General features: G+C 57.3%; 45 protein-coding genes and 1 pseudogene (2 of these 46 only partly in view). 42 read left to right on the top strand and 4 right to left on the bottom strand.

The window, feature by feature from the left end; all coding sequences use genetic code 11:
* The 9 genes and pseudogenes from neuC to GXP70_RS30140 all read left to right on the top strand — a co-directional run.
* On the top strand, positions 1-242 hold the 3' portion of the coding sequence (gene neuC, locus GXP70_RS28145; RefSeq protein ID WP_162359968.1) for a UDP-N-acetylglucosamine 2-epimerase. Its footprint begins 937 nt before the window's first position; 242 of the gene's 1,179 nt are visible here — the last part of the coding sequence; its start codon lies off the left edge, out of view; it ends in the stop codon at positions 240-242.
* Positions 229-1,278, top strand: a complete 1,050-nt coding sequence (locus GXP70_RS28140; RefSeq protein WP_162359966.1) for a nucleotidyltransferase family protein — start codon at positions 229-231, stop codon at positions 1,276-1,278. The genes neuC and GXP70_RS28140 overlap by 14 nt, the downstream gene beginning before the upstream one ends.
* The gene (locus GXP70_RS28135) at positions 1,275-2,189 is read left to right on the top strand and encodes a Gfo/Idh/MocA family protein (RefSeq protein ID WP_162359958.1); all 915 of its coding nucleotides are present in this window, start codon (positions 1,275-1,277) and stop codon (positions 2,187-2,189) included. Before GXP70_RS28140 ends, GXP70_RS28135 begins: the two co-directional genes overlap by 4 nt.
* Positions 2,182-2,889 carry an acylneuraminate cytidylyltransferase family protein gene (locus tag GXP70_RS28130; RefSeq protein ID WP_225442586.1) on the top strand — a complete coding sequence of 236 codons (708 nt, stop codon included), beginning with the start codon at positions 2,182-2,184 and terminating at the stop codon, positions 2,887-2,889. Before GXP70_RS28135 ends, GXP70_RS28130 begins: the two co-directional genes overlap by 8 nt.
* Complete coding sequence (locus GXP70_RS28125) at positions 2,886-3,710, top strand: SDR family oxidoreductase (RefSeq protein ID WP_162359956.1); 825 nt, start codon at positions 2,886-2,888, stop codon at positions 3,708-3,710. Before GXP70_RS28130 ends, GXP70_RS28125 begins: the two co-directional genes overlap by 4 nt.
* A gap of 131 nt (positions 3,711-3,841) precedes the next feature.
* A complete protein-coding gene (locus tag GXP70_RS28120; protein WP_162359954.1) occupies positions 3,842-4,786 on the top strand; it encodes a Gfo/Idh/MocA family protein in 945 nt (314 codons plus the stop codon).
* Positions 4,787-4,789: 3 nt separating this feature from the next.
* Complete coding sequence (locus tag GXP70_RS28115; RefSeq protein WP_162359952.1) at positions 4,790-5,890, top strand: DegT/DnrJ/EryC1/StrS family aminotransferase; 1,101 nt, start codon at positions 4,790-4,792, stop codon at positions 5,888-5,890.
* An 18-nt stretch (positions 5,891-5,908) separates the two neighbouring features.
* Positions 5,909-6,073 (top strand): annotated as a pseudogene (locus GXP70_RS30145) (N-acetyltransferase); the annotation flags it as partial.
* Positions 6,074-6,091: 18 nt separating this feature from the next.
* A complete protein-coding gene (locus GXP70_RS30140) occupies positions 6,092-6,412 on the top strand; it encodes an acyltransferase (protein ID WP_263864148.1) in 321 nt (106 codons plus the stop codon).
* Here the strand turns inward: GXP70_RS30140 and GXP70_RS28105 are convergent.
* Positions 6,409-7,479, bottom strand: a complete 1,071-nt coding sequence (locus tag GXP70_RS28105) for a glycosyltransferase family 2 protein (RefSeq protein ID WP_225442585.1) — start codon at positions 7,477-7,479, stop codon at positions 6,409-6,411. The genes GXP70_RS30140 and GXP70_RS28105 overlap by 4 nt on opposite strands.
* 238 nt (positions 7,480-7,717) lie before the next feature.
* Between GXP70_RS28105 and GXP70_RS28100 the strand changes: the two genes are divergently transcribed.
* The 18 genes from GXP70_RS28100 to argH all read left to right on the top strand — a co-directional run bounded on the left by GXP70_RS28100 (position 7,718) and on the right by argH (position 27,996).
* Positions 7,718-7,915 (top strand): cold-shock protein, encoded by a 198-nt coding sequence (locus GXP70_RS28100; protein WP_161745713.1) that lies wholly within the window; start codon positions 7,718-7,720, stop codon positions 7,913-7,915.
* A 245-nt stretch (positions 7,916-8,160) separates the two neighbouring features.
* Positions 8,161-9,006 carry a TylF/MycF/NovP-related O-methyltransferase gene (locus GXP70_RS28095; protein WP_162359947.1) on the top strand — a complete coding sequence of 282 codons (846 nt, stop codon included), beginning with the start codon at positions 8,161-8,163 and terminating at the stop codon, positions 9,004-9,006.
* Positions 9,007-9,017: 11 nt separating this feature from the next.
* Complete coding sequence (locus GXP70_RS28090; RefSeq protein WP_225442584.1) at positions 9,018-10,709, top strand: HAD-IIIC family phosphatase; 1,692 nt, start codon at positions 9,018-9,020, stop codon at positions 10,707-10,709.
* Between the two features lie 7 nt (positions 10,710-10,716).
* Complete coding sequence (locus tag GXP70_RS28085) at positions 10,717-10,950, top strand: acyl carrier protein (protein ID WP_162359945.1); 234 nt, start codon at positions 10,717-10,719, stop codon at positions 10,948-10,950.
* A gap of 14 nt (positions 10,951-10,964) precedes the next feature.
* Positions 10,965-11,366, top strand: coding sequence for a VOC family protein (locus tag GXP70_RS28080; protein ID WP_162359944.1), 402 nt, complete (start codon positions 10,965-10,967; stop codon positions 11,364-11,366).
* On the top strand, positions 11,363-12,517 hold the full coding sequence (locus GXP70_RS28075; RefSeq protein ID WP_162359942.1) for a GNAT family N-acetyltransferase: 1,155 nt from the start codon (positions 11,363-11,365) through the stop codon (positions 12,515-12,517). The genes GXP70_RS28080 and GXP70_RS28075 overlap by 4 nt, the downstream gene beginning before the upstream one ends.
* Positions 12,510-13,394 carry a polysaccharide deacetylase family protein gene (locus tag GXP70_RS28070; protein WP_162359941.1) on the top strand — a complete coding sequence of 295 codons (885 nt, stop codon included), beginning with the start codon at positions 12,510-12,512 and terminating at the stop codon, positions 13,392-13,394. Before GXP70_RS28075 ends, GXP70_RS28070 begins: the two co-directional genes overlap by 8 nt.
* Before the next feature lie 273 nt (positions 13,395-13,667).
* Positions 13,668-14,213 (top strand): ribosome hibernation-promoting factor, HPF/YfiA family, encoded by a 546-nt coding sequence (hpf, locus tag GXP70_RS28065; RefSeq protein WP_162359939.1) that lies wholly within the window; start codon positions 13,668-13,670, stop codon positions 14,211-14,213.
* A gap of 178 nt (positions 14,214-14,391) precedes the next feature.
* The gene (secA, locus tag GXP70_RS28060; protein WP_162359937.1) at positions 14,392-16,899 is read left to right on the top strand and encodes a preprotein translocase subunit SecA; all 2,508 of its coding nucleotides are present in this window, start codon (positions 14,392-14,394) and stop codon (positions 16,897-16,899) included.
* A gap of 57 nt (positions 16,900-16,956) precedes the next feature.
* Positions 16,957-18,076, top strand: a protein-coding gene (gene prfB / locus GXP70_RS28055; RefSeq protein WP_162359935.1) for a peptide chain release factor 2 whose coding sequence is annotated in 2 segments (ribosomal slippage) — positions 16,957-17,028 and positions 17,030-18,076 — 1,119 coding nt in all. Because the reading frame shifts where the segments join, the coding sequence is not laid out codon by codon here.
* A 280-nt stretch (positions 18,077-18,356) separates the two neighbouring features.
* Positions 18,357-19,310: a YitT family protein gene (locus tag GXP70_RS28050; protein ID WP_192043399.1), complete on the top strand. Its 954-nt coding sequence runs from the start codon at positions 18,357-18,359 to the stop codon at positions 19,308-19,310.
* Positions 19,311-19,440: 130 nt separating this feature from the next.
* Positions 19,441-20,490: an N-acetyl-gamma-glutamyl-phosphate reductase gene (argC, locus tag GXP70_RS28045; RefSeq protein ID WP_162359931.1), complete on the top strand. Its 1,050-nt coding sequence runs from the start codon at positions 19,441-19,443 to the stop codon at positions 20,488-20,490.
* 38 nt (positions 20,491-20,528) lie between these two features.
* Positions 20,529-21,770 (top strand): bifunctional ornithine acetyltransferase/N-acetylglutamate synthase, encoded by a 1,242-nt coding sequence (gene argJ, locus GXP70_RS28040; protein ID WP_162359930.1) that lies wholly within the window; start codon positions 20,529-20,531, stop codon positions 21,768-21,770.
* 59 nt (positions 21,771-21,829) lie between these two features.
* Positions 21,830-22,609, top strand: a complete 780-nt coding sequence (gene argB, locus GXP70_RS28035; RefSeq protein WP_162359928.1) for an acetylglutamate kinase — start codon at positions 21,830-21,832, stop codon at positions 22,607-22,609.
* Between the two features lie 33 nt (positions 22,610-22,642).
* Entirely contained in the window at positions 22,643-23,857 is a 1,215-nt protein-coding gene (locus GXP70_RS28030) for an acetylornithine transaminase (RefSeq protein ID WP_162359926.1), read from the top strand.
* Positions 23,858-23,873: 16 nt separating this feature from the next.
* Entirely contained in the window at positions 23,874-24,833 is a 960-nt protein-coding gene (gene argF / locus GXP70_RS28025) for an ornithine carbamoyltransferase (RefSeq protein WP_162359925.1), read from the top strand.
* Positions 24,834-25,177: 344 nt separating this feature from the next.
* Positions 25,178-26,416, top strand: coding sequence for an argininosuccinate synthase (locus tag GXP70_RS28020; RefSeq protein ID WP_162359923.1), 1,239 nt, complete (start codon positions 25,178-25,180; stop codon positions 26,414-26,416).
* Positions 26,417-26,580: 164 nt separating this feature from the next.
* Entirely contained in the window at positions 26,581-27,996 is a 1,416-nt protein-coding gene (gene argH / locus GXP70_RS28015) for an argininosuccinate lyase (protein WP_162359921.1), read from the top strand.
* 315 nt (positions 27,997-28,311) lie between these two features.
* Here argH and GXP70_RS28010 read toward each other — a convergent pair whose 3' ends face one another.
* Positions 28,312-29,796: a VanW family protein gene (locus GXP70_RS28010; protein ID WP_162359920.1), complete on the bottom strand. Its 1,485-nt coding sequence runs from the start codon at positions 29,794-29,796 to the stop codon at positions 28,312-28,314.
* 414 nt (positions 29,797-30,210) lie between these two features.
* Between GXP70_RS28010 and ftsE the strand changes: the two genes are divergently transcribed.
* The 7 genes from ftsE to uvrA all read left to right on the top strand — a co-directional run bounded on the left by ftsE (position 30,211) and on the right by uvrA (position 41,264).
* Positions 30,211-30,897: a cell division ATP-binding protein FtsE gene (ftsE, locus tag GXP70_RS28005; protein WP_162359918.1), complete on the top strand. Its 687-nt coding sequence runs from the start codon at positions 30,211-30,213 to the stop codon at positions 30,895-30,897.
* Entirely contained in the window at positions 30,887-31,804 is a 918-nt protein-coding gene (gene ftsX / locus GXP70_RS28000) for a permease-like cell division protein FtsX (protein WP_162359916.1), read from the top strand. The genes ftsE and ftsX overlap by 11 nt, the downstream gene beginning before the upstream one ends.
* A gap of 12 nt (positions 31,805-31,816) precedes the next feature.
* On the top strand, positions 31,817-32,992 hold the full coding sequence (locus tag GXP70_RS30135; RefSeq protein WP_162359914.1) for a murein hydrolase activator EnvC family protein: 1,176 nt from the start codon (positions 31,817-31,819) through the stop codon (positions 32,990-32,992).
* A 144-nt stretch (positions 32,993-33,136) separates the two neighbouring features.
* Positions 33,137-34,606 carry a S41 family peptidase gene (locus GXP70_RS27990; protein ID WP_162359912.1) on the top strand — a complete coding sequence of 490 codons (1,470 nt, stop codon included), beginning with the start codon at positions 33,137-33,139 and terminating at the stop codon, positions 34,604-34,606.
* Positions 34,607-34,778: 172 nt separating this feature from the next.
* The gene (locus GXP70_RS27985) at positions 34,779-36,077 is read left to right on the top strand and encodes a PDZ domain-containing protein (protein WP_225442583.1); all 1,299 of its coding nucleotides are present in this window, start codon (positions 34,779-34,781) and stop codon (positions 36,075-36,077) included.
* A 276-nt stretch (positions 36,078-36,353) separates the two neighbouring features.
* Positions 36,354-38,357 (top strand): excinuclease ABC subunit UvrB, encoded by a 2,004-nt coding sequence (uvrB, locus tag GXP70_RS27980; RefSeq protein WP_162359910.1) that lies wholly within the window; start codon positions 36,354-36,356, stop codon positions 38,355-38,357.
* 21 nt (positions 38,358-38,378) lie between these two features.
* Positions 38,379-41,264 (top strand): excinuclease ABC subunit UvrA, encoded by a 2,886-nt coding sequence (gene uvrA, locus GXP70_RS27975; protein WP_162359908.1) that lies wholly within the window; start codon positions 38,379-38,381, stop codon positions 41,262-41,264.
* Between the two features lie 277 nt (positions 41,265-41,541).
* Here uvrA and GXP70_RS27970 read toward each other — a convergent pair whose 3' ends face one another.
* Complete coding sequence (locus tag GXP70_RS27970) at positions 41,542-43,152, bottom strand: nitrite/sulfite reductase (protein ID WP_162359906.1); 1,611 nt, start codon at positions 43,150-43,152, stop codon at positions 41,542-41,544.
* Between the two features lie 303 nt (positions 43,153-43,455).
* Here GXP70_RS27970 and GXP70_RS27965 point away from each other — a divergent pair, with 303 nt between their 5' ends.
* Complete coding sequence (locus tag GXP70_RS27965; protein WP_162359904.1) at positions 43,456-43,671, top strand: hypothetical protein; 216 nt, start codon at positions 43,456-43,458, stop codon at positions 43,669-43,671.
* Between the two features lie 188 nt (positions 43,672-43,859).
* On the opposite strand, the gene GXP70_RS27960 is transcribed toward GXP70_RS27965, so the two are convergent.
* Positions 43,860-44,828: a sugar phosphate isomerase/epimerase family protein gene (locus tag GXP70_RS27960; protein ID WP_162359902.1), complete on the bottom strand. Its 969-nt coding sequence runs from the start codon at positions 44,826-44,828 to the stop codon at positions 43,860-43,862.
* Between the two features lie 405 nt (positions 44,829-45,233).
* On the opposite strand from GXP70_RS27960, the gene GXP70_RS27955 reads away from it, so the two are divergent.
* From GXP70_RS27955 to ligA, 7 genes are all read left to right on the top strand, one after another.
* Positions 45,234-47,783, top strand: coding sequence for a U32 family peptidase (locus GXP70_RS27955; protein WP_162359901.1), 2,550 nt, complete (start codon positions 45,234-45,236; stop codon positions 47,781-47,783).
* Between the two features lie 238 nt (positions 47,784-48,021).
* Positions 48,022-49,725 carry an AfsR/SARP family transcriptional regulator gene (locus GXP70_RS27950; protein WP_162359899.1) on the top strand — a complete coding sequence of 568 codons (1,704 nt, stop codon included), beginning with the start codon at positions 48,022-48,024 and terminating at the stop codon, positions 49,723-49,725.
* A complete protein-coding gene (locus GXP70_RS27945) occupies positions 49,716-51,929 on the top strand; it encodes an ATP-binding SpoIIE family protein phosphatase (protein WP_162359897.1) in 2,214 nt (737 codons plus the stop codon). Before GXP70_RS27950 ends, GXP70_RS27945 begins: the two co-directional genes overlap by 10 nt.
* A 17-nt stretch (positions 51,930-51,946) precedes the next feature.
* Positions 51,947-52,315, top strand: a complete 369-nt coding sequence (locus GXP70_RS27940) for an STAS domain-containing protein (protein WP_225442582.1) — start codon at positions 51,947-51,949, stop codon at positions 52,313-52,315.
* A 54-nt stretch (positions 52,316-52,369) separates the two neighbouring features.
* Positions 52,370-53,074: a heptaprenylglyceryl phosphate synthase gene (locus GXP70_RS27935; RefSeq protein WP_162360718.1), complete on the top strand. Its 705-nt coding sequence runs from the start codon at positions 52,370-52,372 to the stop codon at positions 53,072-53,074.
* Between the two features lie 174 nt (positions 53,075-53,248).
* Positions 53,249-55,591 carry a DNA helicase PcrA gene (gene pcrA, locus GXP70_RS27930; RefSeq protein WP_162359895.1) on the top strand — a complete coding sequence of 781 codons (2,343 nt, stop codon included), beginning with the start codon at positions 53,249-53,251 and terminating at the stop codon, positions 55,589-55,591.
* Between the two features lie 109 nt (positions 55,592-55,700).
* Positions 55,701-57,671: the 5' portion of an NAD-dependent DNA ligase LigA gene (gene ligA, locus GXP70_RS27925; protein ID WP_162360717.1), read on the top strand. The gene runs 21 nt beyond the window's last position; only the first 1,971 of its 1,992 coding nucleotides appear in the window; the start codon lies at positions 55,701-55,703; its stop codon lies off the right edge, out of view.

The following is a 57,671-nucleotide window of genomic DNA, read 5'->3' as shown; positions in this document are numbered from 1 at the left end:
GCCAGCGCGGACGGATCTGCGCCGATACGGTCATTCACTGCAGCCCGGACAAAGACGAGATCGTAGCCGCGCTGGACCGAGTCGGCTCGGAAGCGTACAAGGAACTGGTGAGAAGCGCGGCAAATCCGTACGATTCGGACGGAACGGCCGTGCAAATCGTGCAGCGGATGAAAGCGTGTCTGGCCGACTATCAAGGGATGCACAAAACTTTTTACAGGGGAGCTCGCGATGATAGCTATTGAAAACATCTTTGTTTCTCCGCTCGCGACAATATTGGAAGCTCTTCAGATTATCGACCGCGGCTCGGTACAGATCGCGCTTGTCGTGGATGAAGAACGCCGCCTGCTGGGCACCGTGACGGACGGCGACGTTCGCAGGGGCATTCTGCGCGGCATCGGTCTTGACGCCCCCGTAGCGCAAGTGATGAATCGGGAGCCGAGAACGGCCCGGCTGGACATGGACCGGGATATGATTCTGAGCGTGATGCAATATTTGAATTTGCGTCAATTCCCCGTGCTGGACGAGGAGGGGCGCATCGTTCGGCTCGAGCTGATCGATCAATTGCATCAACGAAACAGCCGGGATAACTGGGTTGTGCTGATGGCCGGAGGGCTCGGGGCGAGACTCGGAGAGCTGACGAAGGATTGCCCGAAGCCGCTGCTGAAGGTCGGCACCAAACCGATCATGGAGGTCATTCTCGAAAGCTTTATTTCGAGCGGGTTTCATCGGTTCTACATCGCCGTCAATTATAGAGCGGATATGATTCGCGACTACTTCGGCGACGGTTCGAAATGGGGCGTGGAAATTCGTTATCTGCACGAGGGAAAGCGATTGGGTACGGCCGGCGCGCTGAGTCTGCTTCCGGAAACGGCCGGTCTGCCGGTAATTGTCATGAACGGCGACTTGCTGACCAAAGTGAATTTTCGCCAGCTGGTCGATTTCCACGTGGAGACAAAGTCCAAGGCGACCATGTGCGTACGGGAATACGAGTTCCAAATCCCGTATGGCGTCGTCCAAGTGGAGAGCCATAAACTGCGGGGAATCGAAGAGAAGCCGCTGCAGAAATTTTTTGTCAACGGCGGGATCTACGTTATCGATCCGGAGCTCGTTCAATTGATTCCGCAGGATACGTTCTACGATATGCCGACATTATTTGAAGAGGCGATTAAGCGCGAATGCAATACATCGGTATTTCCGATACGGGAGTACTGGATCGATATCGGACGCAAGGACGATTTCGACCGGGCCAACGGCGATTACATGGAGGTATTCGGATGAAAGCGCTCGTCATCGGATTCGGCTCGATCGGCCAGCGCCATGCGCGGCTCTTGCAGGCGATGCAGGCGGACACCGCCGTCGTCAGCGGCAGGGATATCGATTTCCCTGTCGCCTACCGGGAGCTGGACGAGGCGCTGGCGCAGGTGAAACCGGCCTATATCGTCATTGCCAATAAGTCGTCGGAGCATCACGGCACGCTGCTTCGGCTGATTAAGGCTGGCTGGCATGGCACAGTGCTGGTCGAGAAGCCCTTGTATCATGAAATGAAGCCGCTGCCGGATAACCACGGGCTGCGCATCGTCGTCGCTTATAATCTGCGTTTTCACCCGCTGCTGCAGAAGCTGCGCGCGGAGATTCAGCACGAACGGCTGCTCTCGGTGACCGCTTATGCCGGGCAGTATTTGCCGGATTGGCGGCCGCAGAGGGATTATCGCTTGAGCTATTCGTCAAGCCGGGACGAAGGCGGCGGCGTGCTACGGGATTTAAGCCACGAGTTGGATTACTTGAATTGGCTCTGCGGCGGGTGGAGACGTTTAACCGCATTGGGAGGACGCTTCAGCTCGCTGGAAATTACGAGCGACGATACATGCGGCATTCTGATGGAGACGGTAGGCTGTCCGCTCGTTACGCTCCAGATCAACTATACGGATCGGCCGGGCCGCAGGGAACTGCTGGCCGTGACGGATCGGCATACGTATAAGATCGATTTCTCGCAGGGACTCTTCACTAGGGACGGCACTTCGGAACCGGTGGCGACGGAGCGTGACGAAACGTATGTCGCGCAGCACGCCGCCGTACTTCATCGACAATGGGACATCCTTTGTTCGCTGCAGGAAGGACAAGACGTCTTACGGATCATCGAAGCGGTCGAGCGATCCATCAAGAACAGGGAGTGGGTTAATAATGAGTAAGCTTTGTTCCATTTGCGCCAGAGGCGGTTCCAAAGGAGTCAAAAATAAAAACATTCGCGAGATGCTGGGCAAACCGCTCATCGCGTACAGCATCGAGCAAGCACGCGAATCGGGCCTGTTCGAGCATATCGCAGTGAGCAGCGACTCGCCCGAGATTCTCGAAGCAGCCGCCAAATGGGGGGCGGATATTCTGGTCGAGCGTCCGCTCGAAATGGCATCGGATACGGCGGCGAAGCTTCCGGCCATCCGGCATTGCGTCCAGCATGCGGAAGCGGCGACGAACAAGACGTTCTCCGTGATCGTCGACTTGGACGCGACGTCTCCGCTGCGTACGACCGAGGATATCGTGAACGCGGTTAACCTGCTCGAGACGCGAGACGTGCCCAACTTGATTACAGGGGCGCCTGCTCGCCGTTCACCATATTTCAATTTGGTAGAGATGGATGGGGACGGCTTCGTGCGTCTCTCCAAGTCGTCGGATAAACCGATCGTTCGCAGACAGGACGCGCCGAAATGCTTCGATATGAACGCATCGATCTACATTTGGAAGCGGCAGTTCCTGCTGAACGACTATCCGCTGTTCCTGCCGGACACGATTCTGTATGAAATGCCGGAGGATCGGTCGGTGGATATCGACAGCGAGCTGGATTGGCGCATCGTCGAATGGATTCTTGGAAGCCGGAAGGGAGCCGCAGTATGACATACTCGTTTAAAGCTTCATTTGAACTGAACGGCAAAACGGCGCTGGTCACCGGCGCGCTTGGCATTATCGGGAGCAAGGTGTGCAGAGGACTGGCGGAGTTCGGAGCGAATGTCGTTGTCGTTGACCTGGATGAGACGGCCGCGAATACATTTGCGGCCGAATTGTCGGCGGCTTATGGCGTTCAAGCGATCGGCGTCGGCTGCAATGTGGCTGCCGAGTCCGATGTCATTGGCATGGTAGAGAGGGCCACGAGCGTCATGGGCGGCATCCATATCCTGCACAATAACGCCGGGTATAAGCCGCTGGACCGGGAGCAATACTTGGCGCCGTTCGAAGAATATACGCTGGATCAGTGGCGTGAGGTAACGGCTGTCAATATGGACGGCGTATTCCTGGTTGCCAGAGAAGTCGGCAAGCAGATGGTCAAACAAGGAAGCGGCGGCTCGATCATCCAAACTGCTTCCATCTATGGCATCATGGCGCCGGACCATCGTATTTACGAAGGATCCAGCTACCTGGATAAGCCGATGGCTTCGCCGGCAGTATATTCGGCTTCAAAAGGCGGCGTTGTCGCCTTAACCAAATATTTGGCCGCTTATTGGGCCAAGCAGGGCATCCGCGTCAATACAATCACGCCGGGCGGCGTGGAAAGCGGTCAGAACGAGGCGTTTAAACGGAATTATTCCGCACGGATTCCGTTTGGCAGAATGGCCGAGTCGGATGAGATGGTAGGAGCGGTGCTGTACCTGGCCTCCAACGCTTCCAGCTATGTGACCGGGCACAATATCGTGGTTGACGGCGGGCTTCATGCTTGGTAGAGCCAGTGCGAGCGTAAATCGAAGGGTATGCCTCGGCGATATTGCCGGGGCATCTCTTATATGCATGCAGGGTGCGCGCGGAGGAGTGAGCTAATCTGAACATCAAAGTAGCGGTTATCGGAATCGGGAACATGGGCATTCATCATTTGCGAAACTATTTGTTTCAACCCCAGGTCGAAATCGTCGGCGTTGTCGATCGCGATGCAAATTTGCTGCGTCAAGTGAAAGAGAAGTATGGCATACCGGGGTTTTCGGACGCGGAGCAAGTTATGGCACTCGTGGACGCCGTGAGCATAGCGACGCCGACCAGCACGCATTTTACGATCGCGCAGCAATTTCTTCGGCACGGCAAGCATGTATTGATCGAGAAGCCGATCACGAGCGAAGCGCATGAGGCGCGGGAGCTGATCGCGCTTGCGCGGCATAATCGGGCGGTTCTGGCTGTCGGCCATATCGAACGGTTCAATCCTGTAATGCAGGAGCTGGAGACGATTATTTCCGGCAGGAAACCGCTGTTTATCGACATTCACCGCGAGAGCCCGTACGATGCCCGTATTTTCGATACCGATGTCGTGGCGGATTTGACGATCCATGATATCGATTTGCTCCGTTATCTGCTTCAAGAGCCGATCGAGGTCAAGTCCGCTTACGGCGTTCGCGCGCACTCGGCGTCAAGCGATATTATCGTTGCGCAGATGGCGAGCAGCAGCGGAGTGCTAATTAATATTACAACGAGCCGGGCTACCGAGCAGAAGGTGAGGGAGTGGAGGCTGATTATGCGGGATCAGCTGATTGAGGCCGACCTCGTGGAGAGGAAGCTGCATATTACACGCAGTACCTCGGTCGCCATGGAAGCGATCCGCGGCGGGGCGGCAGTGCAGTACAAGCAAGAGCAGGTCATCGAGAAGGTGCTCGTTCCCAGCTACGAGCCGCTTCAAATGGAAATCGCCGACTTCCTGGACGCGATACGAACCGGTAAATCTCCGAAAGTCGATGGCAACGAAGGGCTGCATGCATTGGAAGTCGTGAAGCATATTCAAGCGTTAGTCGCTGACAAACAAATACAGAGGAGCTAGCGTATGACAATCGCGATAGCAAGGCCGAGTATAGACGAAAGAGAGATTGAGGCTGTAGTGGCGGTCATGCGTACAGGCAGTCTGGCGCAGGGGGATACGGTTGCGGAGTTCGAGAAGAAATTTGCCGCAGAGTTTGCTCACTCGCATACGGCGGCGATCACGAATGGTACGGCTGCCTTGCATATCGCGCTCCTCTCGGCTGGCGTACAACCGGGAGATCGCGTGCTGACGACGCCATTCTCATTTATTGCAACGACGAATGCGATTATTTATTGCGGTGCGGTCCCGTGCTTCGTGGATATTGACGAGTATTCCTTCAACCTCTCTCCCGAGAACCTGGAAGCATCCATCGCGAAATATCCGGATGCGAAATATTTGCTGCTCGTGCATCTGTTCGGCAATCCATGCCGCATGGATGAAATCATGAACATCGCGAACAAGCATAACATCACGGTTATCGAGGATTGTGCCCAGGCGCATGGAGCCGAATTCGACGCCCGGCCGGTGGGGACCTTCGGAATCGGCGGTACATTCAGTTTCTATCCGACGAAGAACATGACGACCGGAGAAGGCGGTATGCTGGTTTCTTCCGACGTCGCATACATTGAACGCTGCAAGAAGCTCATCAACCATGGCTCTTCCGAGCGATACGTGCATGATATAACCGGCTATAACTATCGGCTAACGAATATCGCTGCTGCGATCGGTTTGGTGCAGGCCGACAAAGTGAGGGAAATGAACCACAGAAGGAAGTTGAATGCAGCTTATTATAATGCCAACATTGCGAATGAATGGCTGCGGCTTCCGGAAGCTTCCGCTCGTGCGAACCATGTCTTTCATCAATATACAATCGTAACCGACGAACGAGACAAACTTGAAGCGTATTTAAATAAGCATGCTATCGGATACGGCATTTATTATCCGATACCGATTCATCTGCAGCGCAGCGTAATGGAGTATATGCGGCACGCCGGGCAGTCCATTGAACGGATGCCCGTAGCGGAGGCATTAAGCACTAAGGTCATCTCCATCCCGGTTCACTCGCAGCTGCCGGAAGAGGAAGTGCTCTACATTGCCGAGAAGCTGAACGGCTTCAGGCCATAATGTATCGAGAAAGGTTGGATGACGATGAGTCAAATCTACATTCACCCCACCGCAGAGGTGGACGTCAAGGCCCGGATAGGTCAAGGGACCCGGATTTGGAACTATTGCCAGGTGCGAGAGAGCGCTGTAATCGGAGACAATTGCATAATTGGCAAGGACGTATATATCGATCAGTCCGTCCTTATCGGTTCGAGGGTTAAAGTGCAGAATGGAGTGTCCGTGTATAACGGCGTCACCATTGAAGACGATGTGTTTGTCGGGCCCCATGTTTGCTTCACGAATGATCTGATCCCGAGAGCGTTCAACGACAATTGGTCCGTAACGGCAACAATTGTGCGGCGGGGCGCCTCGCTTGGCGCCAACTCCACCATCGTTTGCGGCATTACGATCGGTGAGTATGCGATGGTTGCGGCAGGGGCAGTCGTAACGAAGGACGTCCCCGCGTACGCCCTGGTAAAAGGAAATCCCGCAAGAGTAGCGGGATTTGTCGATCGGATGGGTAATCGGACCGATAACGGCTAGGCGAATTGCCGTAACCGCTGCTTTGCGGGTTCGTACCCGTGGCTGGATGCATATTGATAGTAATGCTTCGCATGGTCAAGGCTGCCCGTCGTTTCATAGTAGACAGCGAGATTGTAAGCGGCCAGGTAAGTAGACGAGCCGTTAACGATTTCCTTGGCCCCGCGCTGTCCAAGTTCCAGGCAAGTCAGATAGCTGTGTTCAATCTGTGCCAGAATGCCCTGCTGGAACGAACCGGTGTTTAGCGCGAACTCAAGATAGAGCACGGCGACGGCGAAATGAAAGTCAGGCGAGTCTTGTAAGTGGCCGGCTTCCTTTTCGACAATGTTGAAAGCTTGTTCGTATTTATGGATGTTAGTCAGAACTTCAATCCATTCAATCTTCGCTTTAATGACGTAGATCGCATTATGCTTGGAGAGCAGTTGGTAGCAGCGGGCCAGGTATGCTTCCGCTTCCGTATTGTTGCCTGCGCCTCTGTACTGCTTACCGATTTGATAGAGCAGGTAGGGATCGTTCGGACTCACCTCAAGCGCCCGATGAAGCAGCGCCAAATTCCGCTCGGATTTATCTGTCATGTAGTACCCGTCGTGGTAGAAGGAAGCGTTGATATCGTGACGCGGAAGCGACGAATCGACTTGCTCGTGAATCATGCCTGCATAACGAATGTCCCTTGGGAACAAGCGCGGGCTGTCGTCTTCGGAATAATGGATCTGCCCATCCTGGTCGAAGCGGCTGATGACTTTAAACCGGCCGATCCGGTTGCCGTTCTGCACGAAGTCCCGCATAAGCGCCCCGCAGTCCTCCGTAAAATACTCGTCCGCATCGAGTATGAGCACCCAGTCGCCGGTCGTATGTTCAATGGCATAATTTCGCGCGGCGGAGAAGTCGCCGCACCACTCAAAATCAAAGACAAGCGCTCCGTTCGATAATGCGATCTCTTTGGTGCGATCGGTCGAACCGGTATCCACGACGACAAGCTCGTCCACCATGCCGGCGACGCTTTTGAGACAGCGGTCCAAATAATTTTGTTCATTTTTGACGATCATGGCAAGTGAAATCGTGTTTGGCATAGACAAGCGTCAGCTCCATTTCGTGTACAACCTCGGCAATTCGCAAATTCGCATAATGATATATATCGGCTCGGGACGAACGAATATAGAGGGGAACGCCATTCAGTTTCCTTTATTTAAAGGAATGTATTCGCTTTCAAAAACATATTGACAAATTTGTGAAGCTTCTGTTATATTCGATTTGTGGGCCACGCTTAAGTGATCTCGCAGCTATATGAAGATGAAGGGAATGTTCTGAATGCAAGGTAAAGTTAAATGGTTCAACGCTGAGAAGGGTTATGGTTTCATCGAGACAGAGCAAGGCGGCGACGTATTTGTTCATTTCTCCGCAATCCAATCCGAAGGCTTCAAGACGCTTGAAGAAGGCCAATCGGTTGAATTCGACATCGTAGAAGGCGCTCGCGGCCCTCAAGCTGCAAACGTTCAAAAACTGTAATTATCCCGCTGTTAAGCGGCCACATCATACATGGTATGCGCGCTTAACCGAATGTGATAAGCAACAGCCCCGGGCAACCGGGGTTTTTTGTTGCTTAGGCATGCCCGGAGGCACGCGCCCCGCAGGAAAAAGGCGAAATCCGGCATCGTTTTAAAATGTTACGAAACGCAAGCCTTTATTAACACCTTAAAATAACCGATATATACGATGTAGAAATTACAGATATCAATATGAGGTGTGTAACGATGGCTGGGAAGAGCAAAGCTATATTGTTCGGAGCAGGAGATGGCGGGCTGCGCGTACATTATATGTTGAGTCAGCAGTTTGAAGTGATTGCCTTTGTCGACAATGATACATCCAAACAAGGGAGTACCCTGTTGTCTAAACCCGTTATTGCTCCTCAGGCGATTGCAAGCTTCGAGTATGACGTTATCATTATTGCTAATATTCATGGCAAAGCGGTGTACAAGCAGCTAACCGAAGACTTGCAAATCAATAAAGAAAACATTATTGACTATTATCATAATCAGATGCTGGATGAACGAATTGCTACGCTGCGTCAGGTGGCAGACGAGATCTACGAGAATGGCGTACGGGGAAACGTGGCCGAGCTTGGGGTATTCCAGGGGGAGTTCGCCAAGTATATGAACGAGTCCTTCTATGACCGTAAATTGTATTTGTTCGATACATTTAGCGGGTTTAATGAGAAGGATATCCGTATTGAACAAGCAGGCCATCACTCCGACTCAAGAACAGGCGAGTTTGAGAATACCACGGTTGAGTTAGTGATGAGCAAGATGGCGCATAAAGACAATTGTATCGTAAAGCAGGGTTATTTTCCCGAATCGGCAATCGGTGTCGAGGATACCTTCGCTTTCGTTAGTCTTGATGTTGATTTGTATGCCCCGATTCTTGAAGGGCTGAAGTATTTCTATCCGCGATTGGAAAGCGGCGGCTATATATTTGTTCACGATTATAACAGCACTCGTTATCAGGGCGTGAAGAAAGCGGTGAGGGAATACTGCAAAGAGCACGGCGCCAAGTATGTGCCGATCAGCGACTTATGCGGAAGCGCAGTTATTATGAAATAGGAAGCAGGAGCATGGAACAGCGGCAGAGGAGGTCAGGCTCATCAATGCAACCCATAAGAATGCTGCTACTGTCGGATTGGAACTTGAATCCAATGGTTCGCTTATTAGCAGAGCCCTCGCATGGAATTGCGATAGAGGCAATTGAAGGTCCTTATAATCAAGTTCACCAACTGCTTATGAATCTCAACCATCCGTCGTGGAGGGAAGGGCTGGATGCGCATCTCGTATGGACAAGTCCGGAGACGATGGTTCCATCCTTTAAGAAGGTGCTTGATTACGAGGCTGTGAATATCGGCCAAATCATGCAAGAAGTCGATGACTTCTGTGACATGTTGATCCCATCCGGTATGAACAGCCGCTTTGTATTTGTAGCCTCTTGGTCCGTTCCGCCGCATTACAGGTGGATACAGACACTTACGAATAAACATAATACAGGCCTAACTAATATTCTCATGCAAATGAATCTTCGGCTAGCCGAGCGGCTTAGTGGACATAAATCATTCATTATTCTGGATTCCACGTACTGGTATGCAGCCATCCAGAAGAAAAGCTACGATAGCAAAATGTACGCGCTTGGCAAAATCCCATTCACCAGAGATCTATTCGCATTCGTCGCCCAAGAGATGAAAGCTGTCGTCTGCGGCCTGCTCGGACAATCCAAGAAACTCATCATCTGCGATTTGGATAACACGCTATGGGGCGGCATTATTGGCGATGATGGCATGGAAAATATTAAGCTCGGCGGGATCGATCCGGTTGGAGAAAGCTTCAAGGCATTTCAACGAGAGCTGAAACGGCTTGCTAGCCGGGGGATTCTATTAGGGATATCCAGTAAGAACAATGAGCAGACCGCACTTGAAATGATTGAGCAGCATCCTGAGATGATTTTGAAGAAAGCGGATTTCTCGGCGCTGCGCATCAATTGGGAGGATAAAGCCCAGAACATTCTGGAAATTGTGAATGAACTCCATTTAGGGCTTCAATCGGTTGTATTCCTGGACGATAACCCCATCGAGCGAGACCGGATCAGACAAGCCCTTCCTGGGATTTACGTCCCTGACTTACCTGAAGATTACACGCAGTACCCTGTTTTTATCCACACGCTGAATTGTTTCGAGACCTCAAGCGTTACTGAAGAAGATCGGGACAGGGGCAAGTGGTTCCAAATCGAACAACAGCGGCAGGAAGGGAAGAGGCTGGTTGGTTCCTTGGAAGACTGGCTGAGCTCGTTGGAACTGAAGGTGAGAGTAACCAAGCTGAATGCGGCCTTGCTGCCGCGCGTGGTTCAGTTATTGAACAAAACAAACCAATTCAATATGGCGACGCGCAGGTTCACGACAGAAGATTACTGGACGTGGAGCAATCAAGCGGATCATTCCGTCTTTGTGTTTGAGGTTGAAGATAAATTCGGCACTTCGGGATATACAGGGATCCTATCTCTTTCACGAATGGAAGCCGATCAAGCCGAGATTCACGATTTTGTCATGAGCTGCCGCGTAATGGGAAAAGGCATTGAAGAAGCCATGCTGTACTATGCCTTGCTTGCGGCCGGATCAAGCCGTCTGACAGCACGCTGCATAGAAACGTCAAAGAACAAACCTTTTATTGATTTCATGAAAGAAAAGTATGTGCCGGGCAGTACAGAACGGCTGGATGCCGATCAGATTCACATGCCGAACTATATTACATTCATCGAGGAGTGATGCACAAGTGAACCGAGTAGAGCAAATTCGTACAATCGTTTCCGCAGTGATGGAGGTACCTGTCGAGCAAGTAAAGCTTGAGAGTGTCAAGAATGATTTTGAGAAATGGGATTCCCTGGGACAGTTGAATCTCATTCTGGAGATCGAATCCGTATTCGGGATATCGATTCCCATTGATCATATTGCAAATATCGATTCCGTCCAAGCCATTGTGGACATCGCCCAAGAGCTAGCCAACTAACCGGAGGCCCAGACATGAACTTGCAATTATTCGGACCATCTGCCAAGCTGCATCACATCGGTCTGGCTGTGAATCAAATTGATAGTCAGTACTTGGATCAGGAAGAGATTACGGAAGATCCGATTCAGCGCGTCAAGGTTGGCTTCGTATCGATAGCGGATGCATCGATTGAGTTAATTCAACCCCTTAATGATCAATCGCCTATTCATAACAGCCTGAAGAAAGGCAATAAATTCGTTCATCTTTGTTTCGAGGTCGATGATATCCACGAATCCTTAAGTTGTGCGGAATCACATCAATTTAAAGTCATTCAACAGCCTGTCCCTGCCGCTGCTTTCGCCAATCGGAAGATCGCTTGGGTGTACCACAGGGAATGGGGACTATTCGAATTGCTTGAAAGGGATAGGACGATATGAAAATAGTTAATTACTGCGACAGCGACTTTGAAGAGCTGGTTGCATTCTTGCAGAAGAACTGGGCGCCGAAGCATGCGATTTACGATAAAACGCTATTTGACTGGCAATACCGCATTCATGAAGATGATAACTGTCAATCGCTATTATTGAAGGAGAATGAGAGCATCATCGGCTTTCTGGGCAATATCCCAAGCGAGTATGCGGTGAACGGCGATCTGGTGAGAGGCTGCGGACTGACGATGTGGGTCATTGACGAGAAGTATAGAACCAGCGGCCTGGGAGTGATGTTATTAAGGGAAACGGAGAAGCATAATCCGGTCAGCTTGACGCTTGGATGCAACTTGCAGGTTGCGCCAATGTACCAGCGAATGGGGTACTCCTATTCCCCTTCATTGAATCGCTATGTGATCCCGCTTGATGCAGAAGGCTATATGCAGCTCCTTATGAACAAGGTGGATCAGGTCAGCATAGAGGAGTGGGCGGATAAGGTCCACAGCAGCCTGGTGGCTGCCATAAGCCCGAATGATAACATTAAGCCCGAGCAGCTTGAACGGTTATTCCACATCAGCATTTCAGGCAAGTTCTCATTCTATCAGTATCGCAGCGCTTCTTTCTGGAAATGGAGATATCTGAATAGCGAAGGCTACCGCTATGTCATATTTGGCGATCCATTGGATAGCGGGGTGGTCGTGGCACGTATTGACCGTGTATATGATCCGGCGAATGAAGAGATGCATGGTCTGAAAGTACTGCGGATGATCGAATTAATTCCGCGTTCCAGCGCAGTGTGGAGCGGCGAGGATGATCCGAGTTTCAGAAATGTAATTGCCGGCGTGCTGGCATGGGCCAAACAGAATGGCTGTGCGGCAGCTGACTTCCAAATCAGCAATAACAAGCTGGAGCATCTACTCACGCTTGCCGGGTTCAGATTGCAGAACCCTGACTTTACGCCGGATGAGAATGGTCTTGCAGGTTTATTTCAACCGTTCCGCCACCGGGTGAGCCCGATCAATTTCGTTTGGAAAATCAAGGGTGGTCAAGGGCAGGCTGCACCAATCGCTATTGACGACACCTACTTCGTAAAATCGGATTGCGATATGGACCGCCCGAATATTTGGCCGCTGCCTGCGGGATGGAATGTTTATGAATAATCTTGCCGTAATGTATCATTATATCCGGGAGCGAGAGGGCTGGAAAGGCATTTTCCCTTTGTCGCCTCGGGACTTTGCACACCAGATTGATACGCTAAGCAAAACCTATGATATTATTTCACTGGATCAGATGGATAAGCCCCGATCAAGGCCATGGTGCATCTTGACTTTCGATGACGGTACGAAGGATCAATATATCAATGCGTTTGACATCTTGAAGCGCAAAGGGGTCCCTGCTTATTTTACCGTAATGTCAGGTCCTTTAGTTTCGGGCATTATTCCTGTGTTTCACCTGGTACACACCGCTCTCTCGTTTGTATCTGATGAGGAAATCTGGGAACGGATCCGTTCGAAGCATGATACGACCGGCATAGAAGAAGCAAGCGCAACCTATTCCTACGAACAGGATAGACTGCGCAGGTATAACAAGTACATGTTGAATATCAAGTTAACGACGGAAGAAGCAACTGAAATTCTGGGGGCGGTATTTGACACCTTGTTCCCGGATAAAGCGAAATTCATTGATGATTTTTACTTGACGGAGCGGGAAATCAAGCATATGCATCGTGAAGGAATGACCATAGGGGTACACTGTCATGAGCATCTTCCATATTGCGGGGACCCTCGGCAGTTCTACGACAAGGAAATTAAGCCTTGCCGGGAGTATCTTAAAGGAGCGTTAGGGTCTTATTCCGAGTGGTACACGCCTGCCTTCGGCGGAGGTGTCCACTTCGAAGCGATGAGAGAGCAATTAACGCCAATTCTTATCGCTAACGGTTTCAAGGGTGCATTCTCAACCGTACCGAAGGAAGTGCCGCAGGAACGGGAGTTTTGGATCGATCGGATTGACTGTGCGAATTTAGGGCATTCCAGATAAACGTCCCAGGACGACGTTAAGCTCACAGGCTTTGGTCTGTTTCTATCGGCTGCCTCTACCAAATCTATTTCTATTAACCTGACAGTATTGCGGGTTCTGTGAGTATTCGAGCCACCAGTTTGGTGGCTCTTCAATTCGGAGGGGCTGAATCACCCGAAAACGCATAGACATCAATTCGACAATAGTTTTTAGATAATTCCAAAAATACTGATAATATCTTTGAGATACGCCGATATAAATGTTATACTAAGATCATGTAAAGGAGGAATGCACATGAGATACAATATTCGAGGTCAACACATCTTGGTGACAGACGCCATGCGCGATTATGTCGAGAAGAAACTGAACCGCCTGGAAAAGTATTTTGAAGCGCCAATCCCCTCCGAAACACACGTCACGATGTCCGTGACGAAAGGAAGACACGTCATAGAGGTGACGATCCCGCTGGCCAGCGTGGTCCTCAGAGCCGAAGAGCGAAGCGAAGATATGTATGCGTCCATCGATATGGTGGTGGACAAACTGGAGCGTCAAATACGCAAACATAAGACGAAAATAAATAGCAAGTTTAGAAAAGGAAGCGGCATTCGGACGATGTTCAAGGAAGACGGAGCAGCGGTCCGCGTTGCGGACGAGGAAGAGGATTACGAGCTGGTCCGCACGAAACGCTTCCTATTAAAACCGATGGACGTCGAAGAGGCGATTCTGCAAATGAATATGGTCGGCCACTCCTTCTACATGTTCGCGAATTCGGAAACGAAGGAGGTCAACGTCGTCTATAGACGCGGCGATGGCCGGTACGGTTTGCTGGAAGCGGACTAGTGCGGACTAGTTAGGAACAAGAAGATCGGGCCCTGGGCAACCAGGGCCTCTTTGCATCCCGGCGGCTGGCGGGAGAGCGGCGCGTATCCATCTTATCCCTAAGGCCGGTAACATTGCGAGAACTGCCGCAAACTGTTACAATTTATGCAAACAGGCGTAACATCGAAAGGGGAAGACCATGCTCGGACTTGTAAAAAAATTATTCGGAGACGCCAACGAACGAGAGATAAAGCGTCTTATGCGTACTGTAGAGGAGATCAACGGACTGGAGCCGCAGATCGCTCAGCTTTCGGATGAAGGCCTTCGAGAGAAGACGGTGGAATTCCGCAGCCGTCTGGAACAAGGAGAGGATATCGATGCTCTGCTCCCGGAGGCGTTCGCCGTTGTAAGAGAAGCGTCCAAGCGCGTCTTGGACAAGCGACACTACGATGTCCAGCTGATCGGCGGCATGGTGCTGCATGAAGGCCAGATCGCCGAGATGAAGACCGGCGAAGGTAAAACGCTGGTCGCTACGCTGGCAACGTATTTGAACGCTTTGCTCGGCAAAGGCGTTCACGTCGTTACCGTCAACGACTATCTCGCGATGCGCGACAGCGAGCAAATGGGCCAGTTATATAGATTTCTAGGCATGACCGTCGGCTGCAACCTGCATGGCCTCTCGCATGACGAGAAGCAGGCAGCGTATGCGTGCGACATCACATACGGAACGAACAATGAGTTCGGCTTCGACTATTTGCGCGACAACATGGTGCTGTATAAGGAACAGATGGTACAGCGTCCGCTTTATTATGCGATCATTGACGAAGTGGATTCCATTCTCGTCGACGAAGCGCGTACCCCGCTTATTATTTCCGGTCAGGCCGCGAAGTCGACGGAGATGTATTTTGCAGCGGATCGTTTCGTGCAGCGCTTGAAGGAAGAAGAGGATTTCACGGTAGACATCAAGCTGCGGACCGTCAACATGACGGAAGCGGGCGTGGAGAAAGCCGAGAAGGCGTTCGGCATCGAGAACTTGTACGATCACGCCAACGTCCTCGTCAACCACCACATTCAACAGGCGCTGAAAGCGCATGTGATCATGAAGCGCGACGTCGATTACGTCGTGCAGGATGACGAAGTCGTTATCGTCGACGAGTTCACGGGCCGTCTGATGGCGGGCCGCCGTTACAGCGACGGCTTGCACCAGGCGATCGAAGCGAAGGAACAGATCAAGGTCCAGAACGAAAGCATGACGCTGGCGACGATCACGTTCCAGAACTACTTCCGGATGTACCGCAAGCTGTCCGGCATGACCGGTACGGCGAAGACGGAGGAAGAAGAGTTCAAGAAGATTTACGGGCTTGAAGTCATTCAAGTGCCGACCAACAAGAAGAATGTCCGGGACGATATCGCGGACGTCGTGTACAAGTCGGAGAACGGCAAGTTCAAAGCGGTCGTCGAGGAGATCGTCAAGCGCCATGCGAACAAGCAGCCGGTGCTGGTCGGTACGGTATCGATCGAGAATTCGGAGAAGCTGTCCGAGATGCTGAAGAAGCGCGGCATCCAGCACAAAGTGCTGAACGCCAAATACCATGCCGAAGAAGCGGAAATCATCTCGCGCGCCGGTCAGTCGAACTCGGTCACGATCGCGACGAACATGGCCGGACGCGGTACGGATATTTTGCTGGAAGAGGGCGTCGACGCGCTCGGCGGCCTGCATATCATCGGCACGGAGCGCCATGAAAGCCGCCGGATCGATAACCAGCTTCGCGGTCGTGCTGGCCGTCAAGGCGATCCGGGCTCTTCGCAATTCTATCTGTCCCTCGAGGATGATCTCATGCGCCGTTTCGGCTCGGAGAACATCATGGGCATGATGGAACGGCTCGGCTTCGAGGAAGACCAGCCGATCGAGAGCCGACTGATCTCGCGGGCCATCGAGTCGGCGCAGAAGCGGGTGGAGGGCAACAACTTCGATCAGCGTAAAATCGTCCTCCAATACGACGACGTCATGAACCAGCAGCGGGAAATCATCTACAAGCAGCGCCGCGAGGTGCTCTTCTCCGAGAACATCCGCGAGATCGTGCTTGAAATGATCAAGCCGGTCGTCACGAAGATCGTCGAAGCGCATTGCCCGTCGGACGATATTCCGGAGAACTGGGAGCTGCAGGAAATCGTCGATTACGCGGAAGGTAATTTCCTGAACGAAGATATGATTACGAAGGATGACCTGTGGGGCAAAGAGCCGCAGGAAATCATCGATTTCCTGCTCGAGAACGTCATCGCCCTGTACAATCAGCGCGAAGAAGCCATCGGCGCGGAGACGATGCGCGAATTCGAGAAGGTCGTCGTGCTGCGCGCGGTCGACAGCAAGTGGATGGATCACATCGACGCGATGGACCAGCTGCGCCAAGGGATTCATTTGCGCGCGTATGGCGGCACCGATCCGCTGCGCGAGTATCAATTCGAAGGCTTCGAGATGTTCAAGGAAATGATCGAGCATATCCAAGAAGAAGTGACGAAGTATATCATGAAGGCGCATGTCGAGAATAACTTGGAGCGCCAGGAAGTGGCCAAGGGCCAGACGGAATCCGGCGGCAGCAGCGAGAATGCGCAGAAGCGTCCGGTTCGCAAGGACGAGCGCGTGAAGCGCAACGATCCTTGCCCGTGCGGCAGCGGCAAGAAATACAAGCAATGCCACGGACAATAAGCCTGGCCGGTGCATAACGTAGGGCAAAGAACCGAATGTTGAGGTGAAGCGACAGTCATGATAGATACAGCGGTGAAGCAAGACCTGCGCGAAGTGGCGAAGCGTCTCCAAGAACTCAGGGGGTCTCTTTGACTTAGATCTGAAGCAAGAGATGATCTTGAATTTCGAGGAGAAAATGAGCGCGCCGGACTTCTGGGATGACAACGAGCGCGCGCAAAACACCATTTCCGAGCTGAATGCGGTGAAGTCCGTCGTGGATCAATACGAACGGATGAACGCCGATCAGGAGGATCTCCAGACGATGCTGGAGCTGGCGGAAGAGGAAGACGACGAGGACATGGCCGCGGAGCTGAAGAAGAGCGTCGCCGACCTCGTCGCCAAAGTAGGCGAATTCGAACTGCAGCTGCTGCTGAACGAGCCGTACGACCGGTTGAACGCGATCCTTGAGCTGCATCCCGGCGCCGGCGGCACGGAGTCGCAGGACTGGGGCCAGATGCTGTACCGGATGTATACGCGCTGGGCCGAGAAGCACGGCTTCAAGGTCGAGCTCCTCGATTACTTGGCCGGCGACGAAGCGGGCATCAAGAGCGTCACGATTTCCGTCAAAGGCCATAACGCGTACGGTTATCTGAAAGCGGAGAAGGGCGTGCACCGGCTCGTGCGGATCTCGCCGTTCGACGCATCGGGACGCCGGCACACCTCCTTCGTCTCCTGCGACATCATGCCGGAGATCGACGACGATATCGAAATCGACATCCGCAGCGAGGATTTGAAGGTGGACACGTACCGGGCGAGCGGCGCCGGCGGCCAGCACATCAACAAGACGGAGTCGGCGATTCGGATTACGCATGTGCCGTCCGGCATCGTCGTCTCGTGCCAGACGCAGCGTTCGCAAATCCAGAACCGGGAGCGCGCGATGCAGATGCTTCGTTCCAAGCTCTACGAGCGCAAGATCGAAGAGCAGCAGAAGCAGCTCGCGGAAATTCGCGGCGAACAGTCCGATATCGCCTGGGGCAGCCAGATCCGCTCCTATGTCTTCCATCCGTACAGCATGGTGAAGGATCACCGCACCTCGGTGGAAACCGGCAACGTCGGCGCGGTCATGGACGGCGATCTGGATATGTTCATCGACGGGTACTTGCGCAGCAAGATCCGCCATGACGAGAACGCCGACTAAGCCAATTCATGGCACGGATGCATAGGCATAGCAAAGAGTTCCGACACTAAAGTGTCGGAACTCTTTTTGGCATGGAGAGAAATCCTTAGCCGTAGTAAAGGGGCAGCGCGGCAACGAACGAAATGCGTCCCGAATCTGCGAGGCGGGCAGCACGGAAAGGCAGGGCGCCGTTGCAAGCCGGCGCTCTCGGTATACGTCATACATATGCATAATGGAACGCGAATGGCGATAATCAGCGGCTGCGGCAATGCCGCGGCGACGACAAGGGAGATCGGCAAGCATGGGCAATCATTCGAAGGATAAGCATCAGCCGCAAGGCGAGCGGGGAACGGCATCTGCCGCAAGTCAGGACAATCATCGCGAAGACCGCGTCAACAAACGCAAGGCGCGGTCCGCCGGCGCCAGAAGCGAGGCGCTGCTCAGCGTCGTGCTGCTGCTGGCGGGGGCCTTCCTCATCGCGATCAGTTTCAACATGTTTCTCGTTCCGCTCGGCATCGCGTCCGGCGGCGTGTCGGGCATATCCATTCTCGTACACTATGAGACGGGCATCCCGCCCGCTTATACGCAGTGGGCGCTCAACGTGCCGTTATTCCTGCTGGGGCTGTGGCTGCTCGGCAAGCGGTTCGCGCTGAAGACGGCGCTCGGCTCCTTCGTGCTGCCCTTGTTCGTGCTGATGACGTCGCATTGGGAGCCCCCGACGGACAACGCCATGCTGGCCTCCATCTACGGCGGCATTGGCGTAGGGGCCGGGCTAGGCCTCGTCTTCCGCGGCAAGGCGTCCACGGGCGGGCTGGACTTGGCCGCACAGCTGCTGCACCGGTTCACGGGCATCAAGCTCGCGCTGGCCGTGCCGATGTTCGACGGCATCGTCATTGCGATGGCGGGCATCCTGATCGCGCCGGAGAACGCGCTCTACGCGCTGGTCGGATTGTTCGCCACGAGCAAGACGATCGATTTCGTACAGACGGGACTGGCGGTCTCCAAGGTCGCGTTTATTATTTCCGAACGGCCGGAGACCATTTCGCAGGTCGTGCTGCATGATTTGGACCGCGGGCTGACGAAGCTGGACGCGCACGGCGGCTATACGGGAGAGGCGAGAACGGTGCTGATGGTCGTCGTCGGCAGGGGCGAAGTATCGAAGCTGAAGAGCTTGGTTAAGACGGCCGATCCAAGTGCGTTCGTCATCATCAGCGACACCGCGGAAGTGCTGGGAGAAGGATTTCAGCTGCCCTAAAAACGGATGAATTTAGCGTTGTATTTATATAAATGCGAATGTATAATAATACAAAGCAAAAGCTATTTCCACGATCCTTCCGTTTGTGTACAATGAGTAACTAGGAAGGATAAGGATGGGAGAGACGTAAATGAGCACAGTGGTTAAAGCAGCGATCATCGGAGCGACCGGTTACGGCGGCGTGGAGCTGATCCGGCTTCTGGCGGGACACCCGCAAGTGGAAGTGACGTCGGTCGTATCCTCATCGAGCGCGGGCGCGCCGATCGCGGAAGGTTTTCCTCATTTGCTTGAAATTCAAACGGGCATGCTGGACGACGTAGATCCGGCGCTCATCAAGAGCAAGGCCGATGTCGTATTTCTCGCGACGCCTGCGGGCGTCGCTTCAAAAATAGCACCATCGCTTCTGGCCGAGGGCTTGAAGGTCATCGATCTGTCCGGCGACCATAGGCTTAAGGACCGCGCGGAATACGAGACTTGGTATAAGAAAGAAGCAGCGGCGCAGGAATACCTGGATCGGGCGGTGTTCGGCTTATGCGAAGTGTACGGGGACTCCGTCCGCGGCGCAGACTTGCTCTCCAATCCCGGCTGCTTCCCGACGGCGACGCTGCTCGGCCTGGTGCCTGCGGTGAAGGCCGGGATGATCGATCCGGCCTCCATTGTCATCGACGCGAAATCCGGCGTATCCGGGGCGGGACGCGGTCTGAGCCTGGGGAACCATTATGCGGAGATCAACGAGAATTTCAAAGCGTATAAGCTGAACAAGCATCAGCATATTCCGGAGATCGAGCAGGTGCTGTCGGATGCGGCGGGCAAGAAGATCGTCACGACGTTCTCGACGCATCTCGTGCCGATGACGCGGGGCATCATGAGCACGATGTACGCGACGATGAACGGCACGTACGCGAACGAGGATTTTGTCTCGCAGTACCGCAATTATTACGAAGGCCGTCATTTCGTGCGCATTCGCGCGAACGGCACCTATCCGGCGACCAAAGAAGTGGCGGGCTCCAACTATTGCGACATCGGCTTTGCGGTCGATCCGCGCACGAACCGCGTCACGATCGTATCGGTCATCGACAACCTTGTGAAGGGCGCCGCGGGCCAAGCGATCCAGAACCTCAACCTGATGATGGGCTGGGACGAGTCGCTCGGGCTCAATTTCGTACCGGTATATCCTTAAAATAGAACCCTATGCGCAGAAGGAGAAGCGATTGAACAATGGGACAGGGGAACACTTCCGCATCATTCACGGTCGTGCCGAACGGCTCGGTCACGACCCCCAAGGGCTTTAGAGCCGCCGGCCTGCACTGCGGCCTGAAGAAAACGACGCGCCACGATCTCGGCGCCATCGTATGCGACGTACCCGCCGCGGCGGCCGGCGTGTACACGACGAACGCGTTCCAGGCGGCGCCGATCGCCGTCACGCGCGCGAGCATCGGCGCAGGCGGCAAGCTGCGCGCCGTCATCGTCAACAGCGGCAACGCCAACGCGTGCACCGGCAAGCAGGGCGAAGCCGACGCGTACGAGATGCGCAGCGCGTTCGCGCAAGCGATCGGCGTGCCCGCGGAGCAGGTGGCCGTGGCATCGACGGGCGTGATCGGCGAGCTGCTGAAGATGGACCGCGTGCGCGGCGGCATCGCGGAGCTCCCTGCCCGGCTGGGCGACTCCTACGAAGCGGCGAACGACTTCTGCCAGGCGATTCTGACGACGGACCTCGTGAAGAAGGAAGCGTGCGTATCCGTCAATGTGGACGGCCGCACCGTACATATCGCGGGCGCGTCCAAAGGCAGCGGCATGATCCATCCGAACATGGCGACGATGCTCGGTTTCGTGACGACGGACGCGGCGATCGGCAGTGAAGCGCTGCACAAGCTGCTCCGCCAAGCCACGGACCTGACGTTCAACATGATTACGGTGGACGGTGATACGAGCACGAACGATATGCTCGTTGCGATGGCCAGCGGCTGTGCCGGCAATGCGGAGCTGACGGAGAGCCACGCGGACTACGCGGCGTTCGCCGAAGGCCTTCGCTACGTGTGCGAAGTGCTGGCGAAAGCGATCGCGCGCGACGGCGAAGGCGCGACGAAGCTGGTGGAAGTGCAGGTGCGCGGCGCGGCGGATGACGCGGCGGCGCAGGCGATCGCGAAGACGGTCATCGGCTCGTCGCTCGTGAAATCGGCCGTGTTCGGCGCGGACGCGAACTGGGGCCGCATTATCGCGGCGGTCGGCCGCGCGGGCGTGACGGTCAACGTAGAGACGGTCGACATCGCGCTCGGCGACATCGTCACGTTGACGCAATCGCGTCCGGTGGCGTTCGAAGAGGACGCCGCGCTGGAATATTTGAAGGGCGACACGGTCGTCATCCACGTGGATCTCCATATGGGCGAAGGTACGGCAACGGCATGGGGCTGCGACCTGACGTACGATTACGTCCGCATCAACGCGGCGTACCGTACGTAGGCGTACCGTACGTAGCGGAGGCAGCGTTGAATTTCGGTTAGAAGGGAACGGATCGATCCATGGAACAACGGTTTGTCATGAAATGCGGCGGCAGCACGCTTGCGGCGCTGCCGGCCTCCTTCTTCGAGGAGCTGCGCGACTTGCAGGCGCAGGGCGTGAAGGTGGTCATCGTGCACGGCGGCGGTCCGGCGATCTCCGAGACGCTCGGCAAGCTCGGCATCGAGAGCGAATTCGTCGGCGGCCTGCGCAAGACGAGCAATGAAGTGCTGGACGTTGTCGAGATGGTGCTGGCGGGGCGCATCAACAAGGAGATCGTCCGCCGCATCCAACAGAGCGGCGCGCGCGCGCTCGGCCTCTCCGGCGTGGACGGCGAGCTGATTCAGGCACGGCCGGTGGCGAACGCGGCCGAGATCGGCTTCGTCGGCGACGTGACGGACGTGAACGCCGCGATCATCGAAGGCGTGATGAACATGGGCTACATCCCGGTCATCGCCCCGATCGGCATCGACGCGGCGGCGCAGCGGTACAACATCAACGCGGACACGGCGGCCGGCGCGGTCGCTTCGCATCTCGGCGTGGAGCGGATGATCGTCGTCACCGACGTGCCGGGCATCATGAACGGCGAGAAGCAGGTGCTGCCGTCCGTGACGGTCGAGCAGATCGAAGCGATGATCGCAAGCGGCGAGATTTACGGCGGCATGATTCCGAAGGTGCGCGCGGCGATCGCCTGCATCCAGGGCGACGTGAAGGAAGTCGTGATCGTGAACGGCGACATGCCGGGCGTGCTCAGCAAGGCCGTACTCGAAGGCGGCATCGGCACGCGGATCGTACAGCAATAATTCATTTATTTTTATTGAGAGGGTGAACGTAAGATGAGCGAAACGAACAATGGCGCTGCAGTGAACGGGGGAAGCTCGCTGTTCCCGACATATGCCAGATATCCGATCGCGCTGGTGAAAGGCGAGGGCAGCTGGCTGTGGGACGACCAAGGCAACAAATATCTCGATTTCATGAGCGGCATTGCCGTTACGAACCTCGGCCATGCGCCGAAGCCGGTGAAGGACGCGCTCGTGAAGCAGCTCGATGAGCTGTGGCATGTCTCCAACCTGTTCCACATACCGAACCAGGAGGCGGCGGCGAAGCTGCTCACGGACAACAGCCACGCGGACCAAGTGTTCTTCTGCAGCACCGGCGCGGAAGCGAACGAGGCGGCGATCAAGCTCGCCCGCCGTTACCAGCAGAAGGTGAAGGGCAACGGCCGCTACGAGATTCTTACGTTCGCCCAATCCTTCCACGGACGTACGCTGGCGACGCTGACGGCAACCGGCCAGGAGAAAGTGAAAGAAGGCTTCCTGCCGCTGCCGGAAGGCTTCCGCTATATTCCGCTGCATGACATCGATGCGCTGGAAGCGGCGATTACCGATAAGACGGCCGCGGTCATGATCGAGACGATTCAAGCCGAAGGCGGCATTATCCCGGTCGAGCCGGCCTTCCTTCAGCACCTGGCGAAGCTTTGCAAGGAACGCGGCGTATTGCTCATCGTCGACGAGATTCAAACGGGCATGGGTCGTACCGGCAAAATGTTCGGTTTCCAGCACTACGGAATCGAACCGGATATTTTCACGCTTGCGAAAGGTCTGGGAAGCGGCTTCCCGGTCGGCGCCATGCTGGCGAAGGGCGAGCTGTCCGAGGCCTTCTCGGCGGGCAGCCACGGTTCCACGTTCGGCGGAACGCCGATCGCGACGGCCGTCGTGAAAGTGACGATCGAAACGATCCTTAAAGAGAAAGCGGCCGACCGCGCGGCAGTGACGGGCGAATACTTGATTAGCGAGCTGCGTGCCAAGCTGGCCGGCAATCCGTTCGTGAAAGAGGTTCGCGGCAGAGGCATGATTATCGGCATCGAATGCACCGGACCGGTCGCCGGAATCGTCGCGGAAGCGCAGCAGCGCGGCTTGTTCGTCATCACGGCCGGACCGAACGTCGTCCGTCTGCTGCCGAGCCTGATTATTTCGCGCGAGGAAGTCGATCAAGGCGTAAGCATCCTGACCTCGGTATTCGCAGACCAGACCGCTGCGGCGCAGTTGTAACGAGAGGAGATTCACGATGACCCCATTGTTGAAGGAAGAACTCGCGGTCAGCCTGAAAGGCCGCGATTTTATAGAGCTGTCCGATTACACGCCGGATGAAATCCGGTATCTGATCGACCTGGCGATCGACCTGAAGCGCAAGCTGAAGGATGGCGAGACGTATCATCCGCTGAAGGGCAAGACGCTCGGGATGATTTTCGAGAAATCGTCGACGCGCACGCGCGTATCGTTCGAGGTCGGCATGTACCAGCTCGGCGGCCAGGCGTTGTTCCTGAGCCGCAACGACCTGCAGATCGGCCGCGGCGAAACCGTGTCCGACACGGCGCAGACGCTGTCGCGCTACCTGGACGGCATGATGATCCGCACGTTCGCGCACCGCACCGTCATCGAACTGGCGCGCGCCGCGACGGTGCCGGTCATTAACGGCCTTACCGACCTGGCGCATCCGTGCCAGGTACTGGCCGACTACCAAGCGGTGCTGGAGCACAAGGGCCGCCTGGAAGGCGTTAAAATCGCCTACATCGGCGACGGCAACAACATGGTGCACTCGCTGCTCATCGGCGCTGCGAAGCTCGGCATGCATATGTCGGTCGCGACGCCGGAAGGCTATGAGCCGGACGAAGACGTCGTGCGCATGACCAAGGAATACGCCGCCGAGACGGGCGCGCGCATCCACGTATGCCGCGATCCGCGCGAAGCGATCGAGGGCGCGGACGTCGTCTACACGGACGTATGGGCGAGCATGGGCTTCGAGGCGGAGCAGAAGGAGCGCGAGCAGGCGTTCGCGAGCTATCAAGTGAACGAGGAGCTCGTCAGCCGCGCGAAGAGCGACTTCATCTTCATGCACTGCCTGCCGGCGCACCGCGGCGAAGAAGTCAGCGAAGGCATCATCGACGGCGATCATTCCATCATTTTCGACCAGGCGGAGAACCGGCTGCACGCGCAGAAGGCGATCATGGCCGCGATCATGGGTTAACGGAGTTAAGGCTTTGCATATAGATGTTGGTTTTTGCTTTGTAGCCTGCTTGCGGCTGGCGCCCGGATAGGTTCTGACCGTGAAGCAGGCTGCGGGCGAGGCTTGGCTCATGCCGAGACCCACGGTTTTCTGTCCCAGCTCACTCCAGGAAATCATTTAAGAAGTGCCCGGAGGGCGGGGTGAGGTGGAAAAGTGTTAACGGTCGCCTTTGTAGTCGGATTATACCCTATTTATATTTTAGGTGATCAAAAATAATCCGACTACAACAGCGATTGGAGCCCACCTCGCCCGCAGGGCATGCACTTAAAGTTTCCCGAAATTATCATCCTTTAAGGAGCGTACTTATGGCAAAGGAAAAAATCGTTCTTGCATACTCCGGCGGTCTGGATACGTCGGTTATTCTGAAATGGCTCAAAGAAACGTATGACGCCGAAATCATCGCCTTCACCGCCGACATCGGCCAGAAGGACGAGCTCGACGGCCTCGAAGCGAAAGCGCTGGCGACAGGCGCGTCGAAAGTGTACATCGACGACCTGCGCGACGAATTCGCGCAAGATTTCATCTACCCGATGTTCCAATCGGGCGCACTGTATGAAGGTCAATATCTGCTCGGCACGTCCATCGCGCGTCCGCTGATCGCGAAGCGCATGGTCGACATCGCGCGCGCGGAAGGCGCGACGGCGATCGCGCACGGCGCGACGGGCAAAGGCAACGACCAAGTGCGCTTCGAGCTGACGGCTGCCGCGCTGGCGCCGGACATCGCGGTTATCGCGCCTTGGCGCATCGAAGAATTCCGCGAGCAGTTCCCGGGCCGCGCGGAAATGATCGCCTATGCGGAGAAGCACAACATTCCGGTACAAGCATCCGCGGCGAAGCCGTACTCCATGGACCGCAACCTGCTGCACATCAGCTTCGAGAGCGGCATGCTGGAAGATCCGTGGTTCGATCCGAGCAGCGATGCGAACAAGGGCATGTACGTACTGTCCGTATCCCCTGAGGATGCGCCGGACCAAGCCGAATATGTCGAGCTGACGTTCGAGGCCGGCAACTGCACCGCCATTAACGGCGAACAGCTGAGCCCGCTGCAAGTCATGGAGAAACTCAATGAGCTGGGCGGCAAGCACGGCATCGGGCGCGTCGACATGGTCGAGAACCGCTTCGTCGGCATGAAGAGCCGCGGCGTGTACGAAACGCCGGGCGGCACGATCCTGTTCGCCGCGCACCGCAAGATGGAGTCGCTCACGATGGACCGCGACGTCATGCACTTGCGCGACTCGCTCATCGCCAAATACGCTTCGCTCGTCTACAACGGCTTCTGGTTCGCGCCCGAGCGCCTCGCGCTGCAAGCGCTCGTGCTGGAAAGCCAGAAGAACGTTACCGGCGTCGTCCGCCTGAAGCTGTACAAAGGCAATGTCATCGGCGCGGGCGTGAAGAGCCCCGTGAGCCTGTACAACCCGGACATCGCGACGATGGAAGCCGATCCGTCCAAAGCGTACGACCAAGGCGACGCAACCGGCTTCATCCGCTTGAACGCGCTGCGGTTGAAAGTGTCGTCCGGCGTAGAGCAGAACAAGAAGCAGTAAGCGAATAAGCGAAAGATGGCGGCCGGCGGTCACGCGGGCTTGCCGATAGGAAGGCCGGGAGAATAAGAGCCGGGCATTCCGCTTAAGCTGACCCGGGCCGGCGCATCATGCCGGTCCGGGTCGTTCGGCAGATAGGCATGATACGACAAAGGAGTGCACCGCGCGTGAGTAAATTATGGGGCGGCCGGTTTACGAAGAAAACCGACCAGCTGGTTGAAGAGTATACGGCATCGATTACGTTTGACAAAGAGTTGGCCGAGGAAGACATTCAAGGCAGTTTGGCGCATGTCACGATGCTGGGCAAGCAGGGCATCCTGCCGGCGGCGGACGTCGAGACGATCAAGGACGGCCTGCACCGCGTCCTGCAGCGCATCAAGCGTAACGACTTGGAGTTTGCGATTGCGGACGAAGACATTCATATGAACATCGAGAAGACGCTGATCGACGACGTTGGACCGGTCGGCGGCAAGCTGCACACGGGGCGCAGCCGCAACGACCAGGTAGCCACGGACATGCATCTGTACCTGCGCAAACGCGTCGTCGAGTTCGTGGACATGCTGCACAAGCTGCAGGAGGCGCTCGTAACGCAGGCGAAAGCCAACATCGACACGATCCTGCCGGGCTATACGCATCTGCAGCGCGCGCAGCCGATTCTGTTCGCGCATCATATGATGGCGTATGTCAGCATGTTCGGCCGCGACATCGAGCGTCTGCAGGACAGCTACAAGCGCGTGAACATGCTGCCGCTCGGCGCAGGCGCGCTGGCAGGCACGACATTCCCGATCGATCGCCATTTCGTGGCGAGTCAGCTGAAGTTCGACCGCGTGTACGAGAACAGCCTGGATGCGGTCAGCGACCGCGACTTCATCCTCGAGTTCCTGTCGCATGCATCGATCATCATGATGCACCTGTCGCGTCTCAGCGAGGAGCTGATCCTCTGGTCGAGCACGGAGTTCCACTTCGTGGAGCTGGACGATGCGTTCTGCACGGGCAGCAGCATCATGCCGCAGAAGAAGAACCCCGACGTGCCGGAGCTTGTCCGCGGGAAGACGGGCCGCGTCTACGGCAACCTCGTCGGCCTGCTGACCGTGCTGAAGTCGCTGCCGCTTGCGTACAACAAGGACATGCAGGAAGACAAGGAAGGCATGTTCGATACGGTTCGCACGCTGCAGGGCGCGCTGCAGTTGTTCGCGCCGATGATCGCGACGATGAAAGTCAACAAGGACCGGATGCGCCAGGCCGTGAACCAGGACTTCTCCAACGCGACGGACATCGCCGACTTCCTCGTCGGCAAAGGACTGCCGTTCCGTCAGGCGCATGAAGTCATCGGCAAGACGGTGCTGTACTGCATTCAGCAGGGCAAATACTTGCTCGACCTGACGCTCGACGAGTTCAAGCAATTCTCTTCGCTGTTCGACGAGCGGATCTACGCCGTGCTTCAACCGGAGAATGTGGTGAACGCCCGCAACGTCTTCGGCGGCACGGCTACGAAGCAAGTCGGCGAAGCGATCGTTCGCGCCGAGAACGAGCTGGCGGGAACGGCGGCTTGGGTCGCGGAATACGCGGAACGCAGCCGTTAATCGCATCAAGGTATCCAACAGGACAAGCCTCCTTCCGGCCGACGACATCGTCGGCATCGGGAGGAGGCTTCTTTGTCTGCGGCACAGAACTTCGCAATACTTGCTCGCTTCGCGCAACCCGGCACAGCGCGAAATTCCGCATATTGCACAACTACCATCTCCGAACAACCACTCAACAATCACTCGACGACTACTCAACAACTACTCAACAACTACTCAACAACTACTCAACAACTACTCAACAACTACTCAACAACTACTCAACAACTACTCGACAACTACTCGACAACTACTCCACAACCGCTCCACAACCGCTCACTCCGCCACGCCGTCCTCCAACAGCGGCTTTTGCTCCTCCAGGCTGCCGCCGGGCGACGTTTGCTCCGGGGCAACGGCGTACACGACGGGCTGCGCCTTATACGTATCGCGCGAGATCCGGCTGCTCGCGACGACTTTGCCGTCCACGAGCTTGGAGCGGTACGTTTCCACGATGTAGCCCGATTTGCCCGGCGTCAGGAGCTGCCGTGAACCGGGATTCAGCGTGGCCCGCGCCACTTCTTTGACCGTCGGGGCGATCGTGCGGATCGTCTTCGAGGCGATGGTGTAGCTGACATTCTTCGGCATCGTCCCGAACAGCTTCACGGTCAACCGCCGGTCCTTGACGGACGTGCGGATGACGAGCGTTTTGCCGGTCGTGTTCTTGAAGCGGAAGTTGATGGCTCCCTCCGCGAACGTCGCATCCTGGCCGAGCGGCAAATAAGAGACCGGCAGGGAGTGGTTCCGCCGCTCCACGAGCTCGAGCCCGGCCCGCAGCGCCGCATTGTACAGCGTGCTGGACACTTGGCAGATGCCGCCCCCGACCCCGTCGACGAATGCGCCGTTCAAGATGACCGGCGCTGCGCGGTAGCCGTAATGCTCGTTCGTGGCCTTGACGACCTTGCCGTAGTCGAACACGTCGCCCGGAGCTAGCACCCAGCCGTCCAGCGTACGGGCCGTCATTTCCACGTTGTACGCGCGCCCGGAGCCGCTTGTCTTGAAATCGGTCGTGAACGCGCTAATCTTGCGCTCCACGCCTTCGGCTTTCAATCGCTCGAGGGTGATGGCGGGATGAATGACCTGAAGCTCGACCTGAATGCCCAATGGCTTCAAGACTCCGCTCCAGTCCTGGCCGAGCGCCGACTCCACGGCCTTCACAGCGCTTCGGAACATCGCATCCGTATCCAGCCGATAGGCGTCTTTATGCGGCGTGTACGCGACCCGATCATCGTTCGTGATCGTCCGCTTCGCGTCGACAGGCTCTCCGGTGTCGAGAAATCCCCACTGGCTGCGCATTTGCGACTTGAACTTCGCTTGATCCCAGGTCACGGCGATGCGCAATCGATCCGGGAATCGCCAGCGGGCTTTGGCTCGTTCGAGCAAGCTGCCGCGTTCCAGCGTGTCGAGCGCGGCCTCCGCCGCCGTCGCGTCTACGGCAAGACCGAGCTCGGCCAGCGTCCAGGAATGCTGCCGGGCGTTCGAGGGTCCGCCGCTCGCCGTCAGGCGGAGCCGCTCGATCGCCGACTTCCGTTCGGCGATTGTCGCTTTGGCGTCCGCTATATTCAAGCCGTTCAGAGCAGTCGATGCGCTGCCATGAATCGCCGTCGCGCGATTCCCGGCAGCGGCGCCGCCGATCGCAAGCGCCAATTCTTTCGGTACGGCCTTCTGCGAAGCGTAGACCCATACGCCGCCCCAGCCGGCGGAGAACAGCAGCAGACAGAGCGCGAACAATGTCCACGTTAGATGGAGGACCTTGATTTTCAATGCACTCAACTCCTTGAACTATGCTTGGGCCCGATTTCGCCGGAATGCAGCGCGGCAAGCGCCGCCAGAAGACATTCAGGCCGTCGCCTTGGTAGGGGGTCGTACATGTATATGCGCAGACGGGCGGTTATTTGCCACTAGGTCCTAATCCGGCAGTAAACTTGCAGAGAGCCTTACCAACTTTGCTCACCTGCCGCAGACAGGCGAATAAGCCGATAAGCCGCCTTTCGGACAGCTTTACCCGCCGCAGCCCCAATCGACGGCTTTGTCGAAAAATATACGCCGATATGCCAGCGCGTCGTCAAAAACCTCAACATGAGAAATATGAAAAATGCAGAATTCGGGACTTTCGTAGAGGATTTGGCGTCCATATGTCGAATATACAAAAGCTGACTATCTACAGGATGTGATATTGTGATCGAGCTTCAAGATATATGGAAGACGTACGCCGACGGCACTCATGCGCTACGCGGGGTTTCCGTTCTTATAGAACGCAATGAATTCGTTTACCTGGTAGGGCCTTCCGGGGCCGGAAAATCGACCTTCATGAAATTGATCTACCGCGAGGAAGTTCCGACCAAAGGCCAAATCTCCGTCAACGGTTTCAATATCGGCAAGCTGAAGCCGCGCAAGATCCCGTACGTCCGCCGCAACATCGGCGTGATATTCCAGGATTACCGCCTGCTGCCGAAGCTGACCGTCTATGAGAACATCGCGTTCGCGATGGAAGTCATCGAAGCGCCCAAGCGCATCATCAAGAAGCGGACGATGGACGTGCTCGAACTTGTCGGCCTGCGGGGCAAGCATAACAGCCTGCCGCAGCAGCTGTCCGGCGGCGAGCAGCAGCGCGTCGCCATCGCGCGCGCCATCGTCAACAACCCTTCCGTCATCGTGGCGGACGAGCCGACAGGCAACCTCGATCCCGAAACCTCCTGGGGCATCATGAACCTGCTCGAAGAAATCAATTTCCGCGGCACCACCATCATCATGGCTACGCACAACAAGGAAATCGTCAATACGCTCCGCAAACGCGTCATCGCCATCGAGAACGGCCAGATCGTGCGCGACGAAGTGAGAGGAGAGTACGGCTATGAAAATTAGCACCATGCTGCGCCATATGCGGGAGGGCGTCAAGAACGTGGTGCGCAACGGATGGATGACCTTCGCCTCCGTGAGCTCCATCGTCATTTCGCTGTTCATTCTGGGCGTATTCCTCCTGCTGGCGCTGAACGTCAACAATGTGGCCGATCAGATCGAAAGTCAGGTTCAGATCCGCGTGTATTTGCAGCTGGACACGCCGGAAGCGAAGATTAGCGAGCTGAAGAACGCGATCGGGAATCTGCCCGAAGTGAAGAAGGTCGCGTTCGTGTCCAAGGAGCAAGGGCTGGAAGATTTGCGCGCGAGCATCGGCGCCGACGGCTCGGAGCTGCTGGAGGGGTACGACAAGACCAACAATCCGCTGCCGGATTCGTTCACGGTCGACGTGTTCGATCCGCAGAACATCGCGTACGCCGCGAAGAAGATCGACGCCATCGGCAGCGCGGACAAGACGAAGCCGATCACGAGCGTGAAGTATGGCAAGGGAACGGTCGAGACGCTGTTCAAAGTAACGAACGCCGTCCGCAATATCGGTCTTGTCATCGTCGTCGGCCTGGCCGTGACCGCGATGTTCCTGATCTCCAACACGATCAAGATGACCATTCTCGCGCGGCGCCGCGAAATCGGCATCATGAAGCTCGTCGGCGCGACGAACAACTTCATCCGCTGGCCGTTCTTCATCGAAGGCGCCTTGATCGGCTTCCTGGGATCGGCGATTACGATCGCCCTGCTGTTGTTCGGTTATTCGCGGCTCGTGGACGCCTCTCAGTTCGAGCTCGGACTCATGATGATCAAGCTCGTGACGCTGCAGGAGGCGGGATTCACCGTATCGGCGATTACGCTCGTGCTCGGCATGCTGATCGGCGTTTGGGGAAGCACGTTATCGGTTCGGAAATATTTGAAAGTGTAGGTGACAGCGAACGTGAAGAAAGGATTATTGGTCCTCGCGATCATCGTTTTGGCGGGATACATCTTTCAACCGACGCAGGGGCAGGCCTCCTCGCAGCTCGATAAGATCAATCAGGAGCTGGCGCAGGTGCGCAAGGAAATGAGCGCGGCCACCCATAATCGCAACCAGGCCGACAAGGACAAGGCGACCATTCTGGCGATGAAAGAACAGACGGCGAAGTCGGTGACCGAAATCAACACGCAGATCAATGAAGTCGGCACGCAGCTGAACGCGGTGCAATCGCAAATCGACGACAAGGAAGCGCAGGTCAAGCAGGCGGGCGCCGATCTGGAAGCGGCTCAAGACCGGCTCCAGCTGCAGGACAAGCTGCTGAAGTCGCGCATCCGTCTCATGTACACGAACGGCATCGTGTCCTATTTGGACGTGCTGCTGAGCGCGACGAGCTTCAGCGACTTCCTCGACCGCATGGACTCGCTGTCCTCCATTCTCGGACAGGACCGCGAAATTCTGGCCGGCCAGAAGGAGAATAAAGCGCTGGTCGAACAGAAGAAGCAGGAAGTCGAGCAATCGCTGGCCGAAGTGAAAACCATGTACGGCAAGCTGGCCGACTACAAAGATCTTCTGAAAGACAAGGAACAGCAGAAAGAAGTCATGGTGCAGAAATATACAAGCCAGGCGGACGATCTCGACGAGATCAGCGAGGAGCAGGAAGAGCTGCTCATCAAGCTGGCGAAGAAAGTGTCCGATCTGGAAGCGAAGAAGAAAACGATCAAAGTGTATTACAACCCCGGCGGCAAGCTGGGCATGCCGCTACAGGTGAGCTGGCGTCTCACGTCCCCGTTCGGTTATCGGACGCATCCGATATATGGCGTGCGCAGGCTGCATACCGGCATGGATATGGCGGTTCCGAAAGGAACGCCGATCTACGCGGCGGAATCCGGCGTCGTCCTTGTCGCCCAATGGTCGAACGGTTACGGCAACTGCGTCATTATCGACCATGGCGGCGGCTTATGGACGGTTTACGGCCATATTCGCGACGGCGGTATTATGGTTAAAGAGGGACAGACGGTCAAACGCGGCGAGAAGATCGCGGAGGTCGGCAGTACGGGCGATTCCACGGGCAACCACCTGCACTTCGAAGTGCGCCTGAATCAGACGGCGGTCAACCCGGCGCCATATCTCAAATAAAGAGCAGGCAAGGAACCGGCTTGCTTCATGCCTTACGGCCAACGCCGCACCCACTACAAATAATTGGGTGCGGCTTGTCATATACTAGGAAAGTTGGGTATATCGCCGTCGGCTGAACCGGTCGGCTTATGAAGGGGTGTTGACGTGCATTTCAAAGGACGAACAGTGGCGGCGTTTATTTTGCTTACGATGGCGGCTTCCGTGCTGGTTACGCTGACCGTTGCGGATCAGTTCGTTGCGATCGGAAGCGGAGGTACGGCGGCTAAAGCGGCGTCATCGGCATCGTCCGGACAATATGGGCTCAGCGAGAAGGAGCTGCGCAAACTGAATACGGTGCTCGAGCTGATCGAGACGAAATATTTCCGGGACGTGGACCGGACGGAGGTGCTGGACGGCGCGGTCAACGGCATGATGACCGCGCTCGGCGACCCGTATTCGGTCTACATGGAGAAGAGCGCGGCGAAGCAATTCTCCGAAACGATCGAAGGCTCGTTCACCGGCATCGGCGCTGGCGTGCAGATCAAGGACGGCAACATTATCGTGGAATCCGCGATCAAAGGCTCGCCTGCGGAACGGGCTGGCGTGCTGCCGAACGATGTTCTGCTGTCGGTTAACGGGGAGAAGCTGTCCGGCTTGTCCTTGAACGACGCCGTGGCGAAGATTCGCGGACCGAAGGGCTCGAAGGTGAAGCTGCTCATTCAGCGCCAGGGGATGTCCCAGCCGCTGCAATTGACGATCGTCCGCGACGATATCGACTACGAGACGGTCTATGCGCATTTGCGCGAAGACGGCATCGGGGTCATCGAGATCCGCCAGTTCTCGCTGAATACGGGCGACCGGTTCGCCGAGGAATTGGACAAACTGGAGAAGCAGCATATGAAGGCGCTCGTCATCGACGTGCGCGGCAATCCCGGCGGCGTGCTCCCGGTCGTCGTGTCCGTCGCCCAGCCGTTCGTGCCGAAAGGCGAACCGATCGTGCAGGTGGAGGACAAGAGCGGCCATCGGGAGAAGACCGTATCGAAAGGAACGGGCAAGCCGTATCCGGTCGCGGTGCTGATCAACAAAGGCAGCGCAAGCGCCTCGGAGGTGCTGGCCGGCGCGCTTAAGGAAGAAGGGCATGCCGTGCTTGTCGGCGAGACGTCGTTCGGCAAAGGCACCGTGCAGGTCAGCTACGACAAGCCGCTGGCGGACGGCAGCCTGATCAAAATGACGATCGCGAAGTGGTTGACGCCGCTCGGCAACTGGGTGCACGAGAAAGGACTGCAGCCGGACGTCGCGGTACAGCCGCCGGACTATTACACGGCCGCGCGCATGTCCAAGACGAAGACGCTGGTGCCGAACACGATCAGCGAGGATACGAAGAGCCTGCAGACGATGCTGTCGGGGCTCGGCTACAAGATTGACCGCAAGGACGGCTATTACAGCACGGCGACGGAAGACAGCGTGCGCGCTTTCCAACAGAAAGCGGGACTGCCGGCAACCGGCAGCGCGGATAAAGCGACGGCCGAGAAGATCGAGGAACAGCTGATTGCGAAGATTCGGGACGAGAAGAGCGATACGCAGCTGCAGAAAGCCGTGAGCGTTCTGCAGGGCAAGCTGGGGATGGCGAAATAACCCAGCAGGGATTGCCGGGCGCGTGTCGAATAAGAAGAAGGTTGGTATTCCGTTTGTTGGGAATACAGCCTTCTTTTTTTTCTGTTTCTTCGGAATGATTCGCGCTGCGCCGCCCGGTGGCCGGCGGCAGCCTGTTCACCTTGGTTCAAGAAAGCTTGGGGGAGTGAAGCGATTGGACGCGGCTATGGATTGGCTTCGATTAGCGGGATCGGCGGCGCTGGGGCTGCTGCTATCCCCGTTCTACTATATTGGCGTACTGCTCATCATGCTGCAGTATTTTCGCCAGACGCGGCTGGAACGCAGGCTGTTTCACGTGCGGCTTCACGCTTGGCCGAACCAGCTTGCCCGAACGATGCTCGCCGGACTTGCGGTCGGCGTCGCCATTACGCTGGTCGGGGCGTTCCTCGGCGTAACGGTCGACGGCGAAGCCGTGCTGTGGCTGTGGGGAACGGCGGTCGTTCTGCTGCTCGTACGGGTGCGTTACTTGTGCTTCGCTTACAGCGCGGGGATGCTCGGCCTGCTGCAGTGGGGGCTGGGCTGGACGTCGCTGGACGCCAGGGGAGACTGGATCGGAACCGCCGCCCGCTCGATCGGCGGGCTGGATATCCCGGGGCTGCTCGTCCTTGTCGCCCTGATGCATATCGCCGAAGGCTTGCTGGTCCGCTGGCAGGGGGCGCGGTTCGCGAGCCCGCTGTTCCTTGAAGGGAAGCGCGGCAAATTAATCGGCGGCTATATGCTGCAAGGCTATTGGCCCGTGCCGATGCTGCTACTCGTGCCGGCTGCCGCGGGCGGCGGAGGCGTGGATCTGCCTTGGCCGCTGCTGCTCGGGGACGGCGCGGCTTGGAGCCACGGCGCGACGATGATCGGCTTTCCGATGATGATCGGATTCACGGAGCTGACCAGGACGATGCTGCCGGCGGCGAAAGCCCGCAGCGCGTCAAAGGCGCTGCTGCTCTACGGCCTGATCTTAGGCGCTGCTGCTATCGCGGCCTCCTTCTGGGAGCCGGTCATGCTTGCCGCGGCGCTGTGCGCGCTGCTGCTGCACGAAGCGCTGGTTGCGGTCAGCTACTACAAGGAAGACGCGAATTCTCCGCTCTACGTGCACGATGACCGCGGCTTGCGGATCCTGGCCGTCATTCCCGGCACGCCGGCCGAAGCGATGGGGCTGCAGGCGGGAGAGATTATCCAGAAGGTCAACGGAGCGAGGGTGTTGACGAAAGAAGAGCTCCACGCGGCGCTCCATCTCAATTCCGCGTTCTGCAAATTGGAAGCGATCAATTTGGAAGGGCATGTGAAATTCGTGCAGCGCGCCAGGTTTGCGGGCGAGCATCATCAGCTCGGCGTCGTGCTGTCGCCGGACGATCATGCCGGATTCTACGCCGCCGCTTCGCCGGCATCGCTGTTCGACCTGCTTCGCAAGCGGACGGCCAAGAGCCGGAACAGCAAGGCGTCGGCGTCTTCCTCTTTATAATCCCTTACCGCAAAACTCCGGTCCATGCCGCCGACGACGACATGGACCGGGGTTTTTCTTTGCGCGTTTGCGAACAATTGCCGGTTGTGGAAAGAAGAACCGCGCATTGCAACGCCGATTGGAAAACGGTATAATGAACAAGAATGGGAACACATATTCTTATGCAAGTCCCTACTGTACAGAATTGCAAGAACCGTCTATTTTTTAGCGATATATTGGGTATACAAGCTAATAGGCGTTTTCATAGAAGACATAGGATCGGGGTGTAGCGAATTCATGGTTGAACGGCAGGAACAAGGCGGGATTTTCGCGCTCAAATCGGACTATACGCCGCAAGGCGATCAGCCGGAGGCGATCCGGCAGCTCGTGAACGGCGTAGAAGCGGGCATGATGCACCAGACGCTGCTCGGCGCGACAGGGACGGGGAAGACGTACACGATCGCCAATACGATCGCGAAGCTGAACCGGCCCACGCTTGTCATCGCGCATAACAAGACGCTGGCGGCGCAGCTTTGCAGCGAGTTCAAGGAGTTTTTCCCGGACAACGCGGTCTCCTATTTCGTCAGCTATTATGATTATTATCAGCCGGAAGCCTACATCCCTTCCTCCGATACGTTCATTGAGAAGGACTCCAGCATCAATGACGAGATCGACAAACTGCGGCACTCCGCGACAAGCTCCCTGTTCGAACGGCGGGACGTCATCATCGTCGCGAGCGTGTCCTGCATCTACGGCCTCGGTTCTCCGATCGAGTACGGGAAGCTCGTTCTGAGCCTCCGCGTCGGCATGGAGAAACCGCGCGACGCCATTCTCCACAAGCTCGTCGACATTCAATACCAGCGCAACGACATCAATTTCATCCGCGGCACGTTCCGCGTCCGGGGCGATATCGTCGAGATTTTCCCGGTTGCGGGCAGCGAGCGGGCCATTCGCGTGGAGCTGTTCGGCGACGAGATCGAGCGCATTACCGAGATCGACGTCCTGACCGGCGAGATCGTCGGCGAACGCGATCATGTCGCCATCTTCCCGGCGTCTCACTTCGTCACGCACGAAGATACGATGAAGATCGCCATTAAGAATATCGAGCGGGAGCTGGAAGAACGGCTTGCGGAGCTTCATGCGAACGGGAAGCTGCTGGAGGCGCAGCGGCTCGAGCAGCGGACGCGCTACGATCTCGAGATGATGCAGGAGATGGGCTTCTGCAGCGGAATCGAGAACTACTCGGGACCGCTCACGTTCCGCGAGCGGGGCGCGACGCCGTACACGCTGATGGACTATTTCCCCGACGATATGCTGATCGTCATCGACGAATCCCATGTTACGCTTCCGCAGATCCGCGCGATGTACAACGGCGACCGCGCGCGGAAGGAAGTGCTCGTGGAGCACGGCTTCCGGCTGCCGTCCGCCATGGACAACCGGCCGCTTCGTTTCGAGGAATTCGAGGCGAAGGTGAAGCAGGCCATTTACGTGTCGGCTACGCCGGGCCCTTACGAGCTGGAGCATTGTCCGGAAATGATCCAGCAGATCATCCGTCCGACCGGACTGGTCGATCCGATCGTCGAAGTGCGCAAGACGAAGGGGCAGATCGACGACCTGCTTGGCGAGATCCGCGACCGGATCGCCAAGGACGAGCGCGTCCTCGTCACGACGCTGACGAAGAAGATGTCGGAAGACTTGACGGACTACCTGAAGGATGTAGGCATCAAGGTGCGCTATCTGCATTCCGACATCAAGACGCTGGAGCGTCTGGCCATTCTGCGGGATTTGCGGATCGGCACGTTCCATGTGCTCGTCGGGATCAACCTGCTGCGGGAAGGCTTGGACTTGCCGGAAGTTTCGCTCGTAGCCATCCTGGATGCGGACAAGGAAGGCTTCCTTCGTTCGGAGCGCTCCCTCATTCAAACGATGGGCCGCGCGGCGCGCAACGCCGAAGGCCGGGTTATTATGTACGCGGACCGCATAACGGATTCCATGGCGACCGCTATCGGCGAGACGGAGCGCCGCCGCGCCATACAGACCGCCTATAACGAGAAGCACGGCATTACGCCGCAGACGATCCGCAAGAAAGTGCATGACGTCATCGAGGCGACGAAGGCCGCCGAAGAGAAGAGCGATTATTTGACGGGCATCGGGGCAGAGAAGATGTCGAAGAAAGAGCGCCAGGCGCTGCTGCAGCGCCTGGAAGCGGAGATGAAGGAAGCGGCCAAGAGCCTGCAGTTCGAACGCGCTGCGGAGCTTCGCGACGCGCTGCTTGAGCTTAAAGCGGAGTTGGGCCTATAGGCCGGGAGGAGAGGTAACACAGTGGCTAGTGATTCGATCGTAATCAAAGGGGCGCGAGCCCATAATCTCAAGAACATCGACGTAACGATTCCCCGCGATAAGTTCGTCGTTCTGACGGGGCTGAGCGGCTCCGGCAAGTCTTCCCTGGCTTTCGATACCATCTACGCTGAAGGGCAGCGCCGGTACGTGGAGTCGTTGTCCGCTTACGCGCGTCAATTTCTCGGCCAGATGGAGAAGCCCGACGTCGACTCCATCGACGGTCTGTCGCCGGCGATCTCCATCGACCAGAAGACGACAAGCCGCAATCCGCGTTCCACCGTCGGCACGGTAACGGAAATTTACGATTATTTGCGTCTGCTGTTCGCGCGGGTCGGCAAGCCGCATTGCCCGGAGCACGGCATCGAAATTACGTCGCAGACGGTCGAGCAGATGGTCGACCGCATCATGGAGTACCCGGAACGTACACGCCTGCAAATTCTGGCCCCGATCGTCTCGGGCCGCAAGGGCGAGCATTCCAAGCTGCTGGCGGACGTGCAGAAGCAGGGATTCGTGCGGGTTCGCGTGAACGGCGAGCTGCGCGAGCTGAGCGAGACCATCGAGCTGGAGAAGAACAAGAAGCATAACATCGAGGTCGTCGTCGACCGGATCGTCGTGAAGGACGATATTCACAGCCGTCTGGCGGATTCGCTCGAGACCGCGCTGAAGCTGTCCGGCGGTCAGGTGCTCGTGGACGTGATGGAGAAGGAAGAGCTGCTGTTCAGCTCGAACCTGGCTTGTCCGATCTGCGGCTTCAGCATCGACGAGCTGGCTCCGCGGATGTTCTCGTTCAACAGCCCGTACGGGGCATGCCCGGATTGCGACGGCTTGGGCGCCAAGATGATCGTCGACCCCGATCTGCTCGTGCAGGATCCAAGCAAGACGATCGAAGGCGGGGCCTTCGAGGCATGGGCGGGCAGCACGTCGAACTATTACCCGCAATTTCTGGAGGCGGTATGCCGGCATTTCAACATTCCGCGGAATGTTCCGGTCAGCGAGCTGACGGCGGAGCAGATGAAGAAGCTGATGTACGGCACGGGCGGCGAACGCGTTCGCTTCCGCTACGAGAACGATTTCGGCCATTCCAAGGAAGCGCTGGTGCCTTTCGAAGGCATCGTGAACAACCTGGAGCGCCGTTACCGGGATACCGGTTCGGACGGCATTCGCGAATTTATCGAGCAGTACATGAGCGCCAAGCCATGCTCCGGCTGTAAAGGCCATCGTCTGAAGAAAGAAAGCTTGGCCGTTACGATCGGCAGCAAGAACATTTCGTATGTGACGGGATTGTCCATCGGCGAAGCGGAGCGGTTCTTCAACGGCCTCGAGCTGACGGAGAAGGAGCTTCTTATCGCGCATCTGATCCTGAAGGAGATCAACAGCCGGCTGGGCTTTCTCGTGAACGTCGGCTTGGAATATTTGTCGCTGAACCGCGCGGCGGGCACGCTTTCGGGCGGAGAAGCGCAGCGGATTCGCTTGGCGACGCAGATCGGCTCGAGCTTGATGGGCGTTCTCTACATTCTCGACGAGCCGAGCATCGGTCTTCATCAGCGGGACAACGACAAGCTGATCCAGACGCTCGAGCATATGCGCGATCTCGGCAATACGCTGATCGTCGTCGAGCATGACGAGGATACGATGCTCGCCTGCGATTACATTATCGACATCGGCCCGGGCGCGGGCATTCATGGCGGCCAAGTCGTCGCCATGGGAACGCCGGAGGAAGTCATGGCGGACGAGAATTCGTTGACGGGCGCCTACTTAAGCGGACGCAAGTTCATTCCGGTTCCGTTGAAGCGCCGCGAGACGAACGGCAAGTGGCTTGAGGTGCGCGGCGCGAAGGAGAACAACTTGCGCGGCGTTAACGCGAAGTTTCCGCTTGGCGTGTTCACGGCGGTAACGGGCGTCTCGGGTTCGGGGAAGTCGACGCTTGTCAACGAAATCCTGTACAAGACGCTGGCCCGCGATCTTAACAAAGCCAAGGTTCGCCCTGGCGAGTACAAGGAGCTCCGCGGTCTGGAGCATGTCGAGAAGGTCATCGACATCGACCAATCGCCGATCGGCCGCACGCCGCGCTCCAATCCGGCGACGTACACCGGCGTGTTCGACGATATTCGGGACCTGTACGCATCGACGAACGAAGCGAAGGTGCGCGGCTACAAGAAGGGCCGCTTCAGCTTCAACGTGAAGGGCGGCCGCTGCGAATCATGCCGCGGAGACGGCATCATCAAGATCGAGATGCATTTCCTTCCCGACGTTTATGTGCCGTGCGAAGTTTGCAAAGGCAAGCGCTATAACCGCGAGACGCTGGACGTGAAGTACAAAGGCAAGAGCATCGCGGACCTGCTGGAAATGACGATCGAGGATTCCTGCGAGTTCTTCCGCAATGTGCCGCGGATTCACCGCAAGCTTCAGACGCTGCTGGACGTCGGCCTCGGTTATATGAACCTCGGTCAGCCGGCAACGACGCTGTCCGGCGGCGAAGCGCAGCGTGTCAAGCTCGCGGCGGAATTGTACCGCCGCAGCACCGGCAAGATGCTCTATATTCTCGACGAGCCGACGACCGGCTTGCATGTCGACGATATAGACCGGCTGCTTGTCGTGCTGCACCGCCTCGTCGATTCCGGAGAATCGGTGCTCGTCATCGAGCACAACCTGGACGTGATCAAGACGGCCGATTACCTCATCGACCTCGGTCCGGAAGGCGGCAACGGCGGCGGAACGATCGTGGCTACCGGTACGCCGGAAGAGGTCGTGAAAGTCGAAGGCTCGTACACCGGACGGTATTTGAAGCCGGTTCTCGAGCGCGACCGCGAACGGACAATTGCCCGGCAGGAAGAACTGGAAGGCGTTGCCGCAGGGGCCGAACATTAATCCCAGGCCTGGCAGCAAGCAGCCGGCGGGAGCAGGGGCCGACCGCAAAGGGATTGTCTCCTGACGTACGACGCCTTCCGCGCATAGCGTCTTCCGGGCATAACCACGCGCCTGGGGAGACGCGCGCAAGACGACTATAGCAAAGGGATTGCCTGCTCCGATTTCAATCGCGAGCGGGCAATCCCTTTTGTTCGTGCCGGAGCAAACGGTTAATACGGTATTCAGCACGAAAGTCCCGGGGGGCATGTCCCCCGGGACTTTCGTTTCCATCTTGATATTAACCAGCCAGTATCGTGGTCAACCGTTCTTGGAATGCCGGTACGCCGACGCGATTGACGAAGTTATGGAACGACTCGCCGGATTCGCGTCCTTCTTTGTAGAAGTGGATGAGTTGAACGAGCACGCCGCCCAGTTCGTCGCCTTTGACGCGGCCTTTCAGCGATTGGTTGAACTTCGCGCCAGGGCCAAGAATACCGCCGACGGCGATATCGAACGCATCGACCATGCCTTCAGGCGTTTTCACGAGCGCGCCCTGCAGGCCGATATCGGCAATATGCTTCTGGCCGCAAGCGTTCGGGCAGCCGATGAAGTGAATCCGGATTTTCTCGTCCAGCTGAACGTGATGATCCAGGTACTCCGCAACGCGAAGCGCGCGTTCTTTCGTCTCGACGACTGCCAGGTTGCAGAACTCGTTGCCCGTGCAGGAAACCGTACGGCTCATGAACGGCTTCGCATTCGGCGACAGACGCTGCAGCACCGGCACTTGCAGCGCCGCTTCCACTTTCTCGTCCGGAATGCCGGCGAGGATGATGTTCTGCGACATCGTCGTACGGATCTTGCCGTCACCGAACTCGTCGGCTGCATCGGCGAGCTGTTCCAGCTCCGTGGAATTCGTACGGCCGACAGGAACGTTCAAGCCGATGAAGTTCAGGCCTGCTTCCTTCTGCGGATACACGCCGTCGTAGTAGACGGCATTCCAGCCGACGACTCTGTTCGTGCCGGCGGATGGCATGTCGCCGATGATTGCCTTCAGCTTCTCGAGGAACTTCTCCGGACCCCAATCGGCGACCAGGAATTTCAAGCGGGCTTGATGACGCTTCTCGCGGTAACCGTAGTCGCGGAAGATCGTCGTTACGCCGATGGATACTTTCAGCACGTCCTCCGGACGCACGAACATGTCCAGTTCTTTCGCCATGTGAGGCTTTGCGGACAGGCCGCCGCCGACATAAGCGTGGAAGCCGATAACTTCTTCGCCGTCGATGACCTTCGAGGCCGGCACGAACGCCAGGTCGTTGATCTCGGCATTCGCGTTGTTATAGATGTTGGACGAAATGGACATTTTATATTTACGCGGCAAGTTGGAGAAGTCGCGGTTCATCAAGTAGAAATCATTGACTTGCTCGACGATTTCGCGCGTGTCCATCAGCTCGTCGCGGTCGATGCCGGCAAGCGGGTTGCCGACGATCGTGCGCGGGCAGTCGCCGCATGCTTCGTACGAATAGAGGCCGACGGCTTCCAACCGTTTGAAGATGTCGGGCATATCTTCGATTTTCAGCCAGTGGTATTGAATCGCTTGGCGCGTCGTTACGTCGATCAAGTCGCGGCCGTAGTCGCGTCCGATGGAAGCGAGCGCGCGCGCCTGAGCGGAAGTCATAATGCCCGTGTTGATCCGGATGCGCATCATGAAATAGCCGTCTCTAGGCTTCTGCTCATACACGCCGGCCCACTTGAACCGGTTCATATCGTCCTCGGGAATGGAAGCATAGCCTTCCTTGGAATACTTGTCGATAATGGTGCGGATGACGTCAAGACCGTCTTTTTCCGCTTTAACAAACTCGAATTTATTGAGCTTGGAAGGGTCGTTCATCCATACGGCTTCATATGCCATTTTTCGTTTGTCCCCTTTGTGTAATGTCGCCCGGCAGTCGGTTAATCGACAAATTCCGATGAATTTCGTATGATATCGCTACATTAGAATGTACCATAATTCATAGCATGCCACAATGAGAAGCAGGCAATGTTTTATAAGACTTTGTTATATTTAAAGACGAGTCTGATTATAATAAAACGGTCCTTCCCAGAAAAAGGTGACAAACTTGTTACGATTGTCGAATGTGACTTGCATCGCGCTCGTGATGAGGCTAACATAGATAACATAGGCTACGTGCGAAAATGAAGGAGGATCTCACATATGTTTCTTGCTGAAACCGCATCAACAGCACTCGCAAAGTTCGATCCCATGGATATTATGATGCTGCTGTTTACGATTGTAATTTTCATCGGATGGATTCGATTGCTTACGGCAAAAACAAAGAAAAACCTATTTGCGATTGGATTTACAACGGTAGCGCTGCTTGTATTCGCGTTCGCGAACTACGTTATGATCTTCAAAGTCTGGATTTCGTAAAAACCGTTTCGCACATAGATGAACGGACGGAATAATAAAGCCGCCTGCGATCTTGAACGTCAAGATCGCGGCGGCTTTTTGCATGGGCAGCGGCTTGCCGTTGGTTGCGGCGTCATTGCGTATGCGCGTAAGAAAGAAGCTCCGGCCAGCTGGCCGGAGCTTCTTCGCGTGCCTGGGGATGCGTGGTCTTATACCCACCACATTTCGCCGAGCGGCTCGCGGATCAGGATGGATTGCAGGTTTTGCACGGCTTTCGAGAAGCCTTCGTCAACGGACATCAGGCCGTCTTCGTGCTCGATGCTGACGACGTAGTCGTAGCCGACAAGACGCAGCGCGCTGATGATGTCGGACCATACCTTCATGTCGTGACCGTAGCCGACCGTGCGGAACTGCCAAGCGCGGTCAAGCATCAGCGTGTAGGACTGCATGTCCGTTACGCCGTGGCGGTTGACGTTGATCGGATCGATCGACGTGTCTTTGGCATGGAAGTGGTGGATCGCGCCGGCGCGGCCCAGGATGTGGATCGCTTGAACCGGATCGATGCCCTGCCACCACATATGGCTTGGGTCAAGATTGGCGCCGATTGCTTCGCCAGCCGCTTCGCGCAGGCGAAGGAGCGTTGCGGGCGTGTGAACGGAGAAGCCGCCGTGCAGCTCGAGTCCGATTTTCACGTTGTTTTCCGTTGCCAGCTTGCCGATTTCCGTCCAGTACGGGATTACTTTGTTCTCCCACTGCCAGTCGAGAATTTCTTGGTAATCGTTCGGCCATGGCGCTACCGGCCAGTTCGGATACTTGGCATCCTCGTGGTCGCCCGGGCAGCCGGAGAACGTGTTGACGACAGGAACGCCCAGCTTGGCAGCGAGTTGAATCGTTTTGCGGATGACGGCGTCATGCTCGCTGGCGATCGCTTTCTGCGGGTGCAGAGGGTTTCCGTGACAGCTCAGTGCGCTGATCGTCAGACCGCGTGCGTCGATCGCGTCCTTGAACGCTTTCAGCTTGCTTTCGTCGGCCAGCAGCACGTCCGGATCGCAATGTGCGTTGCCAGGGTAGCCGCCTGTGCCGATTTCGATGGCGTCAAGGCCTTTGGATGCGATGTAGTCCAACGATTCTTCAAACGACTTCTGCGCGAATAGAACGGAAAATACGCCGAGTTTCATATGTGTATAGTTACCTCCCAAAAATATGTACTGTGAGTCTGCATTCATTATAGCATGGGCAATTTCCAAGGGTAAGATTCCTTGGGTCCAATGACAAAAATGCATACATAAAGGACAAAAATGAAACCGCTTATCCTGCGGGAAAAGCTTCTATAATTATACAGTTTTAATGATTCCTACCTAAATTATATTGAATTGAACGTGTATTATTATGTACGGATGTTGAAGCGCGAGGAAAAGGGGAATCCTAGCAAAGAGGTCGGGATCTGCGGAGGAACGGGTTGAGCGGCAAAAACTATTGCAGCCCCAGCCGTTCCCTGCGCCGCGTTCGCTTTTGTTTGCGCGCCCGCTCTGGTAAACTGAAAGAAAATATGCGATTTGAAAGATAGGATGGCGGAAGTTTACATGACAATTTTGAAACGGCAAGATGTCGAGCTGCTCGCTCCCGCAGGCGATTGGGACTGCATGCGCGCGGCCGTCGCGAACGGTGCCGATGCGATCTTTTTCGGCGTGGAGAAGTTCAACGCGCGGGCGCGGGCGAACAATTTCCAGACGGACGAGCTGCCCGAGATCATGGCTTTTCTGCATAGCTACGGCGTGAAAGGGTTTCTGACCTTCAATATATTGGTGTTCGAGAACGAGCTGGAGGACGCGAAACGGCTGATCGAATCGTGTATCGGTGCCGGCGTCGACGCGGTCATCGTTCAGGATCTTGGGCTCGTGAAGCTGATCCGCGAGCTGTCGCCGGACTTCCCGATTCACGGATCCACGCAGATGACGATCACGTCGCCGGAAGCGGTGGAGTTCACGAAGCCCTTCGACATTGAGCGCGTCGTGCTTGGCCGGGAGAATAATCTGAAGCAAATCAAGACGATCGGCGAGCAGGCGAAGCTGCCGATGGAAGTGTTCGTGCACGGCGCATTGTGCGTATCCTACTCGGGACAATGCCTGACGTCCGAGATGTGGGGCGGGCGCTCCGCCAACCGCGGCGAGTGCGCGCAAGCGTGCCGGCTGCCGTACGACCTGATGGTGGACGGCGAAGTGAAGCCGATGGGCGACGTGGCGTATCTGCTCTCGCCGAAGGACCTCGCGGCCGTCGAGCTCATGCCGGAGCTGATCGAGGCGGGCGTGACGTCGTTTAAAATCGAGGGCCGCCTCAAAAGTCCCGAGTACGTGGCCAACGTCGTGAGCAAGTATCGCCGGGCGATCGACAAATATTTCGACGGCGACCGCTCCGCGCCGTCCAAGGAAGAACTGCGCGAGCTGCAGCAGAGCTTCTCGCGCGGGTTTACCCACGGCTTCCTGGAGGGCACGAACAACAAGAAGCTCGTGGAAGGCACGTTTCCGAAGAGCCGCGGCGTCTATCTCGGCCGCGTGGAACGCATCCTGCGCGATGCCGTCGTCATCCGCATCGAAGCGCCGCTGAAGCGCGGGGACGGCATCGTGTTCGACGCCGGCGATCCGACGAAGAAGGAAGAGGGCGGCCGCGTCTACGATGTGCGTCGGCAAGGCGTCAAGCTGGAAGGGGAGGCCCAGGAAGGAACCGTGCTGGAGCTCGTGCCCGGCCGCAACGATGTCGACCTGCGCCGCGTCCATGTCGGCGACCGCGTCTGGAAGACGAGCGACCCGGCCCTGGACAAGCGGCTGCGCGCCACGTTCGAGACGGATAAGCCGTACCGGGTGTTCCCGCTGAACGTGAAAGTCGAAGGCGAGGCGGGTCAACCGCTCCGCACCTGGTGGACCGACGTCCAGAAGGGCAACTCGATCGAGATCGTCTCCGAGCTGCCGCTCGAGCATGCGGAGAAGCGGCCGATGGACGAAGCGCTGCTGCGCGAGCAGTTCGGCCGGCTCGGCGGCACGGTTTATCAGCTGGAGCAGCTGGACGCGGAGCTGCGCGGCGACCTGATCGTGCCGATGCGCGAGCTGAACCGGATGCGCCGCGAGGCCGCGGATGCGCTCACGGGCGAACGTCCGAAGCCGCCTGCGTACGTGAAGCGCGACGTCGAGGTCTACGACGACGCGCATGGCGGCGCAGCCGCCGCACGCGGTGCGCTCGGCAGCGCGGCTGCACAGCGCGTGCCGGCGGATGGGCCGGCCAAGCTGACGGTGCTCTGCCGCAGCTTGCCGCAGCTGGAAGCGGCGGTGCGTTCCGAGAAAGTCGGCATGGTGTATGCCGATTTCGAGTTCATCAAGCAATTCCCCGCCGCGATGGAGCTTGCGCGGAGCGCGGGCAAGCCGATCGCCTTGGCGACGCCGCGGATCCATATGCCTGGCGAGAACGGCTATCACGCCAACATTCTCAAGTTGAAGCCGGATGCGGTGCTCGTGCGCAATACGGGCGCGCTCTTTTATTACCTGCGCGCGAAGGCGGCCCGCCCGAACGAGGCGTTCCCGCAGCTGATCGGGGACTTCTCGCTCAACGTGGCGAACCATAAGGCGTCCGATCTGTTCCTGGACGCCGGCTGCAGCCTCATTACGCCGTCGTACGACCTGAACGTGCAGCAGATGTTCGATTTGCTGCGCACCAGCGACACGTCGCGGACCGAGGTCGTCATTCACCAGCATTTGCCGATGTTCCATACGGAGCATTGCGTCTACTGTACCTTCATGAGCGAAGGGACGGACTATACGAACTGCGGGCGTCCGTGCGAGGAGCACCGCGCATCCCTGCAGGACCGGATCGGCATGGCTCACCCCGTGCGGGTCGACGAGGGCTGCCGGAACACCGTCTACAATGCGATCGAGCAGTCCGGTGCGGAATACATGGTGCAGTTCCGGGACCTGGGCGTGAAGTCGTTCCGTATTGAATTTCTGGAAGAGACGGCCGATAAAGTAGAAGAGGTCATCGAGCTGTACAGCGACGCGCTTGCGGGGCGAATCGGCGGCACGCAAGTGTGGCGCAGCCTGAAAGCCATCAATCAGCTTGGCGTGACGAGAGGGCAACTGGTAAAATAACGCATCGCCCGAGAGACCTGGAACTGGGTCTCTCTTTTTTAATAGGATTGCCATATGCCATTTATTGGGTTATAGGCCATTGAATGCTTACTTATTTCTATCATACTTCGACAGTATAGAGAGGAATTCGGGCCGCGGACGCGAATAGTAGCAACAGTTAGCGTGATGAATGAGTCGAACGGTGGATTGCAATTTCCGTGTCCGCCAGTTAATAAACGAAGCGCGGTGAGGATGCATAATGAAGCAAAACCGGAATGACGTACCGATGCAGCAACAATGGTTAGGCCAAGTAATGAACGCGGAGCAAGCGATTCTGGACGGGCAGATGCCGCCGATGGAGCAGCTTCTGGCCATTCCGGCGGAGATCCGGATGAAATCCCCTCTTCTCCTTCGCGTGGAATGCGAAATCGGTTTGCTCCACGGGCAGCTTGCGGGATCGAAGAAACGACTGGAGGCCGCGCTGCGGGGATTCGCCGCGCAGGCCGATGAATCTTCGATGCTGACGATGATGGCCATGCTCGGTCTCTTATATATTCAAGTCGGCGACAAGCATGAGTCGAAGCCGTTCTTATCCCAGCTGGAGCAGGAATGGAAGCGCAACCCGGAGAACTGCAGCGGCTTCGTTCCCTGGGCGCTGGCCCGTGCGGCCGCGAATGCGGAGGAGCTCGCCGTCCGGATGGAAGAGGCGCGCGGGCTGCTCATGGCTGCCGCGGAACGGTTCCGGGAAGAGGGAAGGCCGCTGTGGACGGGCTTCGTGCTGCTGGATGGGCTGATTTTCGATCCGCGGAACCGGTCGCATCCGGACTGGACGTTCTGGATGAACTGGCTGAAGCGCCGTACGGAGGAGGATGCGCTGACCGGAGACGTCGTGCGCGTGCTGACAAGCGCCGATCTTAACGAAAGCTTATGCGACCGGCTTCCCGTCCGCTATGCCTACCTGGCCAAAGCGGTCCTGTTGAAGAAGGCGGCCGAGCGGCTGCCGGAGGAACTGGCCGACGATATCGAGAGCGGCATCTATGCCGCGGCGGCGGCGGTCAAACGGCAGTTGAAGGAAGGCCGGCTCGACGATGCGGCGGAAGGCCTCCGGCAATTGGAACGGCAGCGGCAGATCGTCTCCACGCCCGCGATCGAGCAATTGGCCGCCGAATTGCGCGCGGCGGGCATAACCGGCAAGCATCCGGAGTCGCCGCTCATCGTCAGTCCGAGATGGCGGGTCAAGCTGTTCGGCGGAATCGCCTTCAACAAAGAAGACGGCCAGTATGCCGAGCCGGTATGGAGGCGGCGGAAAGCGGGCGAGTTATTCGTTTATCTGCTCCTGCAGCAGGGCTATAAATCGAATAAGGAGCAAGTGATCGAGCGGGTGTTCGGCGAGGGCGATCACGCGAAGCGATCCAACCAGTTATATGTCACGCTCCATGACTTGCGCTCCGCGCTGAAGGAAGCCGGGCTTCACGAGGATGCTGTCTTCGCCAAGCGCGGCGTGATCGCCATATCGGAGCAGGCGGTCGACTCGGTGGACGTCGAGACGTTCTTAACCTTGTCCCGCGTCGGCGACCAGCTCTGGACGGATGACCGGGAAGAGGCGGTGCGCCTCTTCGAGAAGGCGATTCCGCTGTACGGGGTGCTGGCGACGGAGCTTCCTTATGCCGAATGGCTGGAACGGGTGCGGGAACAGCTGATGGACAGGCAGACGGGCATGCTCAGGCGGCTCGCGGCTTACTACGGCGAGTTGAACGACGACGCGCGGGAGGAACAGCGCCTGTCGGATTGGATCGCGCTGCGGCCGGAACAAGAAGAGGCTTATGAAGCGATGATCCGGCTCTGTCTGCGCAGTTTGCGGCGCGTGGAGGCGATCGGCTGGTATCGCAGGCTTGAGCGCATTTGCAAGGAAGAGCTCGGCATCGAGCCGCGGGAAGAGGTTAAACGACTGCTATGGAGCTGAATTCAGAGCTGAAGACGGACGCGAAGTCGCAGCCCAAAGACCGCCCGAAGGCAGACCAAATCAAGAAACATCCGATTTATGAGAACGCTGCGCTGCTTAATCGCCTGCTGGCCGTCTATTTGCTGACGATGTTCGCGGGCGTCCTCATCGCGCAAGCGGAGTCGATGCTGGATTCCCACTTCGAAGCGATGTTCCCGTTCTCGCCGGTTATCGCCGGCCTGGGCGCCCTGGTGCTCGGGTTGACGCTGCTTTGCGTCTCGGCCGTGCGGCTGTTGCCGGCGTTCGGCGTATTGTCGTTCAATGGCGCGCCGGCGGCCGAGTCTGCGCAGGAGACGGGCATCCATACGGCGCTGCGCCGGCTGTATCGGCTGCCATACGAGCTCCTGTATGGCATCGTGCTGTTCGGCCTGCTGTTCTCGGCAGTCTGTCACGGCAAGGACCTCTTATACGATATGCGCTATGAGACGGACGGCCTTCAGGTACTCGGAACGGTCGTCGGCGAGCAGAGCTTGTTCATTTTCTTGGCGATCGCGCTGTTTAATTCGGTACGCCGCCTGCTCCGGCCGGTGCTCATGCGCCTGCAGCCGCTGCCGAGCGGGTTCGACGGCCGCGCCTCGTTCGCGCAGCCGCTGGTCATCACGTACGCATGCACGTTTATCGTAACCATTCTCAGTCTGCTCCAGCTTGCTTTCGTGACCGCAAGGCCGCATGAGCCGATGGATCCGTATAAATTTGGCATCATCGCATTGTTTTATTTTATAATGGGCTTAAGTTTATTCAGCTACGTAACGATGCAATTCAGACAGGAGCTGCGCGGCTTGATTCGCGGCATCCGCGGACTGGTCGGCGGCTACGGGCTTCCCCGGCACGAAGTGGCGGAAATGCTGCATGACGAAGCGGGAGAGCTGGCGATCGCCTTCAAGGAGCTGCAGAACCGGATGAATCGGGAGTACGATTCGCTGGAGCGGGAATTGAAGCTCGCCTACAACGTCCAGCAGAAGCTGCTGCCGCCGGGCGATTTGACGATCGGATCGTACCGGATCGCGGCCCGCTGCCGCTCGTACCGCGAAGTGGGCGGGGATTTCTACGACGTCGTGTCGCTCGGCCCGAGCCGATTTGCCATCATGATCGGCGACGTATCCGGCAAAGGCTTGCCGGCCGCGCTGCTCATGTCCGCGCAGCTGCTCGTCTTCCGTTCTGAAATCCGGCGCAGCGGCAGCCCTTCCGAGGTGCTGGCGCGCATGAACCGCCAGCTGTGCGAAGCGATGGGCGAGGAAGGCTCCGTGACGATCGGAGTCGGCGTCATCGATCTGACGAACAACCAGGTGCAGTATGCGAGCGCCGGGCATTTATCGCCTTACGTCGTTGCGAAGAACGGAAGGTTTCAGCCGCTTGACTGCAGCTCGCTTCCGATCGGCATCGATCCGGACGCGGCTTACGAAGAAATCACCCTGCAGCTGGAGAGCGGGGACCGGTTCCTGCTGTATACCGACGGATTGATCGAGGCCGTTAACCGCCATGGGGAGATGTACAGCTTCGAAGGCTTGGAGGCCGAGCTGTCCACCTGGAATTCGGCAGCGGACCTGGCGGAGGTCATCGACGAGTGGCTTTCCCGGGTCGACCTGGAATGCGGCCCCGGCCAAGACGACCGGACGGTCGTCGTGCTCGAGCTGGCCGGCGAGTACGGCAGCGTGCTCGCGAAGCTGAACTTGGCGTCGGGCGAGCAGGGCACGTCGTCCGTTCCGTTCGATAATCCGTTCTTGTCGCGGGAATGGTCGGTGCGCAGCCAATTGGGCGCCGAGCGGCTCATTGCCATGAAGATCGGCGACTGGATGGGAGAGCGGTGGCCGGAATGCGATATCCGGGAAGACGCGCAAAGCGCGATTTGCGAGGCGATGATTAACGCCATTGAACATGGTAACAAGCTGCAGCCGAACCAATACGTGACCGTCATCGCCCAAATCGGCGGCATGCTGGCCGTTTGCCGCGTGTACGACGAAGGCGGCGGCTTCTTCCCGCGCCTTTCCCGGGACGAGGAAGAGATGCACAAGAAGCTGGAATCGGAAGACCCGCGCGGCTGGGGGCTGGTCATGATCGATTCGCTTGCCGATTATTGGACGACGGGAAGAGACGAGAGAGGCTTTTATATCGAGCTTTATTTTATGCGCCAACCGAGAAACGCTCCCGATGGGCAGTCTATATAGCAGAGGGGATTAAGACAGTGGCAGAACAATCGTTTTCGATGCATACGCGTAAATTTCCTAGCGGCGTCGTGCTTGAGCTGAGCGGCGAGCTGACGAAATCGGCGGAGGCGACGCTGCTCGCGGGCCTTGAACAGCAGAAGGAGCTGGGCCTGGGCATTCGTTTTCTGGCGCTGGATTTGACGAAGGTGGAGTACATCAACAGCGGCGGCATGGCCGTCCTGATCCGGCTTGCCCGCATGGGAAGCAAGGCTGGCGTCCATACGTTCTCTTGGGGCGTGACGCCTCATTACGAGAAGCTGTTCCGCATGGTCGGATTGACGGAATATATGATGATTTATCCGAACGAATTCGCGGTTATTCAGCGCATCGAGGCATTAAATATTTAAGATGCGAAGCAATGCGCGAAGCAGCTAGCAAGGCGATGGAGGTATCATGTGAACGTGCAAGCGATTTACGAGAATTGGCGGCATGTCTTTAAGCTTGATCCGGACCGCGAAATCAGCGACGGGCGGCTGGAAGCCGTATGCATGTCCGGCACGGACGCGGTGATCGTCGGTGGATCGACGGGCGTGACGTTCGACAATACGGTAGACCTCATGTCCCGCATCCGGCGGTATGAAGTGCCCTGCGCGCTGGAGGTTTCAAGCGAGGAGGCGGCCGTTCCCGGCTTCGACCACTATTTCATCCCGCTCGTGCTCAACACCGATCGGGCGGAATGGCTGGCGGGCAGGCAGGTCGAAGCGCTCCGCAAATGGGGGGCTTTCATTCCATGGGAAGACACGTCGGCGGAGGGCTACTTGATTCTGAACGCGGATGCCGAAGCCGCCAAGCTGACCGGCGCCCGGTCGCCGCTGGACGCGGAGACGTTGGCGGCGCATGTCTATATGGCCGACAGGCTGATGCGGCTGCCGATCATCTACCTGGAGTACAGCGGGAAGTTCGGCGACATGGAGCTGGTGAAGCGGGCGGCAAGACTGGCTTCCGGCGCGCAAGTATTCTACGGCGGCGGCATCGACAACGCCGGCAAAGCGCGCGAAGCGGCGGCGGCGGCGCATACCGTCATCGTCGGCAACATCATCTATGAAGACTTGGAGGCGGCCTTGGCGACGGTCGCCGCGGTTGCGGAAGTGCCGTTCGGCCGATAGGCGGCAGGACGGGCGATATACGAAACGGCTTTGACGACGAATCGGGCAACAGACGGCGGTCCTTCGTTTCAATGCCGTTTTTCTTTTCCTCCAACCTCTAATTGACACATCCCGCACGGTTGTCTAGACTGGATGATAGGCGAACAAATGCGAACAAAGGAGTTTATGTTCACTATGTTGAATGAATTTAGCATCGATCAAGCTGTCAGCAAATTGAACCCGCCGCAGCGCGCAGCCGTTCAAGCGACAGAAGGGCCGCTGCTCATTATGGCGGGAGCGGGAAGCGGCAAGACGCGCGTGTTAACGCACCGCATTGCGTATTTGATGGAGAAGAGACGCGTAGCGCCGTGGAGCATCCTGGCGATTACCTTTACGAATAAAGCGGCGAGAGAAATGCAGACGCGGGTAGGCGCCCTTGTCGGTCCGTCCGCGCAAGATATTTGGGTATCCACGTTCCACTCGATGTGCGTGCGCATTTTGCGCCGGGACATCGGCCGGATCGGCTTTACGAACAGCTTCTCGATCCTGGATTCCGCCGACCAATTGTCGGTCATCCGCAATTGCATGAAGGAATTGAACATCGACACGAAGAAATTCGAACCGAAGAGCGTGCAGGCGGCGATTGGCGGCGCAAAGAACGAGCTGGTCACGCCCGAGCAGTTCGAGCTGAAGATCGGGGATTATTTCGAAGGCATCGCGGCCAAAGTGTACGCGATGTACCAGAAGAAGCTGAAGAGCAACAACTCGCTCGATTTCGACGACCTCATCATGAAGACGATCCAGCTGTTCAAGGACGAGCCGGACGTGCTGGCCTTCTATCAGAATAAATTCCGCTATATCCACGTCGACGAGTATCAAGATACGAACCGCGCGCAGTACATGCTGTGCAACATGCTTGCCGACAAGCACCACAACATTTGCGTCGTAGGCGACAGCGACCAGTCGATTTACCGTTGGCGGGGCGCGGACATTACGAATATTTTGAACTTCGAGGAAGATTATCCGGAAGCGAAGACGATCCTGCTGGAACAGAATTACCGCTCGACGGCGAATATCCTGAACGCGGCGAACGCCGTCATCAAGCTGAACAGCTCCCGCAAGGACAAGAAGCTGTGGACCGACCAGGGCGAAGGCGAAGCCATCCTGGTCTATCAAGCCGACACGGAACATGACGAAGGCTATTTCGTCACGGGACAAATTCGCCAGCAAGTGAATAAAGGGCGCAAATTTGCCGATCATGCCATATTGTACCGCACGAACGCCCAATCGCGGGTAATCGAGGAAACGCTCATCAAATCCGACATTCCGTACCAGATCGTCGGCGGCGTCAAGTTCTACGACCGCAAAGAGATCAAGGATCTGCTGGCCTACCTGCGGCTGATTTCCAATCCGGACGACGACGTCTGCTTCCAACGGATCGTCAACGTGCCGAAGCGGGGCATCGGCGACACGACGGTAACGAAGCTGCTGGAGGAAGCGGGCGTTCGCGGCGTGTCCGTCTTCGCGCTGCTGGAGCAGCTGGATTGGCTGGACGTGACGGGACGCGCCCGCACGGCGCTCCGCGAGTTCCAGGAGATGATTCATAACCTGACGCGCATGGTCGATTACTTGTCCGTGACGGAATTGACGGAGAAGGTGCTGGAGATGAGCGGCTACCGCGAGGAATTGCAGCGCGAGAATACGCTGGAATCGAAGGCGCGCCTCGAGAATATCGACGAGTTCCTCTCCGTTACCCAAGACTTCGAGAAGCGCAACGAAGATAAGTCGCTCGTATCGTTCCTGACGGATCTCGCGCTGATCGCCGACATCGACTCCATGGACGAAGACGAGCCGGAAGGCGGCGTGAAGGACGCGGTCGTGCTGATGACCATGCACAGCGCCAAAGGCCTGGAGTTCCCGATCGTCTTCATTATCGGCATGGAGGAAGGCGTCTTCCCGCACAGCCGTGCGCTGAACGACAACGACGAGCTGGAGGAAGAACGCCGTCTCGCGTACGTGGGCATTACCCGCGCCGAGAAACAGCTGTTTCTCACTTGCGCGCGGATGCGTACGCTCTTTGGGCGGACGAATGCCAATATGCCGTCGCGGTTTTTGCGCGAGGTGCCGGATGAGCTCAAGTCCGATGCTTCGCCGGCCGGTCGAAGCCGGTCGATAGGCGGAGGCGCCGGCGGCGGCTTCGGAGGCGGGCGTACAGGCAGCCCGACCGGCAACGGATTCGGTTACCGCGGCGGAGCCGCAGCGCCGCAGCGTCCGGGAGCCCCGGCAGCGAACGGCGGCAGCGGCGTGCGCGTCGTGGATCCGTCGCGTCCCGTTCTTCCGGGCAGGACCGCGGCTGCGGGCGGCGCGGCCGGCGTGAACTTCACCGTGGGCGACAAGGTTTCCCATGGCAAGTGGGGGATCGGCACGGTCGTCGACGTTCGCGGAACGGGCGACAAGCAGGAGATCCAGGTCGCATTCGCGGCGCCGACGGGCATCAGGAAGCTGCTTGCCGCGCATGCTCCGATTGAGAAGGTATAGCCATGTTTTCGATCTCCGATCGAAACGATGAATGTAAACGAGAGGGAGGACGTCCATGACGACTGCGATGGAACCGGGATCGAACGCCGATTCGGCGCAACAACTTCGCATGCGAGCGCTGATCGACCTGCTGGCGGTCCACAATTACAATTATTACTCGCTTGATCGGCCGACGATCAGCGACAAGCAGTACGACGAGCTCTATGACGAGCTCGTACGGCTCGAGCAGCAAAGCGGGCAAGCGTATCCCGATTCGCCGACGCAGCGGGTAGGCGGCGATATTTTGAAAGGCTTCGAGCCGCATCGCCATCGCGCCCGGTTGTGGAGTCTCGACAAGGCGCAGGACGCGGAAGATTTGCTGGCATGGAACGCGCGGGTAAGCAAAGCGATCGCCGATTACAACGCCAAAAATCCGGATGCGGTGCCGCTTCCCGATCCGTCCTATGCGATCGAGCTGAAGTTTGACGGCCTCACGCTGAATTTGACGTATGACGGCGGCCATCTCGTGCAGGCTTCCACGCGCGGCAACGGCGTTGTCGGGGAGGGAATTCTGGCACAGGTGAGGACGATCCGTTCCATCCCGCTCTCCATACCGTTTAAGGAAGGGCTTATTGAAGTGCAGGGCGAGGGCATCATGAACTTGTCGGTGCTGGAGGCTTACAATGCGACGGCGGCCGAGCCGCTCAAGAATGCCCGCAACGCGGCGGCCGGGGCGCTCCGCAACCAGAATCCGAGAATCACGGCGGAACGCAAGCTGAGCGCCTTCTTCTATAATGTCGGTTTTGCGGAAGGCGTATCGTTCGAGACGCATCAGCAAATGATCCGGTTTCTGAAGGACAACCGCTTCAAGGTGAACGACTACACGACCTATTGGTCGACGATCGAAGAGGTGCAGGCGGAGCTGGAGCGCGTCGAGGCAGGCCGTCACGAGCATGATTTCCTCATTGACGGCGCGGTGGTCAAATTGACCGATATGCGCACGCGCGAAACGCTGGGGTACACGGACAAGTTCCCGCGCTGGGCGGTAGCGTTCAAGTTCGAAGCCGAAGAGACGACGACGATTCTGGAGTCCGTGTCCTGGGAAGTCGGACGTACCGGCAAAATCACGCCGGTTGCGCGCGTCGAGGCCGTCGATCTCGCCGGCGTCACCGTCCAGAACTGCACGCTCAACAATATCGGCGATATCGAACGCAAAAACTTGAAGTTCGCGCTGGGCACCCCTGTGTTTATCCGCCGCTCGAACGACGTCATTCCGGAAATTCTGGGAAAGGCGGACGACGAGCCCGGGCAGGAGATCGTTGTCCCGGCGGAGTGCCCGTCCTGCGGTACGCCGCTTGAGCTCCGCGGCGCCCACCTATTCTGCGGCAACAAGCTCGGCTGCCGGCCGCAAACGATCGGGCGCATCACGCATTTCTCCTCGCGCGATGCGATGGACATCGAGTCGTTCAGCATTATGACGGCGGAGCAGCTTTTCGACGAGTGCGGCGTGCGCGATCCCGCCGACCTCTACGCGCTGTCGTACGATAGTCTCATCGGCTTGGAGCGATTCGGCGACCGTAAGGCGCGCAAGCTGCTCGAAGCGCTGGAGAAGTCGAAGGATCGCGATCTGGCGGCGTTCCTGTTCGCGCTGGGCATTCCTAATACGGGCAAAGCGACGACGAAGATGCTGGCCGATCATTTCGGCAGTCTCGCGGCGATCAGGTCCGCCGAAGTAGAGGAGCTTGTCGGTCTGCCGGACGTAGGCGGCATCGTAGCCGAGAGCATCTATAGCTATTTCCGCGACCCCGTATGGGCGGACAGCATCGACCGCATGCTGGCGCTTGGCGTCAAGGCGGAAGCCGAGCTGATCGCTCCGGCAAGAACGGACAGCATCTTCAGCGGCAAAACCGTCGTGTTGACCGGAACGCTATCCTTGATGACGCGGGACGAAGCGGCCAAGAAGCTGGAGGCGCTGGGGGCCAAAATCAGCGGCAGCGTGTCGAAGAAAACCGACTTCGTCATCGCGGGCGAAAGCGCGGGCAGCAAACTGACGAAGGCCAAGGACCTCGGCGTCACGGTTATAGAGGATGAACAGGAGCTG

The sequence above is a fragment of the Paenibacillus lycopersici genome (genome assembly GCF_010119935.1).
In the GTDB taxonomy this organism is placed as follows: Bacteria; Bacillota; Bacilli; order Paenibacillales; family Paenibacillaceae; genus Paenibacillus_Z; species Paenibacillus_Z lycopersici.
The sequence above is the reverse complement of the archived record's forward strand: the minus strand, read 5'-3'. Positions and strand labels throughout refer to the sequence as shown.

Coding starts and splice junctions, on each gene's coding strand:
- GXP70_RS27950 (WP_162359899.1), top strand. CDS start 48,022: ATGAAGCAAAACCGGAATGACGTACCGATGCAGCAACAATGGTTAGGC.
- GXP70_RS28140 (WP_162359966.1), top strand. CDS start 229: ATGATAGCTATTGAAAACATCTTTGTTTCTCCGCTCGCGACAATATTG.
- pcrA (WP_162359895.1), top strand. CDS start 53,249: ATGTTGAATGAATTTAGCATCGATCAAGCTGTCAGCAAATTGAACCCG.
- GXP70_RS28030 (WP_162359926.1), top strand. CDS start 22,643: ATGAGCGAAACGAACAATGGCGCTGCAGTGAACGGGGGAAGCTCGCTG.
- GXP70_RS28070 (WP_162359941.1), top strand. CDS start 12,510: ATGAATAATCTTGCCGTAATGTATCATTATATCCGGGAGCGAGAGGGC.
- GXP70_RS28100 (WP_161745713.1), top strand. CDS start 7,718: ATGCAAGGTAAAGTTAAATGGTTCAACGCTGAGAAGGGTTATGGTTTC.
- GXP70_RS28105 (WP_225442585.1), bottom strand. CDS start 7,479: ATGCCAAACACGATTTCACTTGCCATGATCGTCAAAAATGAACAAAAT.
- GXP70_RS27945 (WP_162359897.1), top strand. CDS start 49,716: ATGGAGCTGAATTCAGAGCTGAAGACGGACGCGAAGTCGCAGCCCAAA.
- argB (WP_162359928.1), top strand. CDS start 21,830: ATGGAACAACGGTTTGTCATGAAATGCGGCGGCAGCACGCTTGCGGCG.
- GXP70_RS27960 (WP_162359902.1), bottom strand. CDS start 44,828: ATGAAACTCGGCGTATTTTCCGTTCTATTCGCGCAGAAGTCGTTTGAA.
- GXP70_RS27955 (WP_162359901.1), top strand. CDS start 45,234: ATGACAATTTTGAAACGGCAAGATGTCGAGCTGCTCGCTCCCGCAGGC.
- GXP70_RS28115 (WP_162359952.1), top strand. CDS start 4,790: ATGACAATCGCGATAGCAAGGCCGAGTATAGACGAAAGAGAGATTGAG.
- GXP70_RS28020 (WP_162359923.1), top strand. CDS start 25,178: ATGGCAAAGGAAAAAATCGTTCTTGCATACTCCGGCGGTCTGGATACG.
- GXP70_RS28135 (WP_162359958.1), top strand. CDS start 1,275: ATGAAAGCGCTCGTCATCGGATTCGGCTCGATCGGCCAGCGCCATGCG.
- GXP70_RS27965 (WP_162359904.1), top strand. CDS start 43,456: ATGTTTCTTGCTGAAACCGCATCAACAGCACTCGCAAAGTTCGATCCC.
- argF (WP_162359925.1), top strand. CDS start 23,874: ATGACCCCATTGTTGAAGGAAGAACTCGCGGTCAGCCTGAAAGGCCGC.
- GXP70_RS28130 (WP_225442586.1), top strand. CDS start 2,182: ATGAGTAAGCTTTGTTCCATTTGCGCCAGAGGCGGTTCCAAAGGAGTC.
- ftsX (WP_162359916.1), top strand. CDS start 30,887: ATGAAAATTAGCACCATGCTGCGCCATATGCGGGAGGGCGTCAAGAAC.
- GXP70_RS28095 (WP_162359947.1), top strand. CDS start 8,161: ATGGCTGGGAAGAGCAAAGCTATATTGTTCGGAGCAGGAGATGGCGGG.
- GXP70_RS28125 (WP_162359956.1), top strand. CDS start 2,886: ATGACATACTCGTTTAAAGCTTCATTTGAACTGAACGGCAAAACGGCG.
- GXP70_RS28075 (WP_162359942.1), top strand. CDS start 11,363: ATGAAAATAGTTAATTACTGCGACAGCGACTTTGAAGAGCTGGTTGCA.
- GXP70_RS28080 (WP_162359944.1), top strand. CDS start 10,965: ATGAACTTGCAATTATTCGGACCATCTGCCAAGCTGCATCACATCGGT.
- hpf (WP_162359939.1), top strand. CDS start 13,668: ATGAGATACAATATTCGAGGTCAACACATCTTGGTGACAGACGCCATG.
- GXP70_RS27970 (WP_162359906.1), bottom strand. CDS start 43,152: ATGGCATATGAAGCCGTATGGATGAACGACCCTTCCAAGCTCAATAAA.
- argC (WP_162359931.1), top strand. CDS start 19,441: ATGAGCACAGTGGTTAAAGCAGCGATCATCGGAGCGACCGGTTACGGC.
- uvrB (WP_162359910.1), top strand. CDS start 36,354: ATGGTTGAACGGCAGGAACAAGGCGGGATTTTCGCGCTCAAATCGGAC.
- GXP70_RS28090 (WP_225442584.1), top strand. CDS start 9,018: ATGGAACAGCGGCAGAGGAGGTCAGGCTCATCAATGCAACCCATAAGA.
- GXP70_RS28050 (WP_192043399.1), top strand. CDS start 18,357: ATGGGCAATCATTCGAAGGATAAGCATCAGCCGCAAGGCGAGCGGGGA.
- GXP70_RS28120 (WP_162359954.1), top strand. CDS start 3,842: ATGGGCATTCATCATTTGCGAAACTATTTGTTTCAACCCCAGGTCGAA.
- argJ (WP_162359930.1), top strand. CDS start 20,529: ATGGGACAGGGGAACACTTCCGCATCATTCACGGTCGTGCCGAACGGC.
- secA (WP_162359937.1), top strand. CDS start 14,392: ATGCTCGGACTTGTAAAAAAATTATTCGGAGACGCCAACGAACGAGAG.